This is a genomic window from Pseudomonas sp. 3B-A001-10F, assembly GCF_056313565.1.
The window spans coordinates 114,253-171,295 of the sequence record NZ_JBQYFW010000004.1; the positions used below are offsets into that span (position 1 = coordinate 114,253).

Annotated in this window: 52 protein-coding genes (2 of these 52 running past the window's edge); 16 read left to right on the top strand and 36 right to left on the bottom strand. The window is 59.3% G+C overall.

Annotated elements, in window-relative coordinates; translation table 11 throughout:
• Positions 1 to 2,237, top strand: the 3' portion of a protein-coding gene (locus tag AC0ZWN_RS06040) for an efflux RND transporter permease subunit (RefSeq protein WP_476334399.1). Its footprint begins 874 nt before the window's first position; the window shows 2,237 of its 3,111 coding nt (coding positions 875-3,111); the start codon falls outside the window, past its left edge; the stop codon is at positions 2,235 to 2,237.
• 143 nt (positions 2,238 to 2,380) lie between these two features.
• Here the strand turns inward: AC0ZWN_RS06040 and AC0ZWN_RS06045 are convergent, their stop codons facing one another.
• The 12 genes from AC0ZWN_RS06045 to AC0ZWN_RS06100 form a co-directional block, all read right to left on the bottom strand.
• Positions 2,381 to 3,007: a class I SAM-dependent methyltransferase gene (locus tag AC0ZWN_RS06045; protein WP_476334400.1), complete on the bottom strand. Its 627-nt coding sequence runs from the start codon at positions 3,005 to 3,007 to the stop codon at positions 2,381 to 2,383.
• A gap of 172 nt (positions 3,008 to 3,179) precedes the next feature.
• Complete coding sequence (locus AC0ZWN_RS06050; RefSeq protein WP_034151854.1) at positions 3,180 to 3,824, bottom strand: methionine ABC transporter permease; 645 nt, start codon at positions 3,822 to 3,824, stop codon at positions 3,180 to 3,182.
• On the bottom strand, positions 3,814 to 4,935 hold the full coding sequence (locus AC0ZWN_RS06055; RefSeq protein ID WP_476334402.1) for a methionine ABC transporter ATP-binding protein: 1,122 nt from the start codon (positions 4,933 to 4,935) through the stop codon (positions 3,814 to 3,816). Before AC0ZWN_RS06055 ends, AC0ZWN_RS06050 begins: the two co-directional genes overlap by 11 nt.
• A 2-nt stretch (positions 4,936 to 4,937) precedes the next feature.
• A complete protein-coding gene (locus AC0ZWN_RS06060; RefSeq protein WP_095125261.1) occupies positions 4,938 to 5,747 on the bottom strand; it encodes a MetQ/NlpA family ABC transporter substrate-binding protein in 810 nt (269 codons plus the stop codon).
• Positions 5,748 to 5,873: 126 nt separating this feature from the next.
• Positions 5,874 to 7,232: an LLM class flavin-dependent oxidoreductase gene (locus AC0ZWN_RS06065; RefSeq protein ID WP_476334403.1), complete on the bottom strand. Its 1,359-nt coding sequence runs from the start codon at positions 7,230 to 7,232 to the stop codon at positions 5,874 to 5,876.
• Positions 7,232 to 8,425: an SfnB family sulfur acquisition oxidoreductase gene (locus AC0ZWN_RS06070; protein ID WP_476334405.1), complete on the bottom strand. Its 1,194-nt coding sequence runs from the start codon at positions 8,423 to 8,425 to the stop codon at positions 7,232 to 7,234. The genes AC0ZWN_RS06065 and AC0ZWN_RS06070 overlap by 1 nt, the downstream gene beginning before the upstream one ends.
• Before the next feature lie 25 nt (positions 8,426 to 8,450).
• Positions 8,451 to 9,692, bottom strand: a complete 1,242-nt coding sequence (locus tag AC0ZWN_RS06075) for an SfnB family sulfur acquisition oxidoreductase (RefSeq protein WP_476334406.1) — start codon at positions 9,690 to 9,692, stop codon at positions 8,451 to 8,453.
• 290 nt (positions 9,693 to 9,982) lie between these two features.
• Entirely contained in the window at positions 9,983 to 10,747 is a 765-nt protein-coding gene (locus AC0ZWN_RS06080; protein ID WP_476334408.1) for a hypothetical protein, read from the bottom strand.
• 470 nt (positions 10,748 to 11,217) lie between these two features.
• On the bottom strand, positions 11,218 to 11,967 hold the full coding sequence (gene tcyN, locus AC0ZWN_RS06085; RefSeq protein ID WP_476334409.1) for an L-cystine ABC transporter ATP-binding protein TcyN: 750 nt from the start codon (positions 11,965 to 11,967) through the stop codon (positions 11,218 to 11,220).
• 4 nt (positions 11,968 to 11,971) lie between these two features.
• Positions 11,972 to 12,637, bottom strand: coding sequence for a cystine ABC transporter permease (gene tcyL / locus AC0ZWN_RS06090; RefSeq protein WP_476334410.1), 666 nt, complete (start codon positions 12,635 to 12,637; stop codon positions 11,972 to 11,974).
• Complete coding sequence (gene tcyJ / locus AC0ZWN_RS06095) at positions 12,637 to 13,437, bottom strand: cystine ABC transporter substrate-binding protein (RefSeq protein ID WP_476334411.1); 801 nt, start codon at positions 13,435 to 13,437, stop codon at positions 12,637 to 12,639. Before tcyJ ends, tcyL begins: the two co-directional genes overlap by 1 nt.
• Positions 13,438 to 13,710: 273 nt before the next feature.
• Complete coding sequence (locus AC0ZWN_RS06100; protein WP_476334413.1) at positions 13,711 to 14,703, bottom strand: D-cysteine desulfhydrase; 993 nt, start codon at positions 14,701 to 14,703, stop codon at positions 13,711 to 13,713.
• 190 nt (positions 14,704 to 14,893) lie between these two features.
• Here AC0ZWN_RS06100 and epsC point away from each other — a divergent pair, with 190 nt between their 5' ends.
• Together epsC and betT are read left to right on the top strand one after the other, a co-directional pair.
• The gene (gene epsC, locus AC0ZWN_RS06105) at positions 14,894 to 15,820 is read left to right on the top strand and encodes a serine O-acetyltransferase EpsC (protein WP_016983653.1); all 927 of its coding nucleotides are present in this window, start codon (positions 14,894 to 14,896) and stop codon (positions 15,818 to 15,820) included.
• 451 nt (positions 15,821 to 16,271) lie between these two features.
• Positions 16,272 to 18,233 carry a choline transporter BetT gene (gene betT, locus AC0ZWN_RS06110; protein ID WP_162835968.1) on the top strand — a complete coding sequence of 654 codons (1,962 nt, stop codon included), beginning with the start codon at positions 16,272 to 16,274 and terminating at the stop codon, positions 18,231 to 18,233.
• Positions 18,234 to 18,257: 24 nt separating this feature from the next.
• On the opposite strand, the gene AC0ZWN_RS06115 is transcribed toward betT, so the two are convergent.
• Together AC0ZWN_RS06115 and AC0ZWN_RS06120 are read right to left on the bottom strand one after the other, a co-directional pair.
• The gene (locus AC0ZWN_RS06115) at positions 18,258 to 18,518 is read right to left on the bottom strand and encodes a hypothetical protein (RefSeq protein ID WP_007949845.1); all 261 of its coding nucleotides are present in this window, start codon (positions 18,516 to 18,518) and stop codon (positions 18,258 to 18,260) included.
• Positions 18,519 to 18,707: 189 nt separating this feature from the next.
• A complete protein-coding gene (locus AC0ZWN_RS06120) occupies positions 18,708 to 19,745 on the bottom strand; it encodes a LacI family DNA-binding transcriptional regulator (RefSeq protein WP_476334415.1) in 1,038 nt (345 codons plus the stop codon).
• Between the two features lie 205 nt (positions 19,746 to 19,950).
• Between AC0ZWN_RS06120 and AC0ZWN_RS06125 the strand changes: the two genes are divergently transcribed.
• From AC0ZWN_RS06125 to mgrA, 3 genes are all read left to right on the top strand, one after another.
• Positions 19,951 to 22,176, top strand: coding sequence for a TonB-dependent receptor (locus AC0ZWN_RS06125; RefSeq protein WP_476334416.1), 2,226 nt, complete (start codon positions 19,951 to 19,953; stop codon positions 22,174 to 22,176).
• A 1-nt stretch (position 22,177) separates the two neighbouring features.
• Positions 22,178 to 23,497, top strand: coding sequence for an LLM class flavin-dependent oxidoreductase (locus AC0ZWN_RS06130; RefSeq protein ID WP_476334418.1), 1,320 nt, complete (start codon positions 22,178 to 22,180; stop codon positions 23,495 to 23,497).
• A 109-nt stretch (positions 23,498 to 23,606) separates the two neighbouring features.
• On the top strand, positions 23,607 to 24,644 hold the full coding sequence (gene mgrA, locus AC0ZWN_RS06135; protein ID WP_034148469.1) for an L-glyceraldehyde 3-phosphate reductase: 1,038 nt from the start codon (positions 23,607 to 23,609) through the stop codon (positions 24,642 to 24,644).
• 211 nt (positions 24,645 to 24,855) lie between these two features.
• Here the strand turns inward: mgrA and tauD are convergent, their stop codons facing one another.
• The 7 genes from tauD to AC0ZWN_RS06170 all read right to left on the bottom strand — a co-directional run bounded on the left by tauD (position 24,856) and on the right by AC0ZWN_RS06170 (position 33,491).
• Positions 24,856 to 25,698 carry a taurine dioxygenase gene (tauD, locus tag AC0ZWN_RS06140; protein ID WP_093440615.1) on the bottom strand — a complete coding sequence of 281 codons (843 nt, stop codon included), beginning with the start codon at positions 25,696 to 25,698 and terminating at the stop codon, positions 24,856 to 24,858.
• Positions 25,699 to 25,842: 144 nt separating this feature from the next.
• Positions 25,843 to 26,682, bottom strand: a complete 840-nt coding sequence (tauC, locus tag AC0ZWN_RS06145) for a taurine ABC transporter permease TauC (protein ID WP_476334420.1) — start codon at positions 26,680 to 26,682, stop codon at positions 25,843 to 25,845.
• Entirely contained in the window at positions 26,679 to 27,473 is a 795-nt protein-coding gene (gene tauB, locus AC0ZWN_RS06150) for a taurine ABC transporter ATP-binding subunit (protein WP_476334421.1), read from the bottom strand. Before tauB ends, tauC begins: the two co-directional genes overlap by 4 nt.
• A gap of 16 nt (positions 27,474 to 27,489) precedes the next feature.
• Positions 27,490 to 28,467, bottom strand: coding sequence for a taurine ABC transporter substrate-binding protein (gene tauA / locus AC0ZWN_RS06155; protein ID WP_476334422.1), 978 nt, complete (start codon positions 28,465 to 28,467; stop codon positions 27,490 to 27,492).
• A gap of 462 nt (positions 28,468 to 28,929) precedes the next feature.
• Positions 28,930 to 30,513: a glutamate--cysteine ligase gene (gshA, locus tag AC0ZWN_RS06160; RefSeq protein WP_476334423.1), complete on the bottom strand. Its 1,584-nt coding sequence runs from the start codon at positions 30,511 to 30,513 to the stop codon at positions 28,930 to 28,932.
• A 270-nt stretch (positions 30,514 to 30,783) separates the two neighbouring features.
• Positions 30,784 to 31,167, bottom strand: coding sequence for a PaaI family thioesterase (locus tag AC0ZWN_RS06165; protein WP_053116527.1), 384 nt, complete (start codon positions 31,165 to 31,167; stop codon positions 30,784 to 30,786).
• Positions 31,167 to 33,491, bottom strand: a complete 2,325-nt coding sequence (locus AC0ZWN_RS06170) for a Tex family protein (RefSeq protein ID WP_250606427.1) — start codon at positions 33,489 to 33,491, stop codon at positions 31,167 to 31,169. Before AC0ZWN_RS06170 ends, AC0ZWN_RS06165 begins: the two co-directional genes overlap by 1 nt.
• A gap of 358 nt (positions 33,492 to 33,849) precedes the next feature.
• Between AC0ZWN_RS06170 and ompR the strand changes: the two genes are divergently transcribed.
• Positions 33,850 to 34,590 carry an osmolarity response regulator transcription factor OmpR gene (ompR, locus tag AC0ZWN_RS06175; protein ID WP_095123420.1) on the top strand — a complete coding sequence of 247 codons (741 nt, stop codon included), beginning with the start codon at positions 33,850 to 33,852 and terminating at the stop codon, positions 34,588 to 34,590.
• A gap of 113 nt (positions 34,591 to 34,703) precedes the next feature.
• A complete protein-coding gene (locus AC0ZWN_RS06180; RefSeq protein ID WP_476334424.1) occupies positions 34,704 to 36,017 on the top strand; it encodes an ATP-binding protein in 1,314 nt (437 codons plus the stop codon).
• Between the two features lie 153 nt (positions 36,018 to 36,170).
• Here AC0ZWN_RS06180 and rimK read toward each other — a convergent pair whose 3' ends face one another.
• The 3 genes from rimK to rimA are packed head-to-tail and all read right to left on the bottom strand — an operon-like array spanning position 36,171 to position 38,348.
• Positions 36,171 to 37,076, bottom strand: coding sequence for a 30S ribosomal protein S6--L-glutamate ligase (gene rimK, locus AC0ZWN_RS06185; RefSeq protein ID WP_007949201.1), 906 nt, complete (start codon positions 37,074 to 37,076; stop codon positions 36,171 to 36,173).
• The gene (rimB, locus tag AC0ZWN_RS06190) at positions 37,073 to 37,552 is read right to left on the bottom strand and encodes a retropepsin-like aspartic endopeptidase RimB (protein ID WP_093429981.1); all 480 of its coding nucleotides are present in this window, start codon (positions 37,550 to 37,552) and stop codon (positions 37,073 to 37,075) included. The genes rimK and rimB overlap by 4 nt, the downstream gene beginning before the upstream one ends.
• Positions 37,553 to 37,568: 16 nt before the next feature.
• A complete protein-coding gene (rimA, locus tag AC0ZWN_RS06195) occupies positions 37,569 to 38,348 on the bottom strand; it encodes a S6 modification regulatory phosphodiesterase RimA (RefSeq protein ID WP_093429982.1) in 780 nt (259 codons plus the stop codon).
• A 117-nt stretch (positions 38,349 to 38,465) separates the two neighbouring features.
• Here rimA and AC0ZWN_RS06200 point away from each other — a divergent pair, with 117 nt between their 5' ends.
• Positions 38,466 to 38,873 (top strand): RNA-binding S4 domain-containing protein, encoded by a 408-nt coding sequence (locus AC0ZWN_RS06200; RefSeq protein WP_007917939.1) that lies wholly within the window; start codon positions 38,466 to 38,468, stop codon positions 38,871 to 38,873.
• Positions 38,874 to 39,024: 151 nt separating this feature from the next.
• Here AC0ZWN_RS06200 and AC0ZWN_RS06205 read toward each other — a convergent pair whose 3' ends face one another.
• On the bottom strand, positions 39,025 to 39,825 hold the full coding sequence (locus AC0ZWN_RS06205; RefSeq protein WP_476334425.1) for a phosphatase PAP2 family protein: 801 nt from the start codon (positions 39,823 to 39,825) through the stop codon (positions 39,025 to 39,027).
• A 105-nt stretch (positions 39,826 to 39,930) separates the two neighbouring features.
• Here AC0ZWN_RS06205 and hslO point away from each other — a divergent pair, with 105 nt between their 5' ends.
• Both hslO and AC0ZWN_RS06215 read left to right on the top strand, forming a co-directional pair.
• A complete protein-coding gene (hslO, locus tag AC0ZWN_RS06210) occupies positions 39,931 to 40,833 on the top strand; it encodes an Hsp33 family molecular chaperone HslO (protein ID WP_476334426.1) in 903 nt (300 codons plus the stop codon).
• Between the two features lie 181 nt (positions 40,834 to 41,014).
• Positions 41,015 to 42,556, top strand: coding sequence for a phosphoenolpyruvate carboxykinase (locus tag AC0ZWN_RS06215; RefSeq protein ID WP_476334428.1), 1,542 nt, complete (start codon positions 41,015 to 41,017; stop codon positions 42,554 to 42,556).
• Between the two features lie 60 nt (positions 42,557 to 42,616).
• On the opposite strand, the gene AC0ZWN_RS06220 is transcribed toward AC0ZWN_RS06215, so the two are convergent.
• From AC0ZWN_RS06220 to AC0ZWN_RS06245, 6 genes are all read right to left on the bottom strand, one after another.
• Positions 42,617 to 43,096: a helix-turn-helix domain-containing protein gene (locus tag AC0ZWN_RS06220; protein WP_093429985.1), complete on the bottom strand. Its 480-nt coding sequence runs from the start codon at positions 43,094 to 43,096 to the stop codon at positions 42,617 to 42,619.
• A gap of 131 nt (positions 43,097 to 43,227) precedes the next feature.
• Positions 43,228 to 43,500 carry a type II toxin-antitoxin system RelE/ParE family toxin gene (locus AC0ZWN_RS06225; protein WP_093429986.1) on the bottom strand — a complete coding sequence of 91 codons (273 nt, stop codon included), beginning with the start codon at positions 43,498 to 43,500 and terminating at the stop codon, positions 43,228 to 43,230.
• The gene (locus AC0ZWN_RS06230) at positions 43,500 to 43,943 is read right to left on the bottom strand and encodes an antitoxin PaaA2 family protein (protein ID WP_476334429.1); all 444 of its coding nucleotides are present in this window, start codon (positions 43,941 to 43,943) and stop codon (positions 43,500 to 43,502) included. The genes AC0ZWN_RS06225 and AC0ZWN_RS06230 overlap by 1 nt, the downstream gene beginning before the upstream one ends.
• Positions 43,944 to 44,099: 156 nt before the next feature.
• Positions 44,100 to 44,399: a hypothetical protein gene (locus tag AC0ZWN_RS06235; protein ID WP_093429988.1), complete on the bottom strand. Its 300-nt coding sequence runs from the start codon at positions 44,397 to 44,399 to the stop codon at positions 44,100 to 44,102.
• Between the two features lie 365 nt (positions 44,400 to 44,764).
• Entirely contained in the window at positions 44,765 to 45,907 is a 1,143-nt protein-coding gene (locus AC0ZWN_RS06240) for a hypothetical protein (protein ID WP_476334430.1), read from the bottom strand.
• A gap of 94 nt (positions 45,908 to 46,001) precedes the next feature.
• Entirely contained in the window at positions 46,002 to 46,277 is a 276-nt protein-coding gene (locus AC0ZWN_RS06245) for a hypothetical protein (RefSeq protein ID WP_122599488.1), read from the bottom strand.
• Between the two features lie 303 nt (positions 46,278 to 46,580).
• Between AC0ZWN_RS06245 and AC0ZWN_RS06250 the strand changes: the two genes are divergently transcribed.
• The 4 genes from AC0ZWN_RS06250 to AC0ZWN_RS06265 all read left to right on the top strand — a co-directional run bounded on the left by AC0ZWN_RS06250 (position 46,581) and on the right by AC0ZWN_RS06265 (position 51,283).
• Positions 46,581 to 47,084 (top strand): polysaccharide deacetylase, encoded by a 504-nt coding sequence (locus tag AC0ZWN_RS06250; protein ID WP_476334432.1) that lies wholly within the window; start codon positions 46,581 to 46,583, stop codon positions 47,082 to 47,084.
• Between the two features lie 179 nt (positions 47,085 to 47,263).
• Positions 47,264 to 49,198: a RecQ family ATP-dependent DNA helicase gene (locus AC0ZWN_RS06255; protein WP_476334434.1), complete on the top strand. Its 1,935-nt coding sequence runs from the start codon at positions 47,264 to 47,266 to the stop codon at positions 49,196 to 49,198.
• A 218-nt stretch (positions 49,199 to 49,416) separates the two neighbouring features.
• Entirely contained in the window at positions 49,417 to 50,643 is a 1,227-nt protein-coding gene (locus AC0ZWN_RS06260; protein ID WP_476334435.1) for a 3-hydroxyacyl-CoA dehydrogenase, read from the top strand.
• Between the two features lie 214 nt (positions 50,644 to 50,857).
• Positions 50,858 to 51,283 (top strand): acyl-CoA thioesterase, encoded by a 426-nt coding sequence (locus AC0ZWN_RS06265; RefSeq protein ID WP_099757724.1) that lies wholly within the window; start codon positions 50,858 to 50,860, stop codon positions 51,281 to 51,283.
• A gap of 68 nt (positions 51,284 to 51,351) precedes the next feature.
• On the opposite strand, the gene AC0ZWN_RS06270 is transcribed toward AC0ZWN_RS06265, so the two are convergent.
• The 4 genes from AC0ZWN_RS06270 to AC0ZWN_RS06285 form a co-directional block, all read right to left on the bottom strand.
• Complete coding sequence (locus tag AC0ZWN_RS06270; RefSeq protein WP_095047118.1) at positions 51,352 to 51,834, bottom strand: glycine zipper domain-containing protein; 483 nt, start codon at positions 51,832 to 51,834, stop codon at positions 51,352 to 51,354.
• A gap of 328 nt (positions 51,835 to 52,162) precedes the next feature.
• On the bottom strand, positions 52,163 to 54,511 hold the full coding sequence (locus AC0ZWN_RS06275; RefSeq protein ID WP_186620742.1) for an FdhF/YdeP family oxidoreductase: 2,349 nt from the start codon (positions 54,509 to 54,511) through the stop codon (positions 52,163 to 52,165).
• Positions 54,508 to 55,347, bottom strand: a complete 840-nt coding sequence (gene fdhD, locus AC0ZWN_RS06280; protein ID WP_320335997.1) for a formate dehydrogenase accessory sulfurtransferase FdhD — start codon at positions 55,345 to 55,347, stop codon at positions 54,508 to 54,510. Before fdhD ends, AC0ZWN_RS06275 begins: the two co-directional genes overlap by 4 nt.
• Positions 55,348 to 55,439: 92 nt before the next feature.
• Complete coding sequence (locus AC0ZWN_RS06285) at positions 55,440 to 56,327, bottom strand: LysR family transcriptional regulator (protein WP_476334437.1); 888 nt, start codon at positions 56,325 to 56,327, stop codon at positions 55,440 to 55,442.
• A gap of 138 nt (positions 56,328 to 56,465) precedes the next feature.
• Here AC0ZWN_RS06285 and lysM point away from each other — a divergent pair, with 138 nt between their 5' ends.
• Positions 56,466 to 56,906 carry a peptidoglycan-binding protein LysM gene (lysM, locus tag AC0ZWN_RS06290; protein WP_463576779.1) on the top strand — a complete coding sequence of 147 codons (441 nt, stop codon included), beginning with the start codon at positions 56,466 to 56,468 and terminating at the stop codon, positions 56,904 to 56,906.
• A gap of 94 nt (positions 56,907 to 57,000) precedes the next feature.
• Here the strand turns inward: lysM and yrfG are convergent, their stop codons facing one another.
• Positions 57,001 to 57,043 carry the final stretch of a GMP/IMP nucleotidase gene (yrfG, locus tag AC0ZWN_RS06295; RefSeq protein ID WP_476334439.1) on the bottom strand. 620 nt of this gene lie beyond the right edge of the window, so 43 of the gene's 663 nt are visible here — the last part of the coding sequence; the start codon falls outside the window, past its right edge; its stop codon occupies positions 57,001 to 57,003.

Sequence of the window (57,043 nt, forward strand, 5' to 3'; positions counted from 1 at the left end):
AGAAGGGCGGCAACGTTCAGGAGTTCGGCAAGGCGTTGCACCAACGCATCGATGAACTGACCGCAGACTTGCCGGTTGGCGTGGGTGTGCACACCGTGTCCGATCAGGCGGTGGTGGTGGAAGAAGCGGTCGGTGGCTTTACCAGTGCCCTGTTCGAGGCGGTGATCATCGTGCTGGTGGTCAGCTTCATCAGCCTTGGCGTACGCGCCGGCCTGGTGGTGGCGTGCTCGATTCCGCTGGTGCTGGCGATGGTGTTTGTATTCATGGAATACAGTGGCATCACCATGCAGCGGATTTCGCTCGGTGCCTTGATCATCGCCCTCGGTCTGTTGGTGGACGACGCGATGATCACCGTGGAGATGATGGTCACGCGCCTGGAAATGGGCGAGAGCAAGGAGGAGGCAGCGACGTTCGCCTACACCTCGACGGCATTCCCGATGCTCACCGGGACGCTGGTGACGGTCGCCGGTTTCGTGCCCATCGGCCTCAACGCCAGTTCCGCCGGTGAGTACACCTACACGCTGTTTGCGGTGATTGCTGTGGCGATGCTGGTTTCGTGGGTGGTGGCGGTGTTCTTCGCTCCGGTGATCGGCGTGCACATTCTCAGTGCCAACGTGAAACCCCATGAAGCCGAGCCGGGCCGCGTCGGGCGTGCGTTCAATGGCGGTCTGCTGTGGGCGATGCGCAATCGCTGGTGGGCCATCGGCATTACCGTGCTGCTGTTCGTGCTGGCGGTGTTTTGCATGCGCTTTGTGCAGAACCAGTTCTTCCCTTCCTCGGACCGGCCGGAAATTCTCGTCGACCTGAACCTGCCGCAAAACGCCTCGATCGACGAAACCCGCAAAGCCGTCGACAAGTTGGAAGAAACCCTCAAAGGCGACGCGGACATTGTGCGTTGGAGCACCTACATCGGTCAGGGCGCGATCCGCTTCTACCTGCCGCTCGACCAGCAATTGCAAAACCCGTACTACGCACAACTGGTGATTGTCAGCAAAGACTTCGAAGCCCGCGAGGCCCTGAGCCAACGCCTGCGTGAGCGCTTGCACAAGGACTTCGTCGGCATTGGCAGTTACGTCCAGGCGCTGGAAATGGGCCCGCCGGTGGGGCGTCCGATCCAGTACCGGGTCAGTGGCAAGGACATCGATCAGGTGCGCAAGCACGCCATCGACCTGGCCACCGAACTGGACAAGAACCCGCACATCGGCGAGATCATTTACGACTGGAACGAGCCGGGCAAAGTCCTGCGCATCGACATCGCTCAGGACAAGGCACGCCAACTCGGGCTGTCGTCCGAAGACGTGGCGAACCTGATGAACAGCATCGTCAGCGGCGCGCCGCTGACCCAGGTCAACGACGACATCTACCTGATCAATGTGGTCGGCCGGGCGGTGAATTCGGAGCGCGGTACGCCGGAAACCCTGCAGAATCTGCAGATCGTTACGCCCAACGGCACGTCGATCCCGCTGCTGGCGTTCGCCACCGTGCGTTATGAACTGGAGCAGCCGCTGGTGTGGCGTCGTGACCGCTTGCCGACCATCACCATCAAGGCCTCGGTGCGCGACGAGATCCAGCCGACCGATCTGGTGAAAATCCTCAAACCGTCGATTGATGCCTTCGCTGACAAACTGCCAGTGGGCTACAAGGTCGCCACCGGTGGTACGGTCGAGGAAAGCGGCAAGGCCCAAGGGCCGATTGCCAAGGTTTTGCCGTTGATGCTGTTTTTGATGGCGACCTTCCTGATGATCCAGTTGCACAGCGTGCAGAAGATGTTCCTCGTCGCCAGTGTCGCGCCGCTGGGGCTGATCGGCGTAGTGCTGGCGCTGGTGCCGACCGGCACGCCGATGGGCTTCGTGGCGATTCTGGGGATTCTGGCGCTGATCGGCATCATCATCCGTAACTCGGTGATCCTCGTGACGCAGATCGATGAGTTCGAGCAGAAAGGCTATGCGCCGTGGGATGCGGTGGTGGAAGCGACCGAGCACCGGCGTCGGCCGATCCTGTTGACCGCCGCAGCGGCGAGCATGGGCATGATCCCGATTGCCCGGGAAGTGTTCTGGGGACCGATGGCTTACGCAATGATTGGCGGGATTGTGGTGGCGACGTTGCTGACGTTGTTGTTCCTGCCGGCGCTGTATGTGGCCTGGTACAAGATTCGCGAGCCGAAGAAGGATCAAGTCAACAACGACCCTCACCCTAACCCTCTCCCGGGGGGAGAGGGGACTGACCGAGATGTCTGACGCTATCCATCGACCTGAAAAATCGAGTCGATTATGGGTTCACCTAAGTTAGATCCGGTCGGCGTACTGCTTAAATATCCCCCAATCGGCGCCCTCTCCCTCCGGGAGAGGGCTGGGGGTGAGGGGCTTTTCTCTGACTCGACTCAAGCCTTACGCCAAACGCTGGCCAACCAAGGCTGCTGCTCACGCGGCAGCCCGGCCGGCCGATAGTAATGCTCAAGCTCGACAAACCCCGCCGCCGACAGCAACCCCTGCCACGCCTCAAGATCGTGATACGAGCCATAGCGCGGCCCGTTCCAGCCCTCACGGTTATCCCCGCGTGGATTCGAGCTGAACAGCACACCACCGGGCTTCAGGGCACCATGCAATTGCTTGAGCACCCGCGGCAACTCCTGCAACGGCACATGAAACAACACCGCGTTGGCGAAGATGCCGTCGAAGCGTTCGGCCGGCAGATCAAGTTTCAGAAAGTCCTGTTGCAGCACCTCGCAGCCACTGTCCTCACGGGCCATTCGCGCAAACTCTTGAGAGCCGTCGAGCCCCACAGCGACATGCCCCATGCGCGTAAACGTTTGCAGATCCCGCCCTGGGCCGCAGCCAAAATCCAGAATTGTGAATGGCGCCGTGCCCTGAATATGCCGTAGCAACGCTTCGATGTTCTGGCTGACATCGTGATCGCGGGTGCCTTCGCGGAAGTCTTCGGCCACTGAGTTGTAATGGCCGAGGGTGGTGGCGGTGATCTGTTCGAGATCGGTGGGGGTCTGCTTCATGGTCGAGGGCTGCACGGGCAAAGGAGATTTGCCGAATATACGCCATCGGGTTCGGGGCTGCTGCGCAGCCATTCGCGAGCAGGCTCGCTCCCACAGTGGAACGCATTCCAAATGTGGGAGCGAGCCTGCTCGCGAAAGCGGGTTCAGAGGCGCGGCATGATTCCGGATGAGCTCAGCGCTTGTTCAACCCCCGCGCCAAGCGATCCCCACCCAACTGAATCACCGCGACCAACGCCACCAGCAACACAATCACCGTCAACATGATCTGGCTGTCAAAACGCTGATAGCCGTAGCGATAAGCGATATCCCCCAAGCCACCGGCACCAATCGCCCCGGCCATGGCCGAGGAGTTGATCATCGTCACTAGCGTAATCGTGAAACCGCCGACAATCCCCGGCAGCGCCTCGGGCAACAGCACATGCCAGACAATGTGCCAACGTCGGCAACCCATCGCCTGCGCGGCTTCGATCAAACCATGATCGACCTCACGCAGGCTCACTTCGGCAATCCGCGCAAAGAACGGCGTCGCCGCAATCGTCAGCGGCACCACGGCCGCCCAGACACCGTAGGTGGTGCCGACAATCAACCGGGTAAACGGAATCAGCGCGACCATCAGAATCAGAAACGGGATCGAGCGGAACAGGTTCACGAACGCGCCCAAGGCACGATTCAGCACCGGCGCCTCGTAGATGCCGCCCTTGTCGCTGGTGACCAGGATCACCGCCATGGGAATCCCCACCAGCAAGGCGATCAGCGACGACACGCCGACCATCAGAAACGTGTCGATAAAACCCTGCAACAAGCGATCAAACCACATAACCCAGTACCTCCACCCGTTGCGCCCAAGGCGTGGCGCGCTCGCGCAGTTGCTCGGCGCTGAACGAAGAGCCGCTCACCGCCAGCAACAATTGCCCCAGCGCATGCCCCTGAATCCGTTCGACGCCGCCCTGAAGCAGCTTCACCCGGCCACCCAATGCCGCGAACAGTGCCGCCAGATCCGGCTCGTCACTGGCGCTGCCAGTGAACTGCAAACGCAGCACCACAGCGGCGTCGGAGGACGGCGCTTGGGCTTGCAAGCGGTTCTGCAATTCCTCCGGCAATGCATGTTGCAGCGGCGCGAGCATGGTCTGGCTGACCTCGTGCTGCGGATTGCCGAACACTTCCCAGACCGGGCCTTGCTCGACCACCCGGCCATGCTCCAGCACGACGACGCGGTCGCAGATTTCGCGAATCACAGCCATTTCATGGGTAATCAATACGATGGTCAGGCCCAGGCGTTGGTTGATCTCACGCAGCAAGCCGAGGATCGACTGCGTGGTTTCCGGATCAAGGGCCGAAGTCGCTTCGTCGCAGAGCAAAATATCCGGGTCGTGCACCAGCGCACGGGCGATGCCGACGCGTTGTTTCTGCCCACCGGAAAGCTGCGCCGGATAAGCCTTGTGCTTGCTTTGCAGACCGACCAGTTCGAGCAATTCACGGACTTTTTTGTCGCGCTGCTCTTTTGCTACGCCCGCGACTTTCAGCGGCAATTCGACGTTCTGCCAAACGGTCTTGGCCGACATCAGATTGAAGTGCTGAAAAATCATGCCGATGCGCCGGCGAAGGGCGACCAGACGGTCTTCATCGAACTCGCCGATGTCGACCTGATCGATCAGAACGCGCCCGGACGTCGGCTGTTCCAAACGATTGATCGTCCGAATCAGCGACGACTTGCCGGCACCGCTGCGGCCGATGATGCCGAACACTTCACCGCGCTGAATCGCCAGATCGATGCCTTGCAACGCGGCGACCGGGCCCTGCCGGCCGTTGTAGGTTTTGCCCAGGCCGATGAAGCGTACGTGGGCGCGATTCAGCTCGGGGTGCAGCTCGGTTTTTTCAGCATGGTGTGGCTCTGGAATCTCCAGTCGCCGTTGGATCGCGGCCGTCATGCTCAGCTTTCCCAACCGGCTTGATACAGCTTGCCGTGGGCCTTATCCAGCGCCGCGCGAACAACCGGCGAATGCTGGTAAATGTCGACGAATTTGATCAGGCGCGGGTCGGTTTTGCTTTTCGGCTGGATGACGAACTGGATCACGTATTCCTTGTGGTCGAGACCGTCGAACAGCAGTGCCGAACCGGCATCGAAAGTCTTCGCCAGACGAATGTAGGCCGGGTAGCCCTGGACCAGATCGGCGTCGTCATAGGCGCGCACCAATTGCACGGCTTCGACTTGGAGGATTTTGATTTTCTTCGGGTTGGCGACGATATCGTCTTCAGTAGCCTTGTAGCCGACGCCCGGCTTCAGCGTGATCAAACCGGCCTTGGCCAGCAATTGCAAACCACGCCCGCTGTTGATCGGGTCGTTGGCGATGGCGACGCTGGCGCCTTCGGGCAACTCATCAAAGCTTTTGTATTTTTTCGAATAGAGACCGACGTTGTTGATGATCCCCGGTGCGAACGGCACCAGATCAAAACCCGAGGCGGCTTTGGCGTTTTCGAGGAACGGAATGTGCTGGAAGTAGTTCACGTCGATGTCGCCGGCGGCGAGGCTGACGTTGGGTGCGATCCAGTCAGTGAACTCCACCAGCTCGACGTTCAGGCCTTGTCTGGAGGCTTCTTCCACGGCGGCTTCGAGCGGAATGGCGAAGGCGGCGGTGGTGCCGATTTTCAATGGGGCGTCGGCGGCGAAAATGGCCGAGCTGAACAGGCCGAGGGCCAGGGCCAGTGCTTTGACTGGGTGGGACAGGCGTTTCTTGGTCATGATGGTTTTTCCAGTCAGTGCATTAATTTTGTGGTGTCGGGTCGGGCCTCATCGCTGGCAAGCCAGCTCCCACAGGTTTTGTGAACGCCACAGACCCTTGTGGGAGCTGGCTTGCCAGCGATGCTTTTAGCGGCGGAACGCTGCGCCGGTGTGTTGCTCGGGCAACTGCGCTTCGCTGTGAAACAGCTTCTCGCGCAAGCTGCCGCTGTCATACGCGGTCTTGTACGACCCACGCCGCTGCAGCTCCGGAACCACCAGCTCGATAAAATCGACATAGCTTTCCGGCGTGACAATGCGGGTCAGGTTGAACCCATCCAGGCCGGTCTCGGCGATCCACGACTCCAGCTCATCCGCCACTTGCTCAGCCGAACCGACCACGGTGATGTAGCGGCCACCGAGGGCGTGCTGGTCGAGCAATTTGCGCCGGGTCCAGTCGTTGTTCTGCAGGTTCTTGGTGGCCGACTGAATGGCGTTGCTCTTCACGTACTGGATCGGTTCGTCGATCTCGTATTGGGAAAAGTCGATGCCGGTGGAGGCGGAAAAATGCGCCACGCCGGCTTCGGCGCTGGCGTAGCTCAGATACTCGGCGTGCTTGGCCCACGCGGCTTCTTCGGTCGCGCCGACGATCACGTTGAGGCCCATGAACACCTTGATGTCCTCAGGATTGCGTCCGGCCTCGACGGCGCTGGCGCGCACCTTGTCGACCTGAACCTTGGTCGACGGTTTGTTCTGGCCGCTGATGAACACGCACTCGGCGTGACGCCCGGCGAACAGCAAACCGCGCTCAGAACTGCCGGCCTGAAACAGCACCGGTGTGCGCTGTGGCGACGGCTCACAGAGGTGATAGCCCTCGACCTGATAGAACTCGCCCTTGTGCTCGACCTTGTGCACTTTTTCCGGGTTGGCGTAGATCCGCTGCTCACGGTTATTCAGTACCGCGCCGTTTTCCCAACTGCCTTCCCAGAGTTTGTAGAGCACCTCCAGGTACTCGTCGGCCTGGTCATAACGACGGTCATGCTCGACCTGCTCGCTCAGTCCCATGGCTTTCGCGGCGCTGTCGAGATAGCCGGTGACAATGTTCCAGCCCACTCGACCACGGCTCAAATGATCGAGCGTCGACATGCGCCGGGCGAACAGATACGGCGGCTCATAAGTGAGATTTGCAGTCAGGCCGAAGCCAAGGTTTCTGGTCACGGCGGCCATCGCTGAAACCAGCAGCAAAGGGTCGTTGACCGGCAACTGGATCGACTCTTTGAGCGTGACGTCGACCGAGTTCTGATAGACGTCGTACACACCAACGATGTCGGCGATGAACAAGCCGTCGAACAGCCCGCGCTCCAGCAATTGCGCCAGTTCCGTCCAGTACTCGATGGTGTTGTAGCGCGTTGAGGTGTCGCGCGGATGCGTCCACAGGCCATGGTTGATGTGGCCGATGCAGTTCATGTTGAACGCATTGAGCAGGATCTTCTTTTTCGCCGCGCTCATCAGATCGTCCCTCGCAACGGAGGGTTTTCATCGTTGAGGTAGTAGTTGCCCACCGCGTGGTATTTCCAGCGCACCGGGTCGTGCAAGGTGTGCACGCGGGCGTTGCGCCAGTGGCGGTCGAGGCCGTGTTCGATCAGTGTCGCCTGGCTGCCGGCCAGTTCGAACAGCGTGCTGCCGGCGGCCAAAGAGATTTCAGTGCTGATCGCCCGTGCTTCGGCGACGGCAATCGAGGCGGCGGCGACGGTCTCTGCGTTGGTCTCGGCTTGCGCAGCGTCGAGGAATTCGCCGGCACGTTCGAGCAAGGCTTCGGTAGCGTGCAGGCGAATGCTCAAGTGGCCGAAGCTTTTCAGCGTCAATGGATCTTCAGTGGCTTTGTCGTTGCCGGAGTCGATCCACGGCCGGGTCTTGCTACGCACAAAGTGCAGGGCGTCTTCGTAAGCGGCGCGGGCGATGCCGGTGTCGATGGCGGCGTGAAGGATCTGCGCCAGCGGGCCGACGGTGGTTGGACGTTCAAAGGCGCTTTGAAACGGCAGCACGTCTTCAGCCGCGACGTACACGTCTTCGAACACCACCGAACCGCTGCCGGTGGTGCGCTGGCCGAAGCCGCTCCAGTCGTCGATCACGGTCAGGCCTTTGCTGTCGCGGGGGACGAAGGCCAGTTGCTGTACACCGTTTTCATCCACCACAGAAGTGGGAATGCGCTGTGCGTAAATCGCGCCGGTCGCATAGAACTTGCGGCCGTTGATGCGATAGCCGTCACCGTCGCGTTTGAGGCTGGTGACGCGATCGTGGGCCGTTTTGGTGCCCAGTTCTGCCAAGGCATTGCCGAAGCGTTGGCCAGCGAGCACTTCGGCGTACAGCCGTTGTTTTTGCGCGTGGCTGCCGTTTACGCGCAGCACTTCCAGTGCGTAGAAATGGTTCTGCGGAATCTGCCCAAGCGAGCCGTCAGCCTGAGCGATCAGGGCAATGACTTGGGCCAGAGTTACGTTGGACACGCCAGCGCCGCCGTATTCCTTGGGTACGCTGATGCCCCACAGGCCCGAGCGGGAAAACACGTCGAGTTCCGGTAATGGCAAGCGACGTTCACGGTCGCGCAGGGCGCTGTCGCGTTTGAAATCTTCGGCCAGGTCGCTGGCGACGATCAGGGCTTGCTCATCGCTGGTGATGACCGCGACGTGATGGGAAAAAGTCATAGGTTTCTCCAGATGTCTGGTCGTCTCAGATCCAGGAATGGCGAGCAGGCAAAGTGCCGTTGAGGCGATAGGCGCCGACCGCGTGATATTTCCAGCGCACCGGGTCGTGCAACGTGTGCACGCGGGCGTTGCGCCAGTGACGGTCGAGGTTGAATTCGGCGAGGGTGGCGCGGCTGCCGGCCAGTTCGAAAAGCTTTTCACTGGCCAACAGCGAGATCTCGGTAGTCAGCACTTTCGCCTCCGCCACGGCGATAGAAGCGCGTGCGGCGGACTCGGCGGTGATCGGCGCGGCGTGCACTTGATCGAGCACTTTGCCGGCCTTGCGCAACAGCGCTTCGGCGGCGTGCAGTTCGATTTTGAGTTTGCCGATATCGGCGATGACATAAAGATCATCGCTGGCGCGATCAACCTTGGCGTCGATCCACGGCCGTGCGCGGGTTTTGACGAACTCAATGGCGTCATCAATGGCGCCACGGGCGATGCCGGCGTCGATCGCGGCTTGAATCAGCTGCGACACCGCGCCTTGGGTGTTCGGGGTTTCGTTGATCTTCCAGTTCTCGACCACCAGGCTCGATTCGACACGCACGTTGTTCAGCAGAATCGTACCGCTGGCGGTGGTGCGCTGACCGAAGCCCGACCAGTCATCAACGATGCGCAAACCCGGTGTGCCGCGACGAACGAAGGCCAGCACTTGCTTGCCGTCATCGTTGAGCGCCTTGACCGCGACCCAATGCGCAAACAGCGCGCCGGTGGAGTAAAACTTCTGGCCATTGATCACGAAATCATCGCCATCAGCGGTGATCCGCGCTTTCAGTTCCAAGGTGTTTTTGGTGCCGCGCTCAGGACCGGCGTTGCCGATGCGCCAGCCTTCCAGAACGCTCTGGAATAGCTGTTGTTTCTGCGCTTCGGTGGCGCTGCCGAGTACCAGATTGATGATGCCGAACTGGTTCTGCGGGATCTGCCCCAACGCCGGGTCGGCGGCGGAGATGATCGCGAACACTTCGGCCAGAGTGACGAATGAAACCTGCGGGCCACCGTATTCGCGCGGGATGGCGATGCTGCCTAATCCGCTGCGGGTGAACTGTTCGATTTCCGACCACGGCAGCTTGCGCTGACGGTCGCGTTTCGCGGCCTGCACGCGGGCGACTTGTGCCAGCTCTTGGGCGGCGTTGATGGCTTGGGCGTCGTTGCGCAAGACCTGCGCAGGCAACAACAACGGGGCGATGTCCAGATCAGACTGGACGTTTGCATTTGCCAGACTGGACATCAGTGCCGCTCCTTGGCTGCACGCAATGCCCTGGCGATCTGCACTGGGGTGATTGTGTTCCGGACCATGCTACCTACCTCACATCTCATGAAAAACGCCGCAAAAGTGCGGCGAACGAATGAATGTCCGGTGGTCCGGTTTATATACCCTAAACGTGTATAAATATTAAATAAACTAACTTTTAGGAATATGCATAGAAGAGGTGATGGTCGGGTTGGTTAAGAATTTTTTTGCGGCTGGAATGATCCGGTGGCGAGGGCGCTTGCTCTCTCGCCACAGGGGCATTGTGTTCAGGGCTTGCGGGATTCGGCGGCTTTGAGTTCGGGCATGAGCGGGACTTTCAGATAAGGATTTGCGCAGCCGATTTTCAAGGTGCGGGGCGGTGCCCAGCGGGAGTTGTTGCCGACCCGATCGAGAATGCAATACGTCACGTCCAGGCGCAGATCCTCGCCTGCTTCGACAATCACCGACGGCGGTACCCAGACCTGAATCGGCAAGCCGATATCTGCGGCGGTGACCGGTGCCAGATCCATGCGCACGTCACCCCAGCGCAAGGTGATGGCGTCATCCTCGGCCATGTTCAGGTACGGCTCGATGGTCAGCGGCACACCGCGTTTAATCTGGTTCGGATTGACGCCCTGACGGCGTATGGCGTCGGGGATGGCAACCGGGGCCAGTTGCTGATTTTCGTCTGCGCTCAGCGCCGTGGGTTGCCCGCCGGGGCAGTCAAGTTTGACCTGTACGCGCATCGCCGCCGAAAACGCCGGCCCCTGACCGACCTGCATCACCCGGTAGTGGATGCGCGCGGTGCCGTTGGCGATGAAACTTTCCGGCACTCGCAGGCTGACGATTGTGCCGACGTCATCCGCCGTCAGCACTTTGGAAGCGACATAGCATTTGTTCCAGAACAGCTCGATGAGATCGCCGCTGTCCATATCAGGGTAGGGCGACACCTCGATCAAGAGGTGCGCGGCGGCAGCCAGATTGATGCCGGTTTTTTGCGCTGGCGCGAGGGTCGGCGCTGTCAGTTCGGGGGTGTGCGAAGTGCGGGTCATCGATTTCTCTCCTTGAAGCCTTGCAGCGAAGTCCGTTTCTGAAAGAACAAAAAGCGTGAATAAACTGGCAATAAAGCTTTGGGCTTTTATTCAAGTTGAAGACGGGGTGGTTGAACTAGTTGATGCCGGTTGCCGACTAGATAAGAGTCTGCGGGATGGGGTGTCAATAGACGATATTAGTTAATCCGTGAATTACGAATTAATCAGAAGTTTCCTACGCCATTGCGGCCATATGCCTAGGTGGTAAGGCGAAATGAACCACGGGGCACAGGGCTTTCTCGGCGTTTTATGCGCGGATTTATTTGAGCACTATCATTTCAGGTGGCAGGGGAGGAGGCGGGTGTTATCTGTTGCAGAACATATATATGTACTGCTTGGGATATGTTTTGTTTGAATGAGACTGAAGGGGGTAAATATTTTATAAAGGAAACTTCCATCCGTGGAAGTTATCGGTGATGCAATAAAAGTTCTCAGACGTGATTCAGGAACTTGCTGAGAAACTGTTTAGTGCGTTCTTCTTTCGGGTTGGCAAACAATGCCTTCGCTTCGCCTTGTTCGACGATCACGCCTTTATCGAAAAACACCACACGGTTGGCCACGTCACGAGCAAAACCCATCTCGTGGGTGACGATCACCATGGTGCGTTTTTCTTCAGCCAGGCCACGAATCGTCGCCAGCACTTCGCCGACCAGTTCCGGGTCAAGCGCCGAAGTCGGCTCGTCGAACAGAATCACTTCCGGTTCCATCGCCAGCGCCCGGGCGATCGCTACGCGCTGTTGCTGACCACCAGAGAGACGACGCGGATAAGCGTCTTCTTTGCCGGCGAGTCCGACTTTGGCCATGAGCTTTTTGCCCAAGGCAATGGCGGCTTCGCGCGGCATCTTCTTGACCACGATCGGGCCTTCGATGACGTTTTCCAGTGCGGTGCGATGGGGGAACAGGTTGAAGTTCTGGAACACGAAGCCCACATGCTGGCGCAGGTTGCGCACCAGACTTTGCTGCTGGTTCAGCGGGCGGCTGGTATCGATTTCGATATCGCCGACCTTGATCCGGCCACTGGTGGGTTGTTCAAGGAAGTTCAGGCAGCGCAGGAACGTCGTTTTCCCCGAACCGCTGGGGCCGATGATTGCGACGACTTCGCCTTCCTTGACCTCGAGGTCGATGCCGTTGAGCACGACCTGACCCTTGAATTGCTTGGTCAGTTTTTCCACGACAATCATGGGGTCAGGACTCCTGGTCGTGCCGATTGACCCGCTCTTCCAGCTTGTTCTGCAGGTGCGCGAGCACCGAGGCCAGAATCCAGTAGAGCAGTGCGGCACTAAGGTACATGGTGAAAATTTCGAAGTTACGTGCGCTGATCAACTGCGCCTGACGTAACAACTCCGGCACCTGGATAGTGGCGGCCTGTGCAGTGTCCTTGACCAGTGAAATGAAGCTGTTGCCCAACGCCGGTAATGCCGTACGCATCGCTTGCGGCAGGATGGCCCGACGCAGAGTCTGCGCGCGGGTCATGCCGATGCTCGCAGCGGCTTCCCACTGACCGCGTTCAATCGAACTGATCGAAGAGCGCAGGATTTCACAGATATAAGCAGCCATGTTCAGCGAAAGGCCGATCAGGGCTGCGGGTATCGGATCGAGCTCAAGGCCCACCTGAGGCAAGCCGTAATAGATGACGAACAGTTGTACCAGCAACGGCGTGCCGCGAAAGAACGACACGTAGATGCGGGCAATCAAGCTCAACATCTTGAAGCGCGACAGGCGCATCAACGCCAGACTGAAGCCGAGCAGGAAGCCGAAGAACATGCCACCCAGGCTGAGGATGACGGTGAAGTACATGCCCTTGAGCAAAAAGGGCATGGCCTCCCGTACAATTTGGAATGTTGCTTCCATTATTTAGTGACGTCAGCGCTGAAGTATTTTTCCGAAAGCTTGGCCAGCGTGCCGTCGGCACGCAGCTTGTCGATGGCCTTGTTTACGGCAGCCAACAGTTCAGGCTCGCCTTTGCGCAAGGTAACGCCGGCCTCTTGACGGGAGAACGCTTCGCCGGCGGCTGTGGTGTCCTTGGCTTTCTTGGCATATTCCAGCGCGGCCAGACGGTCGATCAGGATGGCGTCGATACGGCCGACACGCAGGTCCTGGAATTTAGTCGGATCATCTTCATAAGTGCGCACGTCAGCGGTCGGCACGTTGGCTTTGACCCACTGCTCGTAGTTGGTGCCCAGGCCCACGCCGACTTTCTTGCCACCCAGATCGGCAGCGGATTTGATGTTCAGGTCGGCGGCTTTCTTGGTCAGCACCAGCGCTTGAATCCCGGAAACTGTGTACGGCTCGGAGAAGTCATACTTCTTCTTGCGCTCTTCGGAAATGGTCACCTGGTTGATCACTGCATCCAGACGCTTGGACTCAAGCGCCGCGAGGATGCCGTCCCACTTGGTGGTCTGCAGTTTGACCTTCACACCCAGCTCTTTGGCCAGCGCCTCAGAGAATTCAACTTCGAAACCGGACAGCTTGCCGTCGGCATCAACGAAGCTGAACGGTGGGTAAGTGCCTTCCAGGCCGACGTTGATAACGCCTTTGTCCTTGATCTGTTGCAACTGTTCACCGGCCACTGCCTGGCCGATCAGGCCGGCGCTCAGCGCAAGGCCCAGCGAACCCACCAGCAGATTGCGACGTAGTGCGGAAAAATTCATGACAAGCCCCTGTGTTTTCTTATGGAAGACGCTTAAGGAAAGTTGGCGAATGGGTGATTCGGACGACAGCGCTATCCTGCCTTAAAGCAGCTTATGCGTCTCTCGCGAAATTCGCCTGCGGCGAGACTATAAGATGTCTGCGTTAGACTTGAAAATACTTAATATCTGAAATGTTATTCTTTATTGGAATATGTATTGTCTGTGGAAAAAGATCGCCGCCTGCGGCAGCTCCTGCATGAGATCACTTGTAGGAGCTGCCGTTTTGATCTCCTGTTACAGGAAGTCCTTGTAGGCAAACAACGCCGGCGCCCCACCGGTATGCAGGAAGATGATCGGGCCTTCATCAAAGCGCTGACGACCAATCCCGTCGAGTAAACCTGCCATGGCCTTGCCGGTGTACACCGGATCGAGCAACACCGCTTCCTGACTGGCCAGCAGCTTCAGCGCCGCCAGCGTTCCGGCATTCGGCTCGCCATAACGCGGGCCGAAATATTCGTCCCACAACTCGACCTTGAAGCTGGTCGGCAGTTCGACGCCGAGCAGCGCCGCCGTGCGTTCGGCAAGTCCCTGAACCTTCGGTCGCTGATCTTCTTCACTGCGCGAAACCGTCACGCCAATCACCGGCAATTGCGGCAACACTTCGCTCAACGCCAATGCCAGACCGCTGTGCGTCCCGGCACTGCCTGAGGCCAACACTACAGCGGCGAAATTCAGGCCGGTGTCGTTGATCTGCTCGGCCAGTTCCAGACCGGCGCGCACATAGCCCAACGCACCGAGCGCATTGGAGCCACCGATTGGCACCAGATACGGCTTCTTGCCGTTGCTGCGCAGGCGGGCGGCGAGGGCGGTCAGTTGTTCGTCGGCGTTGTCGAGGTTGTCGACCAGTTCGACCTTGGTATCGAACAGATCCAGCAGCAGGCGGTTGCCGTTGCCGGTGTAATTGCTGTCGTCAGTGCCCAGCGGATTTTCCAGCAGCGCCACACAGCCAAGACCGAGTTTGGCGGCGAGTGCGGCGGTTTGACGAACGTGGTTCGATTGCAGCGCACCGGCGGTAATTAGCGTATCGGCACCTTGCGCCAAGGCATCGGCAGCGAGGTATTCGAGTTTGCGCAATTTGTTGCCGCCCATGGCCAGCGGCGTCAGGTCATCGCGCTTGATATACACCTCGCGGCCGAGCCAAGTGGACAGGCGTTCGAGTTTTTCCAGGGGCGTCGGGTGGCCGAGCAGGTCGAGACGGTCAAAGCGGTCCAGCTGTTGTTTGATCATGGGTCCGTACTGGCGGAGGAAGATGAAAGGACTATAGGCACGCGCTTTTGCAGGGGCAACCGTGAATCGCTTATAGCCAAATGAACTGAGCCCAGCACTATCGGTTCTTAATTCGCCTTCGCGAGCATGCCGTAAAGTAGGCGCCGTTGACGCGGCCAGACAGTCCGGCCGCCCGTGAGGAGTCTTTACCGTGAGCGAGCGTTCCAGCCATTGGCAATTGCAGACCATCGTCAGCCAACTGCGCAGCGCGCGGGATCAGTGGCGGGCACAGAACGGCCGGGCGTCCGGCGAGCAGGGCGGTCGCGAGTTGCCGTCCCGCGCAGCGATGGCGGAGATTCTTGAAGCATTGTGTGGCGCCTTGTTCCCGATGCGCCTGGGCCCGGTGGATCTGCGCGAAGAGAGTGAAGATTTCTACGTCGGCCACACCCTCGATGTGGCGCTGAATGCGTTGCTGGCGCAGACCCGCCTGGAGCTGCGTTACGTCGCCCGTCACAGTGCCCAGGCCGACACCGAAGTCGAAGCGCGCGCGATTCAGATCGTGCAGGATTTCGCCCTCGCACTGCCGGGCCTGCGCACGCTGCTCGACACCGATGTGCTGGCCGCTTATCACGGTGATCCGGCGGCACGCAGTGTCGATGAAGTGCTGCTGTGCTACCCGGGGATTCTCGCGGTGATTCACCATCGCCTCGCGCACCATTTGTATCGCGCCGGTTTGCCGTTGCTGGCGCGGATCAGCGCGGAAATCGCCCATTCGGCGACCGGCATTGATATCCATCCGGGTGCGCAGATCGGCCGTAGCTTCTTTATCGATCACGGCACGGGCGTGGTGATCGGCGAGACGGCGATCATTGGTGAGCGCGTGCGGATTTATCAGGCGGTGACGTTGGGCGCCAAGCGCTTCCCGGCGGATGAGGACGGGCAGTTGCAGAAGGGCCATCCGCGCCATCCGATCGTTGAAGATGACGTGGTGATTTATGCCGGGGCGACGATTCTCGGGCGGATCACCATTGGCAAGGGGTCGACCATTGGCGGCAATGTGTGGCTGACGCGGAGTGTGCCGGCGGGGTGCAATTTGACTCAGGCCAATTTGCAGCATGATGACGGGACGCAGAAGTAGGGCTTTAACGGCTTACCCACCCCAGCCCTCTCCCCGAGGGAGAGGGGGGCGACCGAAGTGTCTTGCGTCATACATCGACCTGAAATACCGAGTCGATTATGGATTCGGTACAGCAGGATCACGTCGGCGTATCTCCCCAATATCCCCCAATCAGTCCCCTCTCCCTCCGGGAGAGGGCTAGGGTGAGGGGCTATTGAACGAATACCCTCAAACCCACGTCATACCCATCCTTGAGCTAGCGTAGGAAAACTACCGCCTAGCCGTACGATTAGTCCTTGCCACCCTATCCATGTTTAACTTGAACGTTCATTCAAGTTAAACCGGTGGTTCGCTGCCCGCTCACAACAGGAGGCTTGCCTTTGCTGAGTCCGATCATTTCAGCCACGTTTCAACCCCTCGAGGTGCACGTTTCATGAGTGCATCGTCTACCCCCGCCAGCGGTCTGGTACGCATGAATCCGCCGGTGTTCTACTTCGCCGCGACGGTCATTCTGCTGTTTGGTCTCGTTGTCATCGCCATGCCGGAGCAGGCAGGCGCCTGGCTGCTGGAAGCGCAAAACTGGGCGGCCAATACGGTCGGCTGGTACTACATGCTCGCGATGACCCTGTATCTGGTCTTCGTGGTGGTCACCGCCTTATCCGGCTACGGCAAGATAAAACTCGGTGCCGACCACGACGAGCCCGAATTCAGTTACTTGTCCTGGGCCGGCATGCTGTTCGCCGCCGGGATCAGCATCACGCTGTTCTTCTTCTGCGTCTCTGAACCGCTGACCCATATGCTCCAGCCGCCGCAAGGCGAGGCGGGCACGGCGGATGCGGCGCGTCAGGCGATGCAGATTCTGTTTCTGCACTGGGGCCTGCATGGCTGGGGCGTGTTTGCCTTCGTCGGCATGGCGCTGGCGTATTTCGCTTACCGCCACAACCTGCCGCTGGCCCTGCGTTCGGCGCTGTATCCGCTGATCGGCAAACGCATCAACGGCCCGATCGGTTACGCAGTGGACGGCTTCGGCATCATCGCTACGGTGTTCGGTCTGGGTGCCGACATGGGTTTTGGTGTGCTGCACCTCAACTCCGGTCTCGACTACCTGTTCGGCATCGCTCACACCCAGTGGATTCAGGTCGGCCTGATCACGCTGATGATGGGCGCGGCAATCATCGTGGCGGTCTCCGGCGTTGATAAAGGCGTGCGGGTGATGTCCGACATCAACATGCTGCTGGCCTGTGCGCTGCTGCTGTTCGTGTTGTTTGCCGGGCCAACCCAGCATCTGCTCAACACCCTGATCCAGAACTTGGGCGACTACCTCGGCGCCTTGCCGATGAAGAGTTTCGACCTCTACGCCTACGACAAACCGAGCGACTGGCTCGGCGGCTGGACGGTGTTCTACTGGGCCTGGTGGATTGCATGGTCGCCGTTCGTGGGCCTGTTCATCGCACGGATTTCCCGTGGCCGGACCATCCGTGAATTCGTTTTCGGCGTGCTGCTGATTCCGCTCGGTTTCACCCTCGCGTGGATGTCGATCTTCGGCAACAGCGCCATCGATCAGGTACTCAACCACGGCATGAGCGCGCTGGGCATGTCGGCCATCGACAACCCGTCGATGAGCATTTACCTGCTGCTGGAAACCTACCCGTGGAGCAAAACCGTCATCGCCGTGACGGTGTTTATCAGCTTCGTGTTCTTCGTCACGTCTGCCGACTCCGGCACCGTGGTGCTCTCGACGCTGTCGGCCAAGGGCGGCACCCCGGACGAAGACGGGCCGAAATGGCTGCGAGTGTTCTGGGGCGCGATGACCGCGCTGATCACCAGTGCGCTGCTGTTCTCCGGCAGCATCGATGCGCTGAAGTCAGCGGTGGTGCTGACCTCGTTGCCGTTCTCGTTGATCTTGCTGCTGATGATGTGGGGCCTGCACAAGGCGTTCTATCTGGAGTCGCAGAAGCAGATCGCGCAGTTGCATTCGCTGGCACCGGTCTCCGGTTCACGGCGCGGTACGGGCGGCTGGCGTCAGCGGCTGAGTCAGGCGGTGCACTTCCCGTCGCGTGACGAGGTGTACCGCTTCATGGACACCACGGTACGCCCGGCGATTGAAGAAGTGACGGCGGTGTTCGTCGAGAAAGGCCTCAACGTGGTCACCCAGCCGGATCCGGCGAATGACAGCGTCAGCCTGGAAATCGGCCATGGTGATGCGCATCCGTTCATCTATCAGGTGCAGATGCGCGGCTACTTCACGCCGTCGTTCGCGCGTGGCGGGATGGGCTCGAAGCAGCTCAACAATCGTCGCTATTACCGCGCCGAAGTGCATTTGAGCGAGGGCAGTCAGGACTACGATCTGGTCGGCTACACCAAAGAGCAGATCATCAACGACATCCTCGACCAGTACGAACGGCACATGCAGTTCCTGCACTTGGTCCGTTGATCGGCGCCTGAGCGTCGGGTCCGTTCAGGACTCGGCGCTTAGCACCATGAACAACACCATCGCCGCCATTGGCACTCCGAATACCGCACTGCCAATCGCTATTTCCGAACCCACGGACTGGCCGGCATGCACTACACCCACCGCGCCATTGATCACCGTCAACGCCAACCACAGGGCGGCGAAGCCGTAGGCCATGGTCTGGCGGCTGAAGCCGATGCGCTCGCCGATGTAGAGCATCAGAGCGAGCAGGACCAGGCCGAAGAAAATGATGATGGCGGTGTGCATGGCGGGTTCTGCCTGGTGGAGGTGCATTGCCTGAAGGATCGCTTTCGCGAGCAGGCTCGCTCCCACAATGGATCTCGGCTGGACATAAATTTTACGTACACAGGAAATCCCTGTGGGAGCGAGCCTGCTCGCGATAGGGCCACCTCGGTGTTCTTTAGAGCATAGCCAATCCAGCCCCCACCGTATTCATCAGGTGCTTTCCCGTTCGATGACTTGGCACTGCAGCAGGTTCAGCCGCTGCACCTCGTCGCTCGGCAACACGCCAAGGCTTTCCAGTACGCGGGATGCAGCCAATACACCGATCTCCAGTGCCGGTGGTTTGATCGTGCTCAGACTTGGCAAAAGCATCTCGGCGAACGGGTAATCGCCGAAGCCAAGAACGGCACAGTCTTCGGGGATTTTGACACCGGCGCGTTGCCCGGCGAGCAGGCCGCCGGCGGCGAGGTTGTCGTTGGCGAAAATGATTGCGTCGGGGCGCGGTGAGGCATTCATCAGCGCATCCATCGCCTGTTTGCCGGCCTCGAATGGCGCACGATCGGCGTCAGGGGCGTAGATACAAGGGTCCAGGCCGGATTCGCGCAAGGTCGCCGCGTAACCGTCGCGGCGTTCCAATGCGCTGAAGTCGCCCGCAGCGCTGTTTTGCACGAAGGCAATGCGTCGGTAGCCTTTTCCCAGCAGATGTTTTGCCGCCTTCACGCCCACTTCAAAATGCGAAAAACCGATCTGCATCGGCTCACGCTCCGGCTGGTAATCCCACGTCTCGATCACCGGAACATCCGCCTCGGCGATCATCTTTTCCGTGCCCGCACTGTGAAAGTGACTGGTCAGCACCAGCGCCGCCGGCGACCAGCCGAGAAACGCACGCACGGCGTTTTCTTCTTGTTCAGTGCTGAAGTAACTCGACGCCAGCAACAGCTGATAGCCATAACGACTGAGCGTATCGCTGAAGCCTTGAATGGTATTGGCGAAGATCGGCCCGGAGATATTCGGGATCACCATGCCGACGATTTTCCCCCGCGCCGAGGCCAGCCCGCCGGCCACCAGATTCGGCACGTAACCCAACTCGGCCACCACCGCCGCAATCCGCTCGCGACGCTCGGGCGAAACCTGCTCAGGCTGGTTGAAATAGCGTGACACGGTGATCGCCGAAACCCCGGCCTCACGCGCCACGGCATTCAGCGTTACACGCCCGGCGCCACGGCGTTTGCGGGGTTTTTCTTCGCTCAAGGCTTGATCCTTCTTAAAAACCAAATCGCATATAAAAGTAATTTTTCAGTATTGGACGCTCTATGTGCGGCTTGCCAATACTGTCGATGGTAGCGCTAACAAAGCGCGCTGTCTGCTACTCGCTCGAGCGAATGCCCAAGACACCGATTCAGGCGCTGTCGTCGCAGAACGGCAGCGGTTAAGGGCCAATTTCGAGCGGGCAAACATGCACAACATTCCTGGGGCGACAAACAAACTGGCGCAATCGATCCGCGCCGCTGGTTGGTTATTTACGGGGTTGGCGGCGCTGCCGTTGCCCAACGCATTCGCTGCCGAGAGCAGTGATCAGGAGCCGACACTCAAATCCGTGACCGTCACCGCCACGCGCCGCGAAGAATCGCTGCAAAAAGTGCCGGTCGCGGTCTCGGTGATCGACGGCGAACAACTTGAGCGCGACAACCGCAACGGCGTGGCGAGCATCGTCCAGCAAGTGCCGTCGCTGAATTTCCGCACCGGCGCATCGAACAAGGACACCTCGTTGTTCGTGCGCGGCGTCGGTACGATTTCCACCTCGCCGGGCGTCGAGCCGACCGTGGCGACGGTAATCGATGGTGTGGTCTACGCGCGTCCCGGCCAATCCACTCTCGACTTGCTGGATCTGGAGCGCGTCGAAGTGCTGCGCGGCCCGCAAGGTACGCTGTTCGGCAAGAACGCCTCGGCCGGTGTACTCAACATCACCAGCAAGGCGCCAACCGCCGAGACCCACGGTTACATCGATCAGTCGTACTACAGCGGCAACGAAAGCCGCACCCGATTCGGCATCGGCGGCAGCCTGATTCCGGACACGTTGAAAGGCTCGATCAGCACGCTATTCGGCACCTACGATGGCAACGTCGACAACCAGCACAATGGCCAGGAGGTCAACGGTTACAACCATCGTGGCGTGCGCGGCAAACTCGAATTCACCCCGAATGACGACGTCACCTTCACCTTGATCGCCGACTACATGCAGTCCCACGACGACGGTCCAAACGGTGTGGTCAGCAAGTCGCTGACCCCGGCCTTCGCCAATGCGCTGAGCCCGGTCAATGCGAGCAGCCATAACCGCGACATCAACACCGACACCCGCTCACACGTTGAGGACACCAACAAGGGTCTGTCCGGCCAGCTCGATTGGCAACTGGGCGATTACACTCTGACCTCGATCACCGCATGGCGCGGTTGGGACAACACCCAGTATCAGGACGGTGACCGTCTCGCTACGGTGACGGCGGCGTTTCCCGGCACGGCGGACAAGGGCGATCTGGCCTTCGATCAATACTCGCAAGAGCTGCGCCTGGCTTCGCCGAAGGGCGAATTTCTCGAATACGTCGGTGGCCTGTTCTACATGCACGGCAAGGACGACGAGACCTATCAACGCACACTGACAACGACCACGCGCACCGACCAAGGCGTCGCCGATTACAGCACCACCAGCGACAGCTATGCGGTGTTCGGTGAGAGCACGCTGAACTTCACCTCGGACTTTCGCGGCATCGCCGGCCTGCGCTACACCCACGACGATCTCGAATACGATCACCGCCGCGTCTCCACTTCAGCGACCACCGTCAGCGGCATTCAACCGGCGACCAGCAGTTCAGGTTCTGTCGACGAAGATGGCTGGTCCGGCCGCCTCGGTGTGCAGTACGACTTGAGCGATGCCGTCACTACCTATCTGACCTACTCGCGCGGCTACAAAGGCCCGGCCTACAACGTCTTCTTCAACATGCAGCCGCGCGACACCGAAGCGCTGAAACCGGAGACCTCCAACACCTGGGAAGCGGGCATCAAAGCCACGTCCTGGAACAATCGCCTGACCACCAATCTCGCGGTGTTCCACAGCGACTACGACAACTATCAGGCGAACTTCTTCGACACCGTTGCCGGGCAAGTGGTGACGCGCTTGATCAACGCCGGCAGCGTCAGCAGCGAAGGCGTCGAACTCGATTACGCCTTGCAGGCGACCCAGCAATTGAAACTGTCCGGCGCACTCGCCTACACCCGTGCGCGCATCGACGAATTCGCCTGCCCGGCAGGCGCGGCGGCGTCGTGCAACGTCAACGGCAAACCGCTGCCGTTCAGCCCGGACTGGAAAAGCTACGTGCGCGCTGACTACAGCATCCCGCTGGATAACGGCCTGGATATCGAACTCGGCACCGACTACAGCTGGCAGAGCGAAGTGCAGTACGACATCAGCCAGAACGTCGACACCAAGCAGGGCGCCTACGGTCTGTGGAACGCCAGTGTCGCGCTGGCCGATTACAGCAATGGCTGGCGCGTGGCACTGCTGGGCAAAAACCTCACCGACAAGTCGTACTCGCCATTGCTCGCCAGCGGCGGCAATTACATCTATCGCGCCGTGCCACGGGACGACGAGCGCTACTTTGGCGTGCAACTGCGCAAGGATTTCTGAGATGAGCAGACAGTTGAAACTCGGCGCGTTCCTTATGGCCACCGGGCACCATGTGGCAGCGTGGCGTCATCCGGATGTGCCGGCGAATGCGGGACTGGATTTCGCCCATTACAAGCGGCTGGCGCAAATTGCCGAGGCGGCGAAGTTCGATGCGTTGTTTGTCGCTGACAGCGTCGCCACGCCAACTCAGGACATCGCCAGCCGCATGGCGCGTTCCGATCACTTTGAACCGCTGACCTTGCTCTCGGCCCTGAGTGCGGTGACCGCGCATATCGGCCTGATCGCCACGGCGACCACCAGTTACAACGAGCCGTATCACGTGGCGCGCAAATTTGCTTCGCTCGATCACCTGTCGGGTGGCCGCGCGGGGTGGAATCTGGTGACGTCGGACAATGCTGCCGAAGCGCTGAATTTCGGGCGTGACGAACACATTGGCCACGCCGAACGCTACAGCCGTGCTCGCGAGTTTCATCAGGTGGTGACCGGGCTTTGGGATAGTTGGGAGGACGACGCTTTTGTGCGCGACAAGGCGAGCGGGGCGTATTACGACCCTGCGAAGTTGCACGTTCTGGATCATGTTGGTGAACACTTTCGCGTCAAAGGTCCGCTGAACGTTGCGCGTTCGCCGCAGGGGCAACCGGTGATCGTGCAGGCCGGCTCTTCCGAGACTGGGCGCGAATTGGCGGCGCAGACCGCTGAGGTGGTGTTCACCGCGCAGACCTCTCTGGCCAACGCTCAGGCGTTCTACGCCGACCTCAAAGCACGATTGCCCAAGTACGGTCGCAGCGCCGATGCACTGAAAATCATGCCCGGGGTTTTCGTCGTGGTCGGCGGCACCGAAGCCGAAGCGCGGGAAAAATGTGAAACGTTTCAGCAATTAGTCGAACCCGAGGTTGGCGTTGCCTTGCTTGGGCGTATGCTGGGTAACTTCGATTTGTCGAAGTACCCGCTGGACGGGCCGTTGCCGGAGTTGCCGCTGACGGAAAGCGGTCAGCAGAGCCGGCAGAAATTGCTCACTGAGCTGGCGGGGCGCGAGAACCTGAGCCTTGCCGATCTGGGGCGCAAGATTGCGGGCGGGCGCGGGCATTACAGCCTGGTCGGTACGCCGGAGCAGATCGCTGATCGCTTGCAGGAATGGTTCGAACAGGGCGCGGCGGACGGTTTCAATGTGCTGGTGCCGCACTTGCCCGGCGGGCTCGAGGACTTCGCCAATGGCGTGGTCCCGGAACTGCAACGGCGCGGGCTGTTCAGAACCGAGTATGAAGGCCGGACGTTGCGCCAGAACCTGGGTCTGGCCCGACCCGGCAATCGATTTGTGTAACACCCTTCGCGAGCAAGCTCGCTCCCACAGGGAAATGCATTCCAATGTGGGAGCTAGCCTGCTAGCGATGAAGTCGACACCCATTTCAAGACAGACAAGAGAGGATTCGATGACTTACACCGCTGCCGAAAACCGCTATGACTCCATCCCTTACCGCCGCGTCGGCCGCAGCGGTCTGGTGCTGCCGGCGCTGTCGCTGGGCCTGTGGCACAACTTCGGCGACAGCACGCCGATCGACACCCAGCGTGCCTTACTGCGCACCGCGTTCGACTTGGGGATCAACCACTTCGACCTGGCCAACAACTATGGCCCGCCGTACGGCAGCGCCGAGATCAATTTCGGCCGCCTGCTGCGCGAAGATTTCAAGCAGTATCGTGATGAGCTGATCATCTCCAGCAAGGCCGGTTGGGACATGTGGCCCGGCCCTTACGGCCAGGGCGGCGGCTCGCGCAAATATGTGCTGGCCAGCCTCGACCAGAGCCTGCAGCGCCTCGGTCTGGACTATGTGGATATCTTCTATTCGCACCGTTTCGACCCGGATACCCCGCTGGAAGAAACCGCCAGCGCCCTCGCCACTGCCGTGCAACAGGGCAAGGCGTTGTACATCGGTATCTCGTCGTATTCCGGGGTGAAAACCCGCGAGATCGCTGCGCTGTTGAAAGAGTGGAAAGTGCCGCTGCTGATTCATCAACCAGCGTACAACCTGCTCAATCGCTGGGTGGAAAAGGATCTGCTGGATACCACCGATGAACTCGGCACGGGCGTGATTGCTTTCACTCCGTTGGCGCAAGGTCTGCTCACCGACAAATACCTCAACGGCGTGCCGGCGGATGCGCGGGTCAATCGTCCGGGCGGCGGTTCGTTGCAGGCTTCGCACCTGTCTGATGCCAACATCGCTCATGTGCGGGCGTTGAATGAAATTGCCAAGCGTCGCGGCCAGAGCCTGGCGCAACTGGCGCTGGCGTGGACGTTGCGGGATCCTCGGGTGACCTCGGCACTGATTGGTGCGAGCCGGCCGGAGCAGATTATCGAGAACGTCGGGGCGTTGAAGAATTTGAGCTTCAGTGCTGAGGAATTGGCGGAGATTGACCGGTTTGCCCAAGAGGGTGGGATCAATCTTTGGGAGAAGCCTTCGACGGCGGAGTGATGAAGATTGGGTTTGGTCAGCAAGATCCATCCCCCTCACCCCAGCCCTCTCCCCCAGGGGGGCGAGGGGGAAAGGGAGCCGATCTTCATGCTTTTCAAAACTTGAATTCAACCCGACATTTCAGGTCGATGTAGCTAGTACAAACACCTCGGTCAGTTCCCTCTCCCTCCGGGAGAGGGTTAGGGTGAGGGGCTTTTGCCTTTAAAAGGACTCAGCGAAAAAACGGCACATCCCCCAACACCGTCGCCCGTTGCATCACTCGCCGCGCCGGCCGGTAATCATCCACCGCGTAATGCTGCGTCACGCGGTTATCCCAGAACGCAATGTCGTCCTGCTGCCAACGCCAGCGAATGGTGAATTCCGGTCGCGTTGCATGGGCGAACAGAAACTTCAGAATCGCCTCGCTCTCGGTTTCCGACAGCTCATTGATCTTCGACGTGAAGCCTTCATTGACGAACAACGAACGCCGCCCGCTGACCGGATGCGTACGAATCACCGGGTGCGACAGCGGTGGATTCTTGCGTCGGGCCTCTTCCCACTGCGCCAACGCTTCCGGCGTATTGCCGTAGCGCTCCAGCGGAAACGAGCGAGTGAAATCGTGAGTCGCGGTCAGCCCTTCGAGCAAGGCTTTCATTGGCGCCGACAGCGCTTCGTACGCAGCAATCCCGCTGGCCCACAGCGTGTCGCCACCAAATTCCGGCAACAGCTTTGCACTGAGCACGGCGCCCATCGCCGGCGTCGGCAGGAAGGTCACGTCGGTGTGCCAGATCGCGTTGTCGCGCACGTCGGTGACGGCGGTGTCGAGGATCAGCACTTCCGGTTGTTCCGGTACGTTCGGGTAGATCGGGTGAATGTGCAGATCACCGAAGTACGCGGCGAAACGCGCTTGTTGCGGCGGTTCGATTGGCTGGTTGCGGAAGAACAGCACTTGATAATTGAGCAGCGCCTGCTCGATCGCGTCGCGGTGTTCCAGGGTCAACGGCTGGCTGATGTCGACGCCGCTGATCTGCGCGCCTAGGGCTGAGCTTAATGGGGTGATGTTGAGGCTGCTCATGGTCTTTCTCTTCGAATTCGGATGTCATGCTTTTGTGGGAGCGAGCCTGCTCGCGAATGCGGAGTGTCAGGCGACAGTGCAGTGACTGATCCGACGCTTTCGCGAGCAGGCTCGCTCCCACCAGGGGAAGTTTCACAGGGCGATTTAGTGGGCCTGGCCGTGCCACGGCACCAGTTTGCGCTGCAGGGCGCGCAGGCCCATTTCCATGGCGAAGGCGATCAGGGCGATGACCAGAATGCCCAGCACCACCACATCGGTGACGAGGAACTGCGCAGCCGACTGCACCATAAAGCCTAAACCGCTGGTGGCCGCGATCAGTTCAGCAGCAACCAAGGTCGACCAACCCACGCCCAGACCAATACGCACACCCGTGAGAATGTCCGGCAGGGCGCTCGGCAAAATCACATGACGAATCAGCTGCACGCGAGTCGCGCCCAACGACTGCGCGGCACGCAATTTCGCCGGATCAACCGTGCGCACACCGGTCGCCGTGGCAATGGCGATCGGCGCGAAAATCGCCAGATAAATCAGCAGCACTTTCGACAACTCGCCGATGCCGCACCAGATCACGATCAGCGGCAAATAGGCCAGCGGTGGAATAGGGCGATAGAACTCGATCAGCGGATCAAGCACGCCACGGGCGATGCGGTTGGCGCCAATGGCAATGCCCACCGGTACGGCGGTCAGAATCGCAAAACCGAGGCCCAGACCGATGCGGCTCAGGCTTGCGCCGAGGTGCTGCCACAACGTCGAATCCATGTAACCAGTAGTCGCCAGCAACCAACCCTTTTGCAGCACGGCGGACGGTGGCGGCAGGAACAGCGGCTCGATCAACCCGGTGGCAGTCACCGCCCACCAGATGGCCAACAACGCGAACAGCGTCAGCAGGCTGATCCAGCGCGTGCTGAGGCTGCGGCGTACGGGAATCGCCACGGATGGTTTCGCGGGTTTTACCGCAGCCGAGGAAACGTCGTAACTGCTCATGCGCGCTCCTGCCGTTGTGCGGCGCTGCGTTGCGAGAACACTTTGCTCAGCACGTGTTCACGGGTTTCGATAAAACGCGGATCGGATTTGATCGCACGGGCGGACTCGCCAGCGGCGTAACGCTGACCGAAATCCAGGTGCAGACGCTCAACGATCTGCCCCGGATTCGGCGCGAGCAGAATCAGGTCAGTAGCGAGGAAAACCGCTTCTTCAATGTCGTGGGTAATCAGGGAAACCGGCTTGGCCGTGCGCTGCCAGACTTGCAGCAACAGCTCCTGCATCTGTTCGCGAGTGAACGCGTCGAGGGCACCGAAAGGCTCGTCCATCAGCAACACGCGCGGATCAGCGGCGAGGGCGCGGGCGAGGCCAACACGTTGTTTCTGGCCGCCGGAGAGTTGCCAGATGCGGCGACTTTCGAACCCTGAAAGATCAACCAGCGCGAGCATTTCACGGGCGATTTTTTCGCGTTTGTCCCGGGCGATACCGGCCAGTTCGAGACCGAACGCGACGTTCGCCAGCACGTCCTGCCATGGCAGCAACGCATCATCCTGGAACACCACGCCCCGTTCGGCGCTCGGGCCTTTGACCGGCACACCGTCGAGGGTGATGCGCCCGGCGCTCGGCTCGACGAAACCGGCAATCAGGTTCAACAGCGAAGTCTTGCCACTGCCGGACGGGCCGAGAGCCACCAGCAATTGCTGTGGCCCCAGGGTCAGAGAAATATCCGCCAGCACCGGTGTCGGGCTGCCCGGGTACTGTGCGCTGATGCGCTCCAGCTGTAGCAAGGCCATCGCGGTTAACTCCCGATCAGTTGGTGATGTATTTGGCGCTGACGTATGGCGCGTAGTCCGGCAGAACCGCTTCGACCTTGCCTTGCTCCTTGAGGAACGCGGCGGTGTCAGTGATGGCTTTGGTGGTCGGCGCGCCGAGGCTGACGACCTGGTCCGCCGCCAGCGGGTAGACGTTGCCTTGCAGCAACAGCGGAATGTCGCTGGCCTTGGCACCGGAGAGTTTCACCAGTTTGTCGACGTTGGATTGGTCGGCGAGCCAGGCTTTCGGGTCTTTACGGTAATCGGCGTAGGCGTCGAGGGTGACCTTGGCGAACGCGGTGACGATTTCCGGGTGCTTCTCGGCGAAGTCTTTGCGCACGATCCACGCATCGAAGGTCGGCGCGCCAAACTTGGCCAGTTCGCCGGAGGTGATCAGCACTTTGCCGTTTTCCTTGGCCACGCCGAGTGCCGGATCCCACACGTAGGTGGCGTCGATGTCACCGCGTTTCCACGCGGCAATGATCGCTGGCGGGGCGAGGTTGAGCACGGTGACTTTCGACGGGTCGATGTTCCAGTGCTTCAGCGCCGCGAGCAGGCTGTAGTGACCGGTGGACACGAATGGCACGGCGATTTTCTTGCCGATCAGATCTTGCGGGGTCTTGATCCCGGAACCGTCGCGCGCGACCAGTGCTTCAGCGGCGCCGATCTGCGTGGCGATGAGGAAAGTTTCGACCGGGACTTTGCGCGTGATCGCGGCGGTCAGCGGGCTCGAACCAAGGTAGCCGATCTGCACGTCACCGGAGGCGATGGCGGCGATGATGTCGGCGCCGTTGTCGAACTTGCGCCAGGCGATGTCGGCTTTGGTGGCTTTTTCGTAGGCGCCGTCGGCCTGGGCGACTTTCGCCGGGTCAACAGTGGTTTGGTAGGCGACGGTGAGGTCGGCGGCCTGAGCCAGAAAACTCGCGGCAGCCAGGGAGGCTAGGGCGAGCAGGCGAAGCGGGAAATTCAGTTTCATTGAACAGCTCCATATCAGGCGACCGAGCGTCGGCGTGAAAGGAGACTAAATGATCTAAGAATCAGTAAATAAATAACTTTTTAGAATGAGCTTATGAGCGGAAAAATCTAAGGCTTGGTGGGATTGGGGGGGTAGATCGTTCCCACGCTCTGCGTGGGAATGCAGCCGGTGACGCTCCGCGTCACCTGGACGCAGAGCGTCCCTTGAGGCGTTACCACGCGGAGCGTGGGAACGATCAGAATTGTGGATATTTCGGATCTTGCGTTCGACGTTAGATCTTTGCCCCCTCACCCCAGCCCTCCCGAAACGTCGGACCGCCCCCAAGGGGGCGAGGGGGAAAGGGAGCCGATCTTTGTGCTTTTCAAGGCCTGAGTTCGGCTCGGTATTTCACGTCAGCGTACTTCGCACCAACAACCCGGTCAGTCCCCTCTCCCTCCGGGAGAGGGCTAGGGTGAGGGGCTTTTAGTTACTGATCGCCAAAATACTCGCCTGATACGACCCGACGAATACGTCGAAATCACCGACTTCGTTCTGCTCCAGCTCAGCCTGAGCTGCCAGAGAAGTACGCGCCAGCTCCTCAAACTTCGCCTGCTCATCCGCCACCAAAGGCTCGCTACGGAAAAACTCGGCATGCGTCTGACTCTGACGCAACGAAAACTGCGCAAAGCTTTCCTTGTGCTCCGCCATCGCCGCCAACACTTGCGCGGATGGCGTCAGGGACGGATCGCTGACCTTGGCCAGTTGCGCATCCAGCGCCTTGCTGTGCGCATCGCCGCCATGGCTCTGATCCAGCAGCGCCGCCAGCGGGGCGATTTGCTCCAGCAGTTCTGCCGCCCAGGTCTTCATCTCCACCGATTCACCGTCACGCTGCAATTGCAGGCCTGGACGACGACCTTCCTTGACCACGCTGAGGAAGTTCGACGTCGCATTGCCGCACGAGGTGTTGGTCAGCAACGGGCTGTCGTTCAGCGCGCAGTACAGCAGGAACGCGTCGAGGAAGCGCGACTCGGTGAGGTCGATGCCCATCGGCAGGAACGGGTTGATGTCCAGGCAACGCACTTCAACGTACTGAATGCCACGGGCCACCAGCGCCTGAATCGGCCGCTCGCCGGTATAGGTCACGCGTTTCGGGCGGATGTTGGAGTAGTACTCGTTTTCGATCTGCAGGATGTTGGTGTTGAGCTGCACCCACTCACCATCCTGGTGCGTGCCGACTTCAACGTACGGCGCGTACGGCGTGGCCACGGCTTTGCGCAGGCTGTCGGTGTAGCTCGCCAGATCGTTGTAGCAAGGCGTCAGACCGGCCTGGGCGTTGCTCTGGTAACCAAGGTCGCTCATGCGCAGGCTGGTCGCGTACGGCAGATACAGCGTGTCTGGATCGAGCTGTTCCAACTGATGCGAACGGCCACGCAGGAAACCGGCGTCCAGCGCCGGCGAAGCACCGAACAGGTACATCAGCAGCCAACTGTAACGACGGAAATTACGGATCAGTGCGATGTAGGAAAACGACTGGAAATCGCGATCCGTGCCGACAAAACCTTCGGTTTCGCGCAGCAGTGGCCAGAGCTTTTCCGGCAGGGAGAAATTGTAGTGAATCCCGGCGATGCACTGCATGGTCTTGCCGTACCGCAGGGCCAGGCCCTTGCGGTAGACGTACTTGAGCTGACCGATGTTGGAGGTGCCGTAGTAGGCGATCGGGATGTCTTCCTCGGCCGGCAACGGGCACGGCATCGATGGACTCCACAGGTACTCGTTGCCGAGTTTGCTGTAGGCAAAACGGTGAATCTTGTCCAGGCTCGCCAAGGTATCAGCCGGGTCGGGCAGGGCGGGCGTGATGAATTCCAGCAGCGACTCGGAGTAGTCGGTGGTGATTTGTTCGTTGGTCAGCGCGGAACCCAAGGCTTCGGGGTGCGGCGTTTGCGCCAGGCGACCTTCGCTGGTCACGCGCAGGCATTCACGTTCGATACCGTGCAGGCACTGCTCGAGCAGAGAGAGGTTAGCGCGCTCGCCGAGCAGAGCCAGGCGGCGGTTGAGAAGTTCGCTCAATTTGGATTCCTTCACGCGTCAGTCGCCCCAATATGGGGGTGGGCAAGACGGTCTACAAGGGTGAAGTTGAAACTGGCGTTTTCGCCTGGTTTTATAGCGGCAGGCCATTTGCCGGTCAGTCAAGAACTGCACAATCCCTGTGGGAGCGAGCTTGCTCGCGAAGAGGGTTTATCAGCCAACATTTCGGTTGCCTGACACACCGCCTTCGCGAGCAAGCTCGCTCCCACAAGGTTCGTTGCGCCGAAATTAACTCAAAATGATGACCGGTAGCTACAGGACAGCGAACGTGCCTTGCGCTTTTGCGACCAGTTTGTCGCCCTGCATCACGTCGGCTTCGACCACCAAAGTACGTCGGCCCGGGTGAATCACCCGCGCCGTGCACATGACCTCACCGTCGGAAACGGCGCGGATATAGTTGATCTTGCACTCGATGGTCGCGCTCTGCTGATCGAAGCCGTGGGTACTGGAACAGGCCAGCCCCATGGCGATATCGACCAGACTGAACAGCGCGCCACCGTGCAATTTGCCGCCGCGATTGCGCAGTTCCGGTTCCAGCACCAGGGCGACTTGCGCCACCCCGGTTTCCAGGCTGTGCAGGCGGCAGCCCAACAGCTTGAAAAACGCGCTCTCGACGAGCCCGGCCGGAATCTCCATCAGCGTTTCTTCAACTGCTTGGCGTTGGCGAACAGCGAGGCCATCGCATTGTTCACTGGCGCTGCGGTGGCGGTTTCCTTGCGCGGCGCGTTGTTCGAAGGCTGGCGTTGCGCCGAGCCTGGACGCGAGCCACGGGCGCCGTCGATCTTCTCGCCCGGGGTGTCGCCCATGCGCATCGACAGGCCAACGCGTTTGCGCGGGATGTCGACTTCCATGACCTTCACTTTCACCACATCACCGGCCTTCACCGCTTCACGCGGGTCCTTGATGAACTTCTCCGACAGCGCCGAGATGTGCACCAGACCGTCCTGATGCACGCCGATGTCGACGAAGGCACCGAACGCGGTCACGTTGGTGACAACGCCTTCGAGGATCATCCCCAGTTGCAGGTCTTTGAGGTCTTCAACGCCTTCCTGGAACTCGGCAGTCTTGAACTCGGGACGCGGGTCGCGGCCGGGTTTTTCCAGTTCTTGCAGGATGTCGGTGACGGTTGGCAGGCCGAAGGTTTCGTCGGTGAATTTCTTCGGATCCAGACGCTTGAGAAACGCGGCATCGCCAATCAGCGAGCGAATGTCGCGGTCGGTTTCAGCGGCAATGCGCTGCACTAGCGGGTAGGCTTCCGGGTGCACCGCCGACGAGTCCAGCGGGTTGTCGCCGTTCATCACGCGCAAGAAACCGGCCGCCTGTTCGAAGGTTTTTTCGCCCAGACGCGCGACTTTCTTCAGCGCTGCGCGGGTTTTGAACGCACCGTGTTCGTCGCGGTGCGTGACGATGTTTTGCGCCAGCGTCGCGTTGAGGCCGGAGATCCGCGCCAACAGCGCCACCGAAGCAGTGTTCACATCAACGCCAACGGCGTTCACGCAGTCCTCGACCACAGCGTCCAGACCACGCGCCAGTTTCAACTGCGAAACGTCGTGCTGGTACTGGCCGACACCAATGGATTTCGGATCGATTTTCACCAGCTCGGCCAGCGGGTCCTGCAAGCGACGGGCGATGGACACCGCGCCGCGGATCGACACATCCAGATCCGGGAATTCCTTGGCCGCCAGTTCCGATGCCGAGTACACCGATGCACCGGCCTCGGAAACCATTACCTTGGTCATTTTCATCGCTGGATATTTTTTGATCAGCTCGATTGCCAGTTTGTCGGTCTCGCGGCTGGCGGTGCCGTTGCCAATGGCGATCAGGTCAACCGAGTGCTTGGCGCACAGGGCAGCCAGAATGGCGATGGTCTGATCCCACTTGTTGTGCGGCACGTGCGGGTAGACCGTGGCGTGATCAAGCAGTTTGCCGGTCGAATCGACCACTGCGACTTTGCAGCCGGTACGCAAGCCTGGGTCGAGGCCCAGGGTTGCGCGCGGGCCGGCCGGCGCGGCCAGCAGCAAGTCGTGCAGGTTGTGGGCGAAGACGTTGATCGCTTCGGTTTCGGCGCCGTCACGCAGCTCGCCGAGCAGGTCGGTTTCCAGGTGGGTGTAGAGCTTGACCTTCCAGGTCCAGCGCACCACTTCACCGAGCCACTTGTCGGCCGGGCGGTTCTGGTTCTGGATGCCGAATTGCTGGCCGATCATGCCTTCGCACGGGTGCATGGTGCCCGGCAGTTCGTCGCCGACTTTCAGCGCGGAGCTGAGGATGCCTTCGTTGCGGCCACGGAAAATGGCGAGCGCGCGGTGCGACGGCATGCTTTTCAGCGGTTCGTCGTGTTCGAAGTAATCGCGGAACTTGGCGCCTTCCTCTTCCTTGCCAGCGATGACGCGGGCACTGAGGGTCGCTTCCTGTTTCAGGTAGTTACGCAGTTTCTCCAGCAGGCTGGCGTCTTCTGCGAAGCGTTCCATGAGGATGTATTTGGCGCCTTCGAGCGCAGCCTTCACGTCGGCCACGCCTTTTTCGGCATCGACGAAGCGTGCGGCTTCGGTTTCCGGGGTCAGGTTCGGGTCGTTGAACAGGCCATCGGCCAAGTCGCCGAGGCCGGCTTCCAGGGCGATCTGGCCCTTGGTACGGCGCTTCTGCTTGTACGGCAGGTACAAGTCTTCGAGGCGAGTCTTGGTGTCGGCGAGTTTGATGTCGCGCTCGAGGGCAGGGGTGAGTTTGCCTTGCTCTTCGATGCTGGCGAGGATGCTGATGCGCCGTTCGTCGAGTTCTCGCAGGTAGCGCAGGCGCTCTTCCAGATGACGCAACTGGGTGTCATCGAGGCTGCCGGTGACTTCTTTCCGGTAACGGGCGATGAAGGGAACGGTAGAGCCTTCATCGAGTAGCGCGACGGCCGCTTCGACCTGTTGTGGGCGTACGCCGAGTTCCTCGGCAATGCGGCTGTTGATGCTGTCCATAAAACCACCTGACATATTGTGAAATCAGGCTCGCAGGCACGGAAATAAAGGCCCGGAGTCTGGTTGAGCGGCTAGAAAATTGCCGCTGCCTGGGTCAAAAGGCAGCCCATTGACCCGTGAAATCGAACAATTACTGCGCGCGGCAGGAAAAAAAGCCTGCCACCTGCGGTAACGATTCAGACGTTGCCTGGCACAAAACGCCGCGCATTATAACCAGCGTTCTGTCATTCGGGGGCGTCGCAGTCTGTAGGCATAAACCCCGGTTTTCTGGCAGTGAAGGAAAAATCTGCTAACAATGCACACGGTGCGTATAACGGCAGCTACGCCATAATGCGCGCCGAGCTAAAAGGAGCATCCAATGAGCAGCACTGCACAAACTGCTGAAGGCGAAAAAATTCTCATCGTTGACGACGATCCGGGCTTAAGCAGCCTGCTGGAACGTTTTTTCGTCAGCAAGGGCTATCGCGCCCGTACCGTACCGAACACCGAGCAGATGGATCGTCTGCTGTCGCGTGAAGTTTTCAATCTGGTCGTCCTCGACCTGATGCTGCCCGGTGAAGACGGTCTGACCGCGTGCCGGCGTCTGCGGGCCGCGAACAACCAGATCCCGATCATCATGCTCACCGCCAAGGGCGATGAGATGAGCCGTATCAAGGGTCTGGAACTGGGCGCCGACGATTATCTGGCCAAGCCGTTCAACCCGGACGAGCTGATGGCGCGGGTAAAAGCTGTACTGCGTCGTCAGGCCGCACCGGTACCGGGCGCGCCGGGCAGCGAAGACGAAAACGTCACCTTCGGTGATTACGTGTTGTCGCTGGCCACCCGCGAACTAAAACGCGGCGACGAAGTTCACATGCTCACCACCGGTGAGTTTGCGGTACTCAAGGCCCTGGTGATGAACGCGCGTCAGCCGCTGACCCGCGACAAACTGATGAACCTGGCCCGTGGCCGCGAGTGGGATGCCCTCGAGCGTTCCATCGACGTGCAGATTTCCCGTCTGCGCCGCATGATCGAGCCTGATGCATCGAAGCCGCGCTATATCCAGACTGTCTGGGGTGTGGGCTACGTGTTCGTACCGGATGGCGCCGCCACCAAGTGATCGGCGATTTGTAGGAGCGGGTCTGCAGGTTTTGGCCGAACGGCCATTCCCGCAGACTCGCAATCCGCAATATGCGAGCATTGCTCGCTCCTGCAAGTGTGTAGCGGTTATAGATGAAAACCCCCGTCTGGTTCCCCCAAAGTTTTTTCTCCCGCACCCTTTGGCTGGTGCTCATCGTCGTGCTGTTTTCCAAGGCGCTGACCCTGGTTTATCTATTGATGAACGAGGACGTGCTGGTGGATCGCCAATACAGCCATGGCGTCGCCCTGACGCTGCGTGCCTATTGGGCTGCGGATGAAGAGAACCGCGCAAAGATTGCTGATGAGGCGACCCTGATCCGGGTGGTCGGCGCCGGTGTGCCGGAAGGCGAACAGCACTGGCCGTACAGCGAAATCTATCAGCGACAAATGCAGGCCGAACTGGGCGCCGACACTGAAGTGCGTTTGCGCATGCACTCGCCGCCAGCGTTGTGGGTGCGCGCGCCGAGCCTCGGTGATGGCTGGTTGAAGGTGCCGTTGTATCCGCACCCGTTGCGTGGCCAGAAAATCTGGAACGTGCTCGGCTGGTTCCTCGCCATCGGCCTGCTCTCGACAGCCTCTGCATGGATTTTCGTCAGTCAGCTCAACCAGCCGTTGAAACGTCTGGTGTATGCCGCCCGGCAGCTTGGTCAGGGCCGTAGCGTGCGGCTGCCGATCAGCGATACACCGAGCGAGATGACCGAGGTCTATCGCGCTTTCAACCAGATGGCGGAAGACGTCGAACAGGCCGGTCGCGAGCGCGAATTGATGCTGGCCGGCGTGTCCCACGACTTGCGCACACCACTGACCCGCTTGCGCCTGTCGCTGGAGTTGATGGGCGATCGCAATGACCTCACCGACGACATGGTGCGCGACATCGAAGACATGGACGCGATTCTCGACCAGTTCCTCGCGTTTATTCGTGATGGTCGCGATGAGTCGGTGGAAGAGGTGGATCTGACTGATCTGGTGCGCGAGGTGGCGGCGCCATACAACCAGAATGAAGAGAAGGTGCGTTTGCGTCTGGAGCCGATTCAGCCGTTCCCGCTGCGTCGGGTCTCGATGAAGCGTTTGCTCAACAACCTGATCGGCAACGCCTTGAACCATGCCGGTGGCAGCGTTGAGGTAGCCGCTTATGTGTCCGGTGACGTCAGTGCGCCGTATGTGGTGCTGAGCGTGATGGACCGAGGCGCGGGGATTGATCCTTCGGAACTTGAAGCGATTTTCAACCCGTTTACCCGAGGCGATCGTGCCCGTGGCGGTAAGGGCACCGGCTTGGGGTTGGCGATTGTGAAGCGGATTGCTTCGATGCATGGCGGCAATGTTGAATTGCGTAATCGGTCCGGGGGTGGACTGGAAGCGCGGGTGAGGTTGCCGTTGGGGCTAATGTTGCCTAGGGACGCTGTGTAGATCAAAAGCCCCTCATCGGAACGCCGCCCGCCCAGCCGAGTCGATTATGGATTCGGTAAAGATCGATCATGTCGGCGGAGTTTTCCAATATCCCCCAATCAGTCCCCTCTCCCTATGGGAGAGGGTTAGGGTGAGGGGCTCTAGCTCTTCGCTCTAGCCCTTGCCTTTGGTCCGGGTCATATTCGGCCCGCCATTCTTCTCAAGGTGCTCAATGATGATCCCCGCCACATTCTTCCCCGTGGTGGTCTCGATCCCTTCCAGCCCCGGCGACGAGTTCACTTCCATCACCAGCGGCCCGTGATTGGAACGCAGGATATCCACACCCGCCACCGCCAGGCCCATGACCTTGGCCGCGCGCAATGCGGTCATGCGCTCTTCCGGGGTGATCTTGATCAGGCTGGCGCTGCCGCCACGATGCAGGTTGGAGCGGAACTCGCCCGGCTTGGCCTGACGCTTCATTGCTGCGATTACTTTGTCACCGACCACGAAGCAGCGAATATCCGCACCGCCCGCTTCCTTGATGTACTCCTGAACCATGATGTTTTGCTTCAGGCCCATGAACGCCTCGATCACCGATTCGGCGGCGGTCGCGGTTTCGCACAACACCACACCGATGCCCTGCGTGCCTTCCAGCACCTTGATCACCAGCGGCGCGCCGTTGACCATGTCGATCAGGTCGGGAATGTCATCCGGCGAGTGAGCAAAACCGGTCACCGGCAGACCGATGCCGCGCCGCGACAGCAGTTGCAGCGAACGCAACTTGTCCCGTGAACGGGCGATGGCCACCGATTCGTTGAGCGGGAACACCCCCATCATTTCGAACTGACGCAACACCGCGCAGCCATAAAACGTCACCGACGCACCGATCCGCGGAATCACCGCGTCGAAACCCTCCAGCGGTTTGCCGCGATAGTGGATCTGCGGCTTGTGGCTGGCGATGTTCATGTAGGCGCGCAAGGTGTCGATCACTACCATTTCATGCCCGCGCTCGGTTCCGGCTTCGACCAGACGGCGGGTGGAATACAGACGCGGGTTCCGCGACAGCACAGCGATCTTCATGCAACACCTGTGGAAGAGGTAGATACCGGGAACACCGGCTTGTCTTGTACATACTTGATGCCCGGATTGACGACCAGATGGCCATCGATCAGGGCTTTGGAACCGAGCAACAGGCGATAGCGCATGGACTTGCGGCAGGCGAGGGTGAACTCGATCGGCCAGACCCGATCCCCCAGGGCCAGAGTGGTGCTAATCACGTAGCGCTCCTGGGCATGGCCGTTGGAGCTTTTGATGGTTTTGCGCGTCACCAGTGGTGCCTCGCAGCGGCGGTGACGCAATTGCACCACCGTGCCCAGGTGCGCGGTGAAACGTACCCACTTCTGGCCGTCGCGTTCGAACGGCTCGATGTCGGTGGCATGCAGGCTGGAGGTGCTGGCGCCGGTGTCGATTTTCGCTCGCAGGCCTGCGACTCCCAAATCCGGGAGCGCCACCCACTCGCGCAGACCGACAACGGTCAAATGGTCAAATGTCTTCAATAGAAAAAACCAACGATTAACGCGTCCAGGCCTCAGGCGAAACCCGGGCCAACGCTTTGAATGCAGGTTTGGCGAACCAGTAGCCCTGCATCAGAAATATTCCACAGTCCGCCAGGAAATCCCGTTCACCGGCGCTCTCAATGCCTTCGGCAATGACTGTAACGTCCAACTCCGCACAGATTGTGACAATCCCCCGAACGATCACCTGACGAACACGGTCTTGATCGACATCGCGGATCAGCGCCATGTCGAGTTTGATCAGGTCCGGTTGAAAATCAGCCAGCAGATTGAGCCCCGAATGACCGGCACCGAAATCGTCGATGGCGGTCTTGAAGCCGAATTCGCGGTATTCACGCAGAATATTGGTCAAATGGCGATAGTTATCTACGTGCTCGCTTTCCAGGGTTTCAAAAATCAGTCGGTCGAGCGGGAAACAGTGCTTTTTTGCCGCTTCGAGCGTACTGCGAATGCACAGCTCTGGACGATAGACGGCGTTGGGCATGAAGTTGATCGACAAGTGTGTCTGCATATTAAGATCAGCCGCACCTTTGATGGCGCGTGTCCGGCAGAGCTGGTCGAAGCGGTAGCGGTTTTCTTCTGTAACCTGATTCAACACAGTGAATGCGCCTTCACCGCTCACCCCACGGACCAACGCTTCATGGGCGAAAACCGACTGATCGCGCAGATCCACAATGGGTTGATAGGCAAAGTCAAAATCGAAGCCTAACGGTTCACTGTGCTGGCAGCCCTGGCAACCGGTGTGAGTCGAAGTCAATGAAGAGGGAAATTTAGTCATTCGAGCACCCCCATGCCGGTGCACCGGCCAAGATCACAGTCTATCTGGAGGGCCGAGTTGTTGCGCCCGACAGAAACGGTAGTACAGTTCCGACTACTGGCTGAACGAGGAATTCAAATGGCGCAAAAAAGCGAAGAGGACGACAAGGTTCGTCTCGACAAGTGGCTGTGGGCCGCACGTTTTTACAAAACCCGTGCCTTGGCCAAAGCGGCGATCGAAAGCGGCAAGGTGCATTGTCGCGGTGAGCGCTGCAAGCCTGGCAAAGAGCCGCGCATTGGCGATGAGTTCGAGATTCGTACCGGGTTCGAGGTGCGTACGGTGAAGGTCGAGGCGTTGTCGATTGTGCGGCGCGGCGCACCGGAGGCGCAGACGTTGTACGCGGAGACCGAGGCGAGTATTGCCAAACGTGAAGCGGCTGCGGCAATGCGCAAGGCGGGGGCGTTGGGTGTGAGTACCGACGGCAAGCCGAGCAAGAAGCAGCGGCGGGATTTGTTCAAGTTTCGGGGTAGCAGCAACGACGAGTAAGCGCGACGTTTCCGGGCTGCTTGTGCTGGCCTCTTCGCGAGCAAGGTTGCTCCCACAGTAGATCCGGTTCCTCCAGTGGATACTTGATCAATTGTGGGAGCGAGCCTGCTCGCGAATCGAGGGCGCAGCCCTCGCCGAAGCCAGCTCGGTATCAGGCGCTACGCACCACACTCATTCGCGAAACCAGCGGCAACTTGCTCAGCAGATTGAAAATCGGCGAAGTCACCTTCAGCCAGAAATTCGAGGCGTGATAAGCAAACGGTGTGTAGTAACCCCAGCCCAACGCCCACACCGCCAGCAGCATACCGCCGATGTAATCGTCCTGACCCCAATGCGCACCGGCCACCAGACGCGGCAGCATGAACAACAGCGCCAGACCCCAGATCGCCACAAACTGCCCGACCGTGCGGCTGAACACGCCCATGAACAGCGCCCAGATCAGCAGCACCGAAGCATGGTCACCGGGAAAGCTCTGGCTCGAGCGATCCTTCAGCTCCCAGGTCTTCTCCATGTGCGGGAAGTAATCGCTGATATGCACCGCGCCTTCCAGCACCATCGACGGGCTGCTGTGCTGCCAGTCCATGTGGTCGGCGAATTTGGAAAACAGTGCGCGAATCACCACCATCAATAGCAGGATCGAGAAAAAACCGAAGAACGCACGACGCACATCAATTGCCTTGAAGACCCAGTCGCCCTTGATCAGCAGCGTCAGCAAGATCAGACCGACAACGATGTCGAACGGACGCAGACTTGCAATTGCCCAGATGTGGAGCCATATCGGGTTGCTGGCCAGCGGTGCATTGAGTGAGCGGAACAGCCACTCGTCGAAAATCACACACAGCGAGTTGCCCGTAGGCCATAACCAGAAAGCCAGTAGCGCCAGTGGCGCTACGTTGCACAGAACCAGCGGGCCGAGGTTCCACCTAGATTGGAACAAACCCGGATTGTTCATAAAATGCCTCCCATGGCAGAGCAGTCGGCACCAAAAAGAGTGCCAAGAAGCGCAAATTTTCACGTCTTGTAACCATTTTGTCACCACATTCAGATACCCAAAATTATGACCGAGCTAGCGGATACCGATTTCACTCAACGTTTCATCTTCGATGACAGCGACACGCGCGGCGAACTGGTTGCGCTTGAACGCAGCTACGCCGAAGTCCTCGCCAAGCACCCGTACCCGGAGCCGGTGGCGCAATTGCTGGGCGAATTGATGGCGGCTGCCTCGTTGCTGGTGGGCGCGCTGAAGTTCGATGGCTTGCTGATTCTGCAGGCGCGTTCCGAAGGGCCGATCCCGCTTCTGATGATCGAATGCTCCAGCGAGCGCGAAATTCGTGGTCTGGCGCGTTATGACGCTGAGCGGATCAAGCCGGACGCGAGCCTTGCCGACCTGATGCCGGGCGGCGACCTGACACTGACCGTCGACCCGACGATCGGCCAGCGTTACCAGGGCATCGTCGATCTTGATGGCGAAACCCTGTCTGAGTGCTTCACCAACTATTTCGTCATGTCGCAACAAGTTGGCACGCGCTTCAAGTTGTTCGCTGACGGCCGCCGTGCCCGCGGGATGCTGCTGCAACAACTGCCGGCCGACCGTTTGAAAGACGAAGAAGACCGTGCCGCAAGTTGGCAGCACCTCACGGCACTGGCGAGCACGCTGACCGCCGATGAGTTGTTGAGCCTGGACAACGAAACCGTCCTGCATCGCCTCTACCATGAAGAGCAGGTGCGCCTGTTCGATGTGCAGAATCTGCGCTTCCGTTGCACCTGCTCACGCGAGCGTTCGGGCAACGCGCTGGTCAGTCTGGGTCTTGAGGATGCACAGCAATTGGTTCAAGAGAACGGCGGCACTGTCGAGATCGATTGCCAGTTCTGCAACCAGCAGTACCTGTTCGACGCAGCCGATATTGCTCAATTGTTCGCTGGCGCAGGCGTCGACACGCCGTCAGATACCCGGCACTAAAACGGTTCAGCGCAGGTAAATTCACTGCGTAACGACGGAATTTCGCCGTTACGACGGGAGGACCCTACTCTTTTTGGGCTTTTCTGGCATAATCCGGCCCACTTTTTTCGCGGTAGTAGTGCACGACTTTCTACTACAAAACGTTTGGAGCACACTCGGCCACTGGCCGACGGGGAACCTCATGACGCAAGCCAATAACGCCGTGTACACCGATCTGAGTGTTGATGATCTGGTTAAAGAAGCCCTGAACCGCGGTGAGGGCGAGCTTGCCGATACCGGCGCTCTGGTTGTTCGCACTGGTCACCGCACCGGTCGTTCGCCTGTTGACCGTTTCATCGTTGAAGAGCCTTCCACCCAGGCCGCTATCGCCTGGGGCCCGATCAACCGCAAGTTCCCGGCCGACAAGTTCGACGCGCTGTGGGCTCGCGTAGAAGCCTTCAACAACGCGCAAGAGCACTTTGTGTCCCACGTGCATGTAGGCGCGGCGGAAGATCACTACCTGGCCGTGAAAATGACCACCCAGACTGCCTGGCAGAATCTGTTCGGTCGTTGCCTGTTCATCAACCCGGCCCAGTACAACCCGGCCGGTCGTGAAGAGTGGCAAGTGCTCAACGTGGCCAACTTCGAGTGCGTGCCTGAGCGTGACGGCACCAACTCCGACGGTTGCGTGATCCTCAACTTCGCACAGAAGAAAGTGCTGATCGCTGGCATGCGTTACGCCGGTGAAATGAAGAAAGCCATGTTCTCCGTGCAGAACTTCCTGCTGCCGGCCGCTGACGTGCTGCCAATGCACTGCGCTGCCAACATCGGCGAAGAAGGCGACGTGACCCTGTTCTTCGGTCTGTCGGGCACCGGTAAAACCACCCTGTCGGCCGACGAAAGCCGTTACCTGATCGGTGATGACGAACACGGCTGGGGCGAAGGCGTGGTGTTCAACATCGAAGGCGGTTGCTATGCCAAGTGCATCGACCTCTCCGAGAAGAACGAGCCGGTTATCTGGAAAGCCATCAAGCACGGCGCCGTGTTGGAAAACGTTGTCATCGACGACGCCAAGCACGCCGACTACGCCGATGTCAGCCTGACCCAGAACAGCCGCGCCGCGTACCCGCTGGAGCACGTTGCCAAGCGTTCCGATAAGAACCTGGGCGGCGAGCCAAACGCTGTGATCTTCCTGACCTGCGACCTGACCGGCGTCCTGCCGCCAGTGTCGATCCTCAACGAAGAACAAGCGGCTTACCACTTCCTGTCCGGCTACACCGCACTGGTGGGCTCGACTGAAATGGGTTCGGGCAGCGGCATCAAGTCGACCTTCTCCACCTGCTTTGGCGCACCGTTCTTCCCGCGCCCGGCTGGCGAATACGCTGAGCTGCTGATCAAGCGCATCCGCGGCTTCGGCTCCAAGGTTTACCTGGTCAACACTGGCTGGACCGGCGGCGGCTACGGCGTCGGCAAACGCTTCAACATCCCGACCACCCGCGCGGTGATCGCGGCGATTCAGAGCGGCGCGCTGATCGGTGCAGCCACCGAACACCTCGACACCATCAACCTCGACGTGCCACTGGCCGTACCGGGCGTTGAAACCAACCTGCTCAACCCACGCAACACCTGGGCTGACAAGGCTGCGTACGACGAGGCTGCGAAAGCGCTGGCCGGTCTGTTCATCGAGAACTTCAAGAAGTTCGAAGTGAGCGACGCGATCAAGGCTGCAGGGCCGAAGTTGTAAGATCTGTCGTCAATGAAGAAGCCGCCCCTTGGGGCGGCTTTTTTGTGGGCGTTTTTCTTGCTATGTGCCCTGCGAGGGCTTTCGCGTCAGCAATTCAGACAGCGAGTGAGTATTCATTGGGAAGTTCTTGAGTTTGTCTTGACTCACATACGCGGCTTCGATAACGCTCGTGTGTGAAGTCGGTAGTTTTCTTTGCTTTGGAATATCGAGACTCGGTTCACTCGCTGATTTTTTGCCGAGTGAAGTCTTGGAGGAAAGAAGCCTGGAGTCCTGCAGTCGGTAACCGCGTTCATCCGTGGAACCCAGAAGATTCAGATCTTGCTCGAGACCTAGTACGTGCATCACTGACAAGTACGCTCCCATTGTGACGCCTGCACTACCTGCTTCCAGTGAGCGTAATGTCATGACTGACATTCCAGCCCTTTCAGCGACTAGTTTTGCAGTGAGTCTGCGCCTAAGACGGGCCAGTTTCAGGCGCTCACCAAGATCGTTCAAGAGTCGTGCAACCTTCGGAAGTAGCGGCGAGGTTCTCCTGGCCATAAAGCTAAAATTCCTTCGCTTTTGGGGTGATAAAAACGGAATAATTACAGTTGACCGGGGGGCAAGGAGTTACGTTTACCCTTGGGTCATTCAACCTTCTGAGCGCCCCATCACTCAACTGTCTGACGTGATCACGGCCATTTTTGCCTGGCATGCATCACTCTCAATACTTCCACACATTCGTCTTTGATCGTGTAAACGATGACGTAACTGGGGGTTGCGACGATTTCCCGTGTTCCTTCAACTCTGCCCTTTTTGTACAGCGTTGGACGCTGTCGGGCGAGCTCCCCTTTTGATTCAAATATTTCATCGAGGTCAGCCGCTGCTTCAGGGTTGTCCTGACTAATACGATCCATAATCCGCTCTCGGTCAATATGCGTCTCCGGACGCCAAATCAACTTCATTAGCGCACTCGTTTACGCAGGGCATCACGCTTGGCGGCAAATATTCGGCGGGTTTCTTCATCGCTAATACTAGGTCTTGGATCGTCAATACTGATCTGTACCTGTCGTTTGAACCATTCGTCATATGCGGCTGCCTCATGCGCTTGTTTCATTGCTTCGGCGCGATCAGGACGAGCGTATGTTTTCATTTGCGATGGGTCATAGCTGGAAGCGTCAACATCGAACTGGTTGATACCCAGTCCTCTCAAATAGGTCACCAGTGTTTCAAGCCTTTTGAACAGGCGCACCTGGCCACTCCGTTGCGCTGTTAGCAGATATTCTTCATTGTCATGCTGAATTTGGATCGCCCAGCCACCAGACTTGGCGACGATACTTGTGCTTCTTACAGAGCCGTTTTCAATCAGGCGACTGAGAGTGCTGTGATCAATGGTTTCAGTGGTCATGGAGGCAAACTCTTGGCTGAACAGTGGCGTCCATCGTACGCAATCAATAGTAGTTTGCAAAATTCAACTCCTGGCAGTAGACACCGAGTGTCCAAAATTATGTTCGTTCGTGAGGCAGGCGATTCTTGTCGGAAACACACCTGCCTGAGATTGTTTTCAGGCTGGATCCTTCCAATTGAGCATTTGCTGCTGTGCGACTTGCAGCAGGTCACAGCCATCCTGTGTCAGCAGATAAAGGGCGTGGGTGATGTGGGGGATGTCTTCAACGTCGGCTTGTCTGAAGTTGAGGCAGTAGAGGGTGCGTAGTAGGTCGCTTGAAGCGCGCAGGCGCTGAACGGCGCATTCGAGGATGTCTTGCGGGTTGGCCGTTGTGTCGATGATCAGGGGCTTGGTGTCGGTGAGGTTTGATTCGAGTGGGCGGTAGCGATCAGGGGTAAGCGGATTCCATGCTTTCATTGTTCTTCTCTCTATAGGCGTTCCAATAGCCGCCGCCATCATGACCAAACGATGGGAGGCGACTGTGTTCGGGTTGGTCAACCAGAGAGAGAGAACTCCGTGTACGCCGAAGCGTCCCAAACACAGCCGCCATAAAGCATGCCGCACAATAGATGGCGGCAAGCATACAAGGGCATGCGTAGTTTCTCTCTCTCAATTTCAGGTGACCAAACCCGAGTCGCTGATTTGGCAGCGACAGTCACGACTATAGATTTGACTTACCAAGCCGCGATAGGCGGTAACGGAGTCTAGGTTTGTAGGAACTGGACGAATAGCGGATAGGCTATTGCTGTAGGTTTTTTCGTCCGCTCACACCCCCAGCGCCATCAACCAATAATCCGATACTCCGCAACGTTTAATAGGCTCGTCGTCAGCCCCGTAGCCGGCGCGTAGATCGCGCCTTTCACCGCCGAAAACGGCACGCCTTTGCTGCCCAGCGAAACATAGCGCTCACCTTTATCCAGTTCGGTGAAGTAGGTGTAGGAAACGCTGTGCATCTGCTTGTAGCGCGCTTCGTCGGCGACGATGGCGCCCGTCAGTCGCAGCAGATCTGTTTCGCTCAGATTCAGGGTTTTGTTCAGTTGTACGCCCCAGCGCTTGAAGCAGGTTTCGGCGAGGTGGCGGACGATGCGGCCAGGTTCGACCAGCGCTTTCAGGTCGCCGCTGTTGGTGGGTACGCCACCGTCAGCTGTGGCGTTGCCGGCCATGGTCGCGTGGCGGCCGGCCATCGGGTAGACGCAGGTTTTAGTGCCGGTGGCGGTTTGCGGAATGACACAACTGAAACCTTTGGAGCGTTCATCGCGGGCATAGAAGGCGACATATTCTTTGACGTTGGCGCCGAGTTTGACGCGCGCATCCTGGAAGTTGCCGATTCCTGGTACCGGATCAAGGGCAAATATATTCACCGGGATATTATTCAGTTCGCGATCATTGAGCATCGCATTGGCCAGCATATGGCAACTTACACCCCCTCGGCTCCAGCCCACCAGATTGACCTGAGTGGGAATAACGCCATCCTTGCGAAACGTCTTGATAATCTGCTCCTGTAACTTCTGTTGGGTCACGCTGCGATCACCGTAGTTATATTTGCGCCAAAACCACGAACCTTCGACCTTTACATCCTCAATAGGAATCCCGACGGCTTTGAGGCGGTTGTATTCGGCCTCGGTAAGTTGCTCGCGCTGCCAATCGCATTTGCCCTTGATGACATTGACGGCATGCGCCACGTTTTCTTCCCAGCCTTTGCCGAACAGCGTGCCGGTAAGGCCGTACTCCTTGGTCTTGGTGAACAGGTCATCGGCTTGCAGGTTGCCGCTGCCGGGGCCGTCGACGACGATCCACTCGGCGAACTCACGGCCGGTATGGTTGGAAGCCAGCGTGGAAACCAGTTCGCCGTCCCAGAAGTTTTCATGAGCGGTATCAAACTTGTTGGAACCCGTGCCGCAAAAAAATATAGTTAGAACTGTCATGGTGTTGCTCTCGTTTAGTTGTAAGAGCGAACAAGTTAGTGTGGGTTTCCTATATAAATAAAGAGTTCTGGTGTTTCCGAATTTGTAGCAAGACTCAGTTGTATGTTGTTTGTGGTGGTTTTTGTTTGGCAACTTCAAGCAAGTCGCAACTGTCCTGTACCAGTAAATAAAGCGCGTTAACGATGTTGGGAATATCTTTCACATCAGCCTGTTTGAAACATAAGCAGTAGAGCGTTTCCAGCAAATCACCGGCCGCGCGCAAGCGTTGATCGGCGGCATTGATCAGGTCAGTCTGGCTGGAGTGGCTGTCGATAAGCAGTACCGGGTTTTCGCTGTAGCAGGTCTTGAGTGGGCGATAGCGGTTGATCATGGTGAGGCGTGTCCTGTTCTGAAGCGCTGGGGCGGGCCGGCAGAGTGTTTGCAGCCGCGCCGGCCACTATAGAAGGGCGTTTCTCTGTGGGACAAGACAGCCGCAATGGACAGTATTCGTAGGGGTTTTTCCGTGTTTTGAGGAAATACCTTACGTGTTTTCGCAGCTTTTTCAGGCCAAAACCCTTAGGCGTAATAATTCCTACGTGATTGTCAGGCGATTCGCGGTAAACCGCTGTATCGTGCGCGCCAGAACCTGTAGGGCGTTTCTAAACGTCTGACACGCGCTTAAAGGGAATTAGGTATGCACTGGCTACGAATGGCCGCGATTTTATTGCTCGGGCTGAGCACTTGCCGTTTGACCATGGCCTCTGACATTGGCAATGCGTGGGTGCTGGATCGCCTCGATCGCACCGATTGGCCGGAGGCACTCATCAGCCAGGCGAGCATGGACACGGCGTCGCGCGGTGAGGTGTTGATGTTCGCCAAAGCCCTGTTGGCCAGCGAAGCACTGGATGAAGAGGGGCTTGAGCAGCGACTCGGGGTGCCGCACGTGCAACTGAAGTCGATTCGCCACGTGCGCGCCGGCCTCTGGGAGGGATTGCTGAGCACCTATCGCAGCGCCAGTCAGAACTGTGATGAGCAACCGTTCTGCCCGCGTGTGCGCAGCGTCGCTGATTTGCGGCAGTTGGCGGCAGCGTTCACGGGGGACATCAGCCCGGCTCATGCGCTGTGGGCGAGCAAGAGCCAAGGTGTGCATGAGCAGATGCTGAATGAGCAACTGCGGGTGGCGGTGTTGCGGCCCTGAACCTCTGGTTTTGTGTTGGTCTGACCGGCCTCTTCGCGAACAAGCTCGCTCCCACAGGGGCCGTGGCGTTCAAGTAATCGCTGTATCATTCCGAATCGATTTGGCCCCGACCTTTTCTCGACTCGCTGCGATCGCCCGCTAGGCTGTTGGCATGGCAGCAGTCAATGGAGTGACAGCGAATGCACAACACCCTGGAACAGGTTTTTGGTTTTCCACAGTTTCGACCCGGGCAAGAGGCGGCGATCAGCGCGGTGCTGGCCGGGCGCTCGGCAGCGGCGATTTTTCCCACCGGTTCCGGCAAGTCGATTTGCTACCAATTGCCGGCGCTGATGCTGCCGCACCTGACGTTGGTAGTCTCGCCGTTGCTGGCGTTGATGCAGGATCAACTGGCCTTTTTGCAGCGACACGGTATTTCCGCTGGCAGCATCGATTCGGCGCAGAGTCGCGATGATGCCAGTGACGTGATGGCCCGCGCCCGCTCGGGTGAATTGAAGATTTTGATGATCTCGGTGGAGCGCTTGAAAAACGAGCGCTTTCGCAACTTTTTGCAGCAGGTACCCATCTCGCTGCTGGTGGTGGACGAGGCGCATTGCATCTCGGAATGGGGCCACAACTTCCGGCCCGATTATCTCAAGCTGCCGGACTATCAGCGCCAGTTCAACATCCCGCAAACTTTGCTGCTGACGGCCACCGCAACGCCGAAAGTCATCGCCGACATGCAGGCCAAATTCGCTATCGCCGCTGACGATGTGGTGACCACGGGCTTCTACCGGCCCAACCTCAATCTGCTGGTGGAACCGGTACGTGGCCAGGACAAGCGCCGGCGGCTGGTCGAGTGGATGACCGAGCGTGCGGGGCAGCCGAGCATCGTCTACGTGACCTTGCAGAAAACTGCTGAGCACATCGCTGAACACCTTGAGCGCAACGGCATTCAGGCCGAGGCGTATCACGCCGGTTTAGCCCACGACAAACGCGAGGCGATCCAGAAGCGCTTTATGGCTGGGCAGTCCAATTGCATCGTTGCGACGATCGCTTTCGGCATGGGCATCGACAAGAGCGACATCCGCAATGTCGTGCACTTCGACCTGCCCAAATCCATCGAAAACTACAGTCAGGAAATCGGCCGCGCCGGGCGTGACGGGCAGCCGTCGGATTGTCTGGTATTGGCTAATCGCGACAGCCTCAATGTGCTGGAAAACTTCGTCTACGGCGATACGCCGGAGCGCGACGGCATTCGCTATGTACTCGATGAGCTAAAGGCCTCGGTGCCGGAAGGGCAGTGGGAGTTTCTGCTCGGGCCATTGGCTGATCAAAGCAACATTCGTGCACTGCCGCTGAAGACCTTGCTGGTGCAACTGGAGCTGCGCGGTTTGATTGCGCCGCGCTACGCCTACTACGCCGAATACCGTTTCAAATACCTGCTGGAGCCCGAAGCACTGCTTGAGCGTTTCGACGGTGAGCGCAGGGATTTCGTCGCCGCAATCATTCAGACTTCGGCGCGCGCGCGCACCTGGGCCACGGTGAATTTCGAGGCGATGTATTCGCAGTATTCCGCCGAGCGCAATCGGGTGGTTAAGGCGCTGGATTATTTTCAGGAGAAGGGCTGGGTCGAGCTGGAAAGCAAGCAGATGACCGAGGTCTACAGCCTGCTGCACAGCGACTTCGACAGCGATGCCCTGAGTGCCGAGCTGCATGAGTATTTCACCCGGCATGAGCAGGCCGAAGTGGCGCGAATTCACGCGATGCTTGAAGTCTTCGCCACCGAACGCTGCCTGGGTTATCGCCTGGCGGAGTATTTCGGTGATCACAATGCGCCCGAGCGATGTGGGCATTGCTCGGTGTGTCATGGCCAGGTGGCGCGGTTGCCGGCACCACCGGAGTTGCCAGCACTTGTGGATAAAAACTTCGCGGCGCTGTGTGGTGATTTTATCCACAGGCATGAGCAGCACACCGGGGTGATTCCAACGGCTGAGCGGTTGACGCGATTTTTGTGTGGGATCAGCGTGCCGCTGTTCACCAAGCTCAAGGCGCGCGCTATTCCCGGGTTTGCCTCATTGGAGGAATATCCATACGCCGAAGTCCGCAGCTGGGCTGATGATCATTTGCTCGGTTGAGCAAGAGCCCCCCTTGTGGGAGCGAGCCTGCTCGCGAAAGCGGTACATCAGGCAACACTATTTTGAATGTGATGACCCTTTCGCGAGCAGGCTCGCTCCCACAAAAGCAGGGCTGTATCCATCCGCTGAATGTCGATCATCACGGTAATAAACTTCAAAAACCGTCGTTGGCTGACTATGGTTGAGGTCTGTCTTTGGATCGCCAACAAGAGAACAACATGAGCCAGACAACCTTCGATATTCAGCAAGCCGCGGTGATCGGCGCAGGCACCATGGGCCGGGGCATTGTCATGTGTCTGGCCAATGCCGGCGTGACGGTGCATTGGGTGGATAACAATCCACAGATGCTTGAACAGGCACTCGCCACTGTGGCCGAGACTTATGCTCACAACGTGCGCCAGGGACGGATTGATCAGGCCGAAGCGGATGCGCGTTTGGCGCGGGTCAGTGCGGCAGCGGATTATGCGGCGATTTGCAATGTCGATCTGGTGATCGAGGCGGTGTACGAAAATCTTGAGCTGAAGCAGAAGATCTTTCGTGAGCTGGATGGTTTGCTCAAGCCTGAGGCACTGTTGGCAAGCAATACGTCGGCGCTGGACATCGATGCGATAGCCGCAGCGACAAAGCGTCCGAATCAGGTGCTGGGCCTGCATTTCTTCAGCCCGGCGCACATCATGAAACTGCTGGAAATCGTGCGCGGCGCGCAGACTTCGCCGGCAGTTCTGGATGCAGCGCTGGCGCTGGGCAAGCGTATGGGCAAGGTCAGTGTGGTGTCGGGCAATTGCCACGGGTTTATCGGCAATCGCATGTTGCATCCGTATGTGCTTGAGGCGCGCAAGATGTTGCTTGAAGGCGCTTATCCACAGCAGATCGACGCGGCGCTGCAAGGTTTCGGTTTTGCCATGGGGCCGTTCCGCATGTACGACGTGGTCGGCATCGATCTGGAATGGCGTGCACGCGAGTTGGCCGGCAAGGGCCAGGATGCGCCAGAGGTTCAGGTGGATAACCGTTTGTGCGAGATGGGCCGGTTCGGGCAGAAGTCTGGCAACGGTTATTATCATTACGAACCGGGCAGTCGTCAGGCTGAGCACGATCCTGAGGTCGATGCGCTGGTATTGCAGGTCAGCGAAGGGTTGGGCTTCCAGCGCCGCGAGATCGGTCCTGAGGAGATCCTGGAGCGCAGTCTTCTGGCATTGGTCAACGAGGGTGCGAAGATTTTGCAGGAGGGCATTGCCGAGTCTGCACACGACATCGATCTGGTGTATCTGAACGGCTACGGCTTCCCGGCGGACAAGGGCGGGCCGATGGCCTGGGCGGATCAGCAAGGGCTCGCGGTTATTCATCAGCGCTTGCTGGCGCTGGAGACGCGCCAGGGCGATCAGTGGAAACCGGCGCGGTTGATTGGCGAGTTGGCGGCGCAGGGTAGGCGGTTTGCTCAGGATTAGTGTTGAAGTCAAAATCTTACCCCCTCACCCCAGCCCTCTCCCCCAAGGGGGCGAGGAGGAAAGGGAGCCGATCTCTGTGCCTTTCGCGTTCGGCTCGACAGTTCAGGTCGGTGTAATTTCGAGAGAACACCTCGGTCAGTCCCCTCTACCTCTGGGAGAGGGCTAGGGTGAGGGCAAGCGGCCTCACTGAAAACACAAGAGAATCAGCCCAACCATGTCCACCCCTCAGCGCACCGACTACCCCCACTTCCAGCCCATCACCACACGCTGGCACGACAACGACGCCTACGGTCACGTCAACAACGTCACCTACTACAGCTTCTTCGACACGGCGGTGAACACCTACCTGATACAGGTCGGTGGTCTGGATATTCATGGCGGTGAGGTGGTGGGATTTGTAGTCAGTTCGGCGTGCGATTACTTCGCCTCGATCGCCTTCCCGGACCTGATCGAGATCGGTCTGCGGGTCGGCAAGTTGGGCAACAGTTCAGTGCAATACGAGCTGGCGGTGTTCAAGGTGGGTGAAAGCGAGGCGTGTGCGGCCGGGCGCTTCGTTCACGTATTCGTCGATCGGGCGAGTAATCAGCCGGTGCCGATCCCTGCTGAACTGCGGCAGGCACTGGAATACCTGGTGGTGTAAACGGCAAAAAAAAATCGCAGCCCTTGGGCTGCGATTTTGCTTTACCGGCCAGCGAGGTATTTGAGGCCTCAGTCGCGATAGTACTTGTGATGCTTGCGGTGGCCGTAAGCGTGGCCGCGGCCCGGGTGACGGTCGCGGTAATAACCACGGTCACGGTCACGACGGCGATCATAATGACGATCATCGTCATCGCTCTTGTTACCCATGTAGTTACCCAGCGCGCCACCGGCACCGCCACCTGCTGCGGAGCCGATCAGGCTGCCGGTGGTGCCGCCCATGCTGCGGCCGACCACGTTACCGCCGGCTGCGCCCAGCGCACCACCGATGGCGGCTTCGCCACGGCTGCGTTTGTCGGCGCCAACCGCGCTACCACCCGCGCCGCCGAGGGCTGCGCCGATGGTGGAACCTGTATTGCCGCCTAAGGACTGACCGACGACCGAGCCAAGAACCCCGCCCAATGCGCCGCCCACACCTGCTTCGGTGGTGCCGCCTGCGGAAGCAAAACCACTGACCAGGCCAAGGGACAACAAGAGAATCGAGGAGAACTTCATAGATGAGCCTCAAAGGGATGACGGCGCCGATCCTGAGGCTGTGTAACGAGCGTGACAATCGAAATCCGACGAATAACACGACTTGTATACAATTTTGCAAGTTGCTGTTTTATCAGTGGAACTTAACCGATTTTCGCCGGTCTTTAGCTACTTCGGACAGGCCGCTTTTGTGAAAAAGCGGCCTTTTTTGTGGGCGTTGGAAAAGTGCTAGGGCTTGGAAGCGTATTGCTTGAACCTACGCCTTCGCGAGCAAGCTCGCTCCCACATTTGAAATGCATTCCAATGTGGGAGCGAGCTTGCTCGCGAAGAGGCCGGTTCTGACATCGCGTTACGCGGACTTGGCCATGATCAACCCAGTCTCACTCGCCGCTTCCAACCGAATCGCAATGAACTTCGACGTCGGTGTATGGCTGCCATCCCCGGTGCTTTCCAGCGGCACCAGCGGATTCACTTCCGGGTAATAAGCTGCGGCTTGTCCCGCCGGAATATCAAATGCCAGCAGCGTGAAGCCCTTTACCCGACGTTCACGACCATCGTCCCATATCGAAACAATGTCAGCCTTCTGTCCCGGCCGGAAGCCCAGACGAATGATGTCCGCCTCATTGGCGAACAGCACATCACGCTGGCCTTTCACCCCGCGATAGCGGTCGTCGAGGCCATAAATCGTCGTATTGTACTGATCGTGGGAGCGCATCGATTGCAGGATCAGATCCGGCAGTTGTCCGGTCGCGCGGGTGCGTTCGTGCACGAGATCTTTCGGCAGCATATTGGCGCGGAAATTGGCCCGGCCCGATGGCGTGTTCCACTTGCGAGCGCCAGCGCTGTTACCGAGGTAGAAACCGCCCGGGTTCTTGATCTTCTCGTTGAACGCTTTGAAGTTGGGAATGGTGTCGGCGATCAGTTCGCGGATGCGCCCGTAATCAGCCACCAGCCAGTTCCAGTCCACCGGTTTACTGCCCAATGTGGCGGCAGCGATACCGGCAATGATCGACGGCTCTGAACGCATCTGGTTCGACAGCGGCTGCAACTGACCGTTGGAAGCGTGAACCATGCTGAACGAGTCTTCCACGGTGACCGCTTGCGGGCCTTCGGTCTGGATATCGATGTCGGTACGACCGAGGCACGGCAGGATCAGCGCGTCTTTACCGTGAGCCAGGTGGCTGCGGTTGAGCTTGGTGCTGATCTGCACGGTCAGGTCGCAATTGCTCAGTGCGGCGAAGGTACGCGGGCTATCCGGCGTGGCTTGGGCGAAGTTGCCGCCCAGACCGATGAAGACCTTGGCGCGACCCTCAGCCATTGCGTGGATCGCTTCAACCACGTTGTGGCCGTTGTGGCGCGGCACCTTGAACTGGAAGCGTCGCTCCAGCGAATCGAGGAACGCCACCGGCGGACGCTCGTTGATGCCCATTGTGCGGTCGCCTTGCACGTTACTGTGGCCGCGCACCGGGCACAGGCCGGCGCCCGGTTTGCCGATGTTGCCGCGCAGTAGCATCAGGTTGGCGATTTCCTGAATCGTCGGCACCGAGTGGCGATGCTGAGTGATGCCCATCGCCCAGCACATGATTACGTTCTTGCCCTTGGCGTACATACGCGCGGCTTGCTCGATTTCGACGAGGGTCAGGCCGGATTGCTCGACGATCTGTTCCCACGGCGTATCGTCAACGACACCGAGGTACTCCAGCACATTGGCGCTGTGGGCGTTGAGGAAGTCGTGATCGAACACGGCAGGCTCGCCAGCCTTCTGCGCATCGCGCTCCCACTGCAGAAGGAACTTGGCCATGCCGCGCAGCAGCGCCATGTCGCCACCGAGGGCCGGACGGAAATACGCGGTATTGGTTGGCTTGTCGCCGTTGGTGAGCATTTCGATCGGGTGTTGCGGGTGCTGAAAACGCTCCAGTCCACGCTCTTTCAATGGGTTGATGCACACCACTTGCGCGCCGCGTTTCACTGCCTCACGCAAGGGTTCGAGCATGCGCGGGTGGTTGGTGCCCGGGTTCTGGCCCCAAACGAAAATCGCATCGGCGTGTTCGAAGTCATCGAAGGTCACGGTGCCTTTGCCGACGCCGACGCTCTGCGCCAGGGCAACACCGCTGGCCTCGTGGCACATGTTCGAGCAGTCCGGGAAGTTGTTGGTACCGTAGGCGCGCACAAACAGTTGATACAGATACGCCGCTTCGTTGCTGGCGCGACCCGAGGTGTAGAACTCGGCCAGATCGGGGCTCGGCAGACTTTGCAGGTGCTTGGCGATCAGGGTGTAGGCGTCGTCCCAACTGATCGGCTTGTAGCGATCGGTTTCGGCGTCATAAACCATCGGCTCGGTCAGACGGCCCTGATACTCAAGCCAGTAGTCGCTCTGCTCCAGCAAAGAAGTGACGCTGTGCTTGGCGAAAAACTTGGCGTCCACACGACGCTTGGTCGCTTCCCAGTTCACCGCTTTCGCGCCGTTCTCGCAAAACTTGACCATGCCGCTTTCCGGCGAATCGCCCCACGCGCAACCCGGGCAGTCGAAACCGCCGTTCTGGTTGGTCTTGAGCATCATGCGCAGGTTTTTCAGGGCGTTGTCGCTGGTCAACCAGGCCTGAGCCACACTGATCAGGGCACCCCAGCCGCCGGCGGCACCTTTGTAAGGCTTGTAGCGCGGGACAGGTTTCTGGTCGGCTTGATGATGTTGGCTCACGCTTGATTCTCCATCGCGGGGCTGTACACCCGCGGCGCACTTTTCTGCGGCAGGTGGATGAGATTGAGGTTGTGTCGACGGGCCCATTGCACGGCAAGGCCGGTGGGTGCGGAAAGGCTGACCAGGGTCTGGATGCCGGCGCGCAAAACTTTCTGGATCAATTCGAGACTGCAACGGCTGGTGACAATCGCCAGTCCGCCATCTGTGGATATCTTCTGGCGGATCAGCCCGCCGATCAGCTTGTCGAGGGCGTTGTGCCGGCCGATGTCTTCGCGCCCGAGCAACAATTCACCGCTGGCGTTCATGAACACCGCCGCATGTACCGCGCCGCAGTGCTGACCGAGCGGTTGAAACGCGCCGATGCGCTGACGCAGACCGTCGAGCCATTCGCTCGGTGGCAGCGGCGCGCCGGACAACACCTTGAGGTCGGGCAGCGCCTGCTCCACCGCTTCAACACCGCACAATCCGCAACCGCTGGTGCCTGCCATTTGCCGGCGCTGTTGCTTGAGATTCCAGAACGCGCGATTGGCGATGGTCACTTGCGCATACTGCGCGGAGCCTGCGCCGGTCAGTTGCAGGTCATAGATGTCGGTGGCATCGATGATGATGCCGCTGCCGAGGCTGAAGCCGACGATGAAGTCTTCCAGGTCGGTCGGCGTCACCAGCATGACGGCCTGGCTGATACCGTTGTAGGCAATTGCCAACGCGACTTCCTCGGCGAGCGCAGTGCTGGCCGATTCCTCACGGGGTAAATCGCTGTAACTGTAGGTCTGGCTGGCGGCAGGCGCGGGCGTTTCAAGTGCAGGCGCCGCGCAGGCAGGGCGCTTGGCGTTCATGGCATCACCGACGGTTTGATCAACGTTAAGACTAGGCGCGGCAACTTGTCGCGTCTAATCGCTAGTGTCGATCTATCGATAGAGGCCGTCGATCAAGCCGCCGTTGGTGATTTCTGATACAGCGAAAAACACGCCTCGGCGAGCGCCGAGCGTGGCGCCCCGCGACGCATGATCAAGCCCAGTGGCGCTAGGGTTTGGGCGTTTTCGATGGGCTGCAGACGCAGGTGGTCGGTGAGTTTTTCCAGCCCGCCGTCCAACGGCATGATCGCGCAGCAGAAACCGCCGTGTACGGCTTGTAACAATTGATGCACGGCGTCGGTTTGCAGCAACGGTTGCGGAGTCAGGCCACGGCTGTGGAAGTTGTGGTCGATGGACTGACGGAAATGCATGCCGCTGGTGAGCATGCCTAGCGGCAGTTCGATCAGTGATTCCCAGCTCAGCGGAGCTTCACCGAAGGTAAAAGTGCGCTGGTCGTACAGCAGGCCCATGCGGGTTGCGTCGAATGCCAGTGATTCGAAACGTTCGTGATCCAGGCGGTCGAGATAAGAAACACCGATGTCGATTCGGTTGTTCGCCAGATGCTCGAGGATCTGCTCAGAACTCAGTGCCGACATTTCAAAGCGCAGATTCGGGTGGGCGCTGTGCAGGCGTTGCATCAACGGCAGCGGATCAAAACTCGACAGCGGCACCACGCCCAGCCTCAGCGTGCCGATCAGATTGCCGCGACACGCCGCCGCTTCCGCGTGCAAACCGTCATAAGCCGCCATCACCGAGCGCGCCCACGCCAGCACGCGCTCGCCCGGCGCGGTGAAACCTTCGAAACGCTGGCCACGGTTGACCAGTGGCAGGTCGAGTTCTTCTTCAAGACTGCGCAGGCGCATCGACAGCGTTGGCTGGGTGATGTGGCAACGCGCGGCGGCCTGGCCGAAGTGGCGGGTTTCGTCGAGGGCGATGAGGAATTTCAGCTGCTTGATGTCCATCTTCGCTCCGGGCTCTGGCAGGGTTGGGCGATTCTACCGCTTGCGCGGTGGCAGGGTCATTGGTCGGCTTGGAACCGGGTTTGTCTGTCGTGGTCTAGGCTTGGACGACTGAACCTTTATTCCATGGAGAGAACCACGATGAGCCTTTTTAGTTTTGTTAAAGAAGCCGGTGAGAAGTTGATCGATCTGCTGACCCCGGGCAACGCCAATGCCAGTGAACAGTTGAAGGAACACATCAGCAAGGTCGGCCTGGGCAATCCGAATGTGCAGGCGACGGTGGACGGCGACAAAGTGACCGTCACCGGTGAAGTCGCGAGTCAGGAAGAGAAAGAGAAGATTCTGTTGGCGGTGGGCAATATTGCCGGGGTTGGCAGCGTGGATGATCAGATCACCGTGACCGGCCCGGTGGTGGCTGCAGCAAAATTTGTCGTGGTGAAAAAAGGCGACACCCTCAGCGCGATTTCCCTCGCTGTGTATGGCAACGCCAACCAGTACAACAAGATCTTCGAGGCCAACAAACCGCTGCTGTCGCATCCGGACAAAATCTATCCAGGGCAGACACTGCGTATTCCTGAGTAACACGTCGGAACGCCGCCCGGAGCAGGCTCGCTCCCACATTGGATCGCATTCCAAATGTGGGAGCGAGCCTGCTCGCAAATGGTAAAACTCGGTATCAAAGCCCTGCGATCAAGCTGCGATAATCCTCAACCGCCGCA

Coding starts and splice junctions, on each gene's coding strand:
- AC0ZWN_RS06130 (WP_476334418.1), top strand. CDS start 22,178: ATGAGCAGACAGTTGAAACTCGGCGCGTTCCTTATGGCCACCGGGCAC.
- tcyL (WP_476334410.1), bottom strand. CDS start 12,637: ATGGAAGCAACATTCCAAATTGTACGGGAGGCCATGCCCTTTTTGCTC.
- AC0ZWN_RS06255 (WP_476334434.1), top strand. CDS start 47,264: ATGCACAACACCCTGGAACAGGTTTTTGGTTTTCCACAGTTTCGACCC.
- lysM (WP_463576779.1), top strand. CDS start 56,466: ATGAGCCTTTTTAGTTTTGTTAAAGAAGCCGGTGAGAAGTTGATCGAT.
- tcyJ (WP_476334411.1), bottom strand. CDS start 13,437: ATGAATTTTTCCGCACTACGTCGCAATCTGCTGGTGGGTTCGCTGGGC.
- AC0ZWN_RS06070 (WP_476334405.1), bottom strand. CDS start 8,425: ATGACTTTTTCCCATCACGTCGCGGTCATCACCAGCGATGAGCAAGCC.
- tauD (WP_093440615.1), bottom strand. CDS start 25,698: ATGAGCAGCCTCAACATCACCCCATTAAGCTCAGCCCTAGGCGCGCAG.
- AC0ZWN_RS06230 (WP_476334429.1), bottom strand. CDS start 43,943: ATGACCACTGAAACCATTGATCACAGCACTCTCAGTCGCCTGATTGAA.
- AC0ZWN_RS06250 (WP_476334432.1), top strand. CDS start 46,581: ATGCACTGGCTACGAATGGCCGCGATTTTATTGCTCGGGCTGAGCACT.
- tcyN (WP_476334409.1), bottom strand. CDS start 11,967: ATGATTGTCGTGGAAAAACTGACCAAGCAATTCAAGGGTCAGGTCGTG.
- AC0ZWN_RS06245 (WP_122599488.1), bottom strand. CDS start 46,277: ATGATCAACCGCTATCGCCCACTCAAGACCTGCTACAGCGAAAACCCG.
- AC0ZWN_RS06075 (WP_476334406.1), bottom strand. CDS start 9,692: ATGTCCAGTCTGGCAAATGCAAACGTCCAGTCTGATCTGGACATCGCC.
- AC0ZWN_RS06080 (WP_476334408.1), bottom strand. CDS start 10,747: ATGACCCGCACTTCGCACACCCCCGAACTGACAGCGCCGACCCTCGCG.
- ompR (WP_095123420.1), top strand. CDS start 33,850: ATGAGCAGCACTGCACAAACTGCTGAAGGCGAAAAAATTCTCATCGTT.
- AC0ZWN_RS06200 (WP_007917939.1), top strand. CDS start 38,466: ATGGCGCAAAAAAGCGAAGAGGACGACAAGGTTCGTCTCGACAAGTGG.
- rimA (WP_093429982.1), bottom strand. CDS start 38,348: ATGACTAAATTTCCCTCTTCATTGACTTCGACTCACACCGGTTGCCAG.
- hslO (WP_476334426.1), top strand. CDS start 39,931: ATGACCGAGCTAGCGGATACCGATTTCACTCAACGTTTCATCTTCGAT.
- rimK (WP_007949201.1), bottom strand. CDS start 37,076: ATGAAGATCGCTGTGCTGTCGCGGAACCCGCGTCTGTATTCCACCCGC.
- AC0ZWN_RS06045 (WP_476334400.1), bottom strand. CDS start 3,007: ATGAAGCAGACCCCCACCGATCTCGAACAGATCACCGCCACCACCCTC.
- AC0ZWN_RS06225 (WP_093429986.1), bottom strand. CDS start 43,500: ATGAAGTTGATTTGGCGTCCGGAGACGCATATTGACCGAGAGCGGATT.
- AC0ZWN_RS06180 (WP_476334424.1), top strand. CDS start 34,704: ATGAAAACCCCCGTCTGGTTCCCCCAAAGTTTTTTCTCCCGCACCCTT.
- AC0ZWN_RS06240 (WP_476334430.1), bottom strand. CDS start 45,907: ATGACAGTTCTAACTATATTTTTTTGCGGCACGGGTTCCAACAAGTTT.
- AC0ZWN_RS06265 (WP_099757724.1), top strand. CDS start 50,858: ATGTCCACCCCTCAGCGCACCGACTACCCCCACTTCCAGCCCATCACC.
- tauC (WP_476334420.1), bottom strand. CDS start 26,682: ATGAGCAGTTACGACGTTTCCTCGGCTGCGGTAAAACCCGCGAAACCA.
- tauA (WP_476334422.1), bottom strand. CDS start 28,467: ATGAAACTGAATTTCCCGCTTCGCCTGCTCGCCCTAGCCTCCCTGGCT.
- betT (WP_162835968.1), top strand. CDS start 16,272: ATGAATCCGCCGGTGTTCTACTTCGCCGCGACGGTCATTCTGCTGTTT.
- AC0ZWN_RS06115 (WP_007949845.1), bottom strand. CDS start 18,518: ATGCACACCGCCATCATCATTTTCTTCGGCCTGGTCCTGCTCGCTCTG.
- AC0ZWN_RS06060 (WP_095125261.1), bottom strand. CDS start 5,747: ATGACCAAGAAACGCCTGTCCCACCCAGTCAAAGCACTGGCCCTGGCC.
- AC0ZWN_RS06055 (WP_476334402.1), bottom strand. CDS start 4,935: ATGACGGCCGCGATCCAACGGCGACTGGAGATTCCAGAGCCACACCAT.
- AC0ZWN_RS06215 (WP_476334428.1), top strand. CDS start 41,015: ATGACGCAAGCCAATAACGCCGTGTACACCGATCTGAGTGTTGATGAT.
- AC0ZWN_RS06170 (WP_250606427.1), bottom strand. CDS start 33,491: ATGGACAGCATCAACAGCCGCATTGCCGAGGAACTCGGCGTACGCCCA.
- AC0ZWN_RS06065 (WP_476334403.1), bottom strand. CDS start 7,232: ATGAGCGCGGCGAAAAAGAAGATCCTGCTCAATGCGTTCAACATGAAC.
- AC0ZWN_RS06260 (WP_476334435.1), top strand. CDS start 49,417: ATGAGCCAGACAACCTTCGATATTCAGCAAGCCGCGGTGATCGGCGCA.
- AC0ZWN_RS06165 (WP_053116527.1), bottom strand. CDS start 31,167: ATGGAGATTCCGGCCGGGCTCGTCGAGAGCGCGTTTTTCAAGCTGTTG.
- mgrA (WP_034148469.1), top strand. CDS start 23,607: ATGACTTACACCGCTGCCGAAAACCGCTATGACTCCATCCCTTACCGC.
- fdhD (WP_320335997.1), bottom strand. CDS start 55,347: ATGAACGCCAAGCGCCCTGCCTGCGCGGCGCCTGCACTTGAAACGCCC.
- AC0ZWN_RS06270 (WP_095047118.1), bottom strand. CDS start 51,834: ATGAAGTTCTCCTCGATTCTCTTGTTGTCCCTTGGCCTGGTCAGTGGT.
- AC0ZWN_RS06235 (WP_093429988.1), bottom strand. CDS start 44,399: ATGAAAGCATGGAATCCGCTTACCCCTGATCGCTACCGCCCACTCGAA.
- AC0ZWN_RS06050 (WP_034151854.1), bottom strand. CDS start 3,824: ATGTGGTTTGATCGCTTGTTGCAGGGTTTTATCGACACGTTTCTGATG.
- AC0ZWN_RS06205 (WP_476334425.1), bottom strand. CDS start 39,825: ATGAACAATCCGGGTTTGTTCCAATCTAGGTGGAACCTCGGCCCGCTG.
- AC0ZWN_RS06285 (WP_476334437.1), bottom strand. CDS start 56,327: ATGGACATCAAGCAGCTGAAATTCCTCATCGCCCTCGACGAAACCCGC.
- AC0ZWN_RS06125 (WP_476334416.1), top strand. CDS start 19,951: ATGCACAACATTCCTGGGGCGACAAACAAACTGGCGCAATCGATCCGC.
- tauB (WP_476334421.1), bottom strand. CDS start 27,473: ATGGCCTTGCTACAGCTGGAGCGCATCAGCGCACAGTACCCGGGCAGC.
- AC0ZWN_RS06100 (WP_476334413.1), bottom strand. CDS start 14,703: ATGATCAAACAACAGCTGGACCGCTTTGACCGTCTCGACCTGCTCGGC.
- AC0ZWN_RS06220 (WP_093429985.1), bottom strand. CDS start 43,096: ATGGCCAGGAGAACCTCGCCGCTACTTCCGAAGGTTGCACGACTCTTG.